Origin of the sequence: Streptomyces sp. NPDC004667 (assembly GCF_040609475.1) — a bacterium.
Taxonomy (GTDB): domain Bacteria; phylum Actinomycetota; class Actinomycetes; order Streptomycetales; family Streptomycetaceae; genus Streptomyces.
On record NZ_JBEXKC010000003.1, the window covers coordinates 1 to 57,076 of the forward strand.

Below are 57,076 nucleotides of genomic sequence, written 5' to 3' on the forward strand. Positions count from 1 at the left end.
GCTGGGTGTAGGCCGACTCGCCGGGCCCCGTTGCCTGGGCGAGCTTGTGGCGGCAGACCGCGACGAGGTCGCCGAGGACCGCGCAGGTACGCGGCCAGGATCACCAGGTGCACTCCGCCCTGGAGCAGGGTCGCCCGGCCGGGCGCGATGGTGAGGGCGCTGACCACGACGGTGAGGGCGAGCAGCACCATGTGGACCGGTCCGAGGCCGAGCAGCAGCGGTCCGGTCAGCCAGATCGAGGCGAGGGCGATGGCCGGGATGGTCAGGCCGATGCTCGCGATGGCCGAGCCGTAGCCCAGGTTGAGGCTGGTCTGGACGCGGTCGCGACGGGCGGCGCGGACCGCGGCGAGGGTCTCGGGGGCCAGCACCAGCAGGGCGATGATCACACCGACGACCGCGTTGGGCAGGCCGGCTTTGGCGACGCCCGCCTCGATAGCGGGCGAGACGGACTTGGCGTCGCCGACGACGGCGACGAGCGCGACGAGCAGCAGTCCGAGGCTGATCAGGGTGGCGCGGAGGGTGGGCGGTTCGGCGTGGCCCCCGTCGCCGTCCCCCTCCGCGCCCGTGCCACCGGCGGCGGCACCGGTGGCCACCGGCAGGAAGTAGTCCCGGTGGCGGACCGTCTGGACGGCGATGAACAGCCCGTACAGGGCGAGCGAGGCGACCGCGGCGAAGGTCAGCTGGGCGGCGGAGAACTCCGGACCCGGCTTGCTGGTGGTGAAGGTCGGCAGGACCAGGCTGAGGACGGCCAGGGTCGCCACGGTGGCCAGCGCGGCGCCGGAGCCCTCGGCGTTGAAGACGGCGACCCGGTTGCGCAGGGCGCCGACGAGCAGGGACAGGCCCACGATGCCGTTGCAGGTGATCATGACGGCGGCGAAGACGGTGTCCCGGGCGAGGGAGGCGGTCTTGTCGCCGCCGTCGGCCATCAGGGTGACGATGAGGGCCACTTCGATGACGGTGACGGCGACGGCCAGGACGAGCGAGCCGAAGGGTTCCCCCACCCGGTGGGCGACCACCTCGGCATGGTGCACGGCCGCCAGTACCGCTCCCGCGAGACACAGGGCGACCAGGCCCACGGCGAAGCCGGGCAGCTCCCGTCCCCAGCTGAAGACGAGCGCGATGAGCGCCACCACGGGGACGATGACGGTCCAGTCGGTCAGGGGTGACTTGTGCGTTGCCGTACTCATATCAGCCAACTTGCCAGATGTGTCCCCCGGGTGCGGCCCATACGGCGCCCCGGGGGCGCTGACGTGGCACTTCTCACGCCGCCCCCGGGCGTGGCGGCCCGTTCAGACGGCGCGTTCCCGGCCCTCCCAGTAGGGGTCGCGCAGCCGTCGCTTGTAGAGCTTGCCGTTCGGGTCGCGGGGCATCACCTCGATGAAGTCCACGGACTTCGGGCGCTTGTAGCCGGCCAGCCGGCGCTCGCAGTGGGCCAGGATCTCGGCGGCCAGCGCCTCGCCGGCCTCGAAGCCCTCGGCTGGCTCGATGACGGCCTTGACCTCCTCGCCCCAGGAGTCGTGCGGGATGCCGAAGGCCGCGGCGTCCGCGACCGCCGGGTGGGTGAGCAGGGCGGATTCGATCTCCGCCGGGTAGATGTTCACCCCGCCCGAAATGATCATGTCGATCTTGCGGTCGCGGAGGAAGAGGTAGCCCTCCTCGTCGAGCAGGCCGAGGTCGCCGACGGTGAAGAAGTCGCCGATGCGGTTCTTCCTGGTCTTGCCCTCGTCCTTGTGGTAGCTGAAGCCGCCGGTGTTCATCTTGATGTAGACGGTGCCGAGTTCGCCGGGGGGCAGCCGGTTGCCGTCGTCGTCGTGGATGGCGAGCTCGCTGATCGGCCAGGCCCTGCCGACGGTTCCCGGCTTCTTGAGCCAGTCCTCGGCGGTGGCGAAGGCGCCGCCGCCCTCACTCGCCGCGTAGTACTCCTCCACGCAGCGGCCCCACCAGTCGATCATCGCCCGCTTGACGTGGTCGGGGCAGGGGGCGGCGCCGTGGATGGCGTGCCGCATGGAGGAGACGTCGTAGGCGTCCTTGGTGGCCTGCGGGAGGGCCAGCAGGCGGTGGAACTGGGTGGGGACCATGTGGGTGTGCGTGCAGGCGTGGCGGTCGATCAGGCGCAGCATCTCCTCGGGGCTCCACTTGTCCATCAGCACCAGCGGGTGCCCGATGTGCAGGGAGGCGCCCGCGAACTGGAGCACGGCGGTGTGGTAGAGCGGCGAGCAGACGAGGTGGACGTTGTCGTCGAAGGGGCGGATGCCGAAGATCCCGAGGAACCCGCCCAGGTACGTCTCCTCCGGGAGCTTGCCGGGCAGCGGGCGGCGGATCCCGCGCGGGCGGCCGGTGGTGCCGGAGGTGTAGTTCATGACCCAGCCGAGGGTGCGGCCGTCCGGGGGCGTGGCGGGGTGCCCGTCGAGGAGTTCGGCGTACGGGCGGAATCCGGGGACGGCGCCGACGGCGTAGCGGTGGTCCGCGGGCAGGCCGGCCTCGTCCGCCGCGGCGGTGGCGGCGTCGGCGAAGCGCTCGTGGGCGACGAGGACCTTGGCGCCGGAGTCGGAGACGATCCAGGCGATCTCGGGGCCGACGAGGTGGTGGTTGACCGGGACCAGGTAGAAGCCGGCCTGTGAGGCGGCGAGGTAGGCGGTGAGGAACTCGACGCCGTTGGGCAGGACCACGGCGAGGACGTCGCCGCGCTCCAGCCCGGCGGCGCGCAGGCCGTGGACCAGCCGGTTGACGTCGGCGTGCAGCCGGCCGGCGGACCAGGCCTCGCCGTCGGGGGTGACGAGGACGGTCCGGTCCGGGTCGGCGCCCGCCTGGGCCCAGAAGCCGTTGGGACGCTGTGGGTCGGTCATGACGGTGGCGTTCCTCTCTCAGGTCCGGTCTCGGGTCCGGTCTCGGGTCCGGTCTCGGGTCCGGTCTCAGGTCCGGTCTCAGGTCCGGTCTCAGGTCCGGCCGGCGATCCGGTTGACCCGGTCGATGGCGCGTTCGAAGCCGGCGGTGAGTTCGTCGAAGACGGCCCGGACGCTGCGTTCGCTGTTCATCCGGCCGACGATCTGGCCCACGGGGGTGCCGAGCAGCGCCTGGACCTCGTACTTCTGGATCCGGGAGACGGCTTCGGCGACGAGCAGGCCCTGGAGCGGCATGGGCAGCGGACCGGGTCCGTCCGGGTCGTCCCAGGCGTCGGTCCACTCGGTGCGCAGCTGGCGCGCGGGCTTGCCGGTGAGGGCGCGGGAGCGGACGGTGTCTGCGGACCCGGCGGCGAGGAGCTTCTCGGTGAGGGCGCGGGAGTGCAGGTCGGCCTCGGTGGTGGTGAGCCAGAGGGAGCCGAGCCAGGCGCCCTGGGCGCCCAGGGCGAGGCCGGCGGCGATCTGCTCGCCGCTGCCGATGCCGCCGGCGGCCAGGACCGGCAGCGGAGCGACGGCCTCGACGATCTCCGGGACCAGGACCATGGTGGCGATGTCGCCGGTGTGGCCGCCCGCCTCGTAGCCCTGGGCGACGACGATGTCGATGCCGGCCTCGGCGTGGCGGCGGGCGTGCTTGGCGCTGCCGGCGAGGGCGGCGACGAGGACGCCGTGTTCGTGGGCGCGGGCGATGACGTCGGCGGGCGGGGAACCGAGGGCGTTCGCCAGGAGTCTGACGGGATAGTCGAAGGCGACGTCGAGCTGGCTGCGGGCGACCTGTTCCATCCAGCCGGTGATCCGCCAGCCGGAGGCCTCGCCCTCCGGCAGTTCGGGCACGTGGTGTTTGGCGAGGGTGTCGCGGACGAAGGCGCGGTGCGCGGCCGGGATCATCGCCTCGATGTCCGCCTCGCCGATGCCGTCGACGGCCTTCTTGGCGGGCATGACCACGTCGAGCCCGTAGGGCTTGCCGTCGGTGTGCTCCTGCATCCATTCGAGATCGCGCCTGAGGTCGTCCGGGGCGGTGTAGCGGACGGCGCCGAGGACGCCGAATCCACCCGCGCGGGTGATGGCCGCGGCGACCGCCGGGAAGGGCGTGAAGCCGAAGATGGCGTGTTCGACTCCCAGTGTCCTGCTCAGCTCCGTCTCCATGGCGGTGAGGATGCCGCAGGGCACCGTCCGAGGGAAGAGATTTTCTGATGCAGTGTCAGATTCTTTGACGGCCGGTCGGTGCGGAGGGTGCGCGGCGGGCGGGCAGATAGCCAGTAGCGTGCGCGGGCAGGAACAGGAGGGCCGGACATGGGCGGTTCGGGTACGGGATCACGGGCGGCCGGGAGCGGTGGCGCGATGAGCCGCAGACGGCTGGGGGCGCGGCTGCTGACGCTGGGCGGGGTGCTGGTCCTGCACGCCGCGCTGCCCGGGCAGGGCGCGGGCGCGGCGGGCGGCGGCGCAGAGCGGCGGGCCCTTCAGGGGCTGCGGCTGCGCTACGGCTCCGCCCGCCGGGCGGGGTTGCTGGAGCGGCACCTGGAGGGGGTCGCGGAGGAGGCCCGGCGCTTCCTCGGCCCCTCCCCCGAACACCCCTACTACGCCGGGGCCGTGGTCCTCGCGGGCCGCGGCCGCACGGTGGCCCTGCACCGCGCGATGGGCGACGCCGTCCGGTACGCCGACTACGACGGGCGCACCGACCGGCCGCGGGAGTTCCCCGCCGCCGAGCGGATCGCGATGACCGAGGACACCGTCTTCGACCTCGCCTCGCTGAGCAAGCTCTTCACCTCCATCCTGGCCGTGCAGCAGATGGAACGGGGTCTGCTGGAGCTGGAGGCCCCGGTCGAGCGGTACCTCCGGGAGTTCACCGGCGGGGGCAAGGAGGCCATCACGGTCCGGCAGCTGCTGACGCACACCTCGGGGCTGCGCTCGTGGGCGCCGTTCTACCAGGAGTCCACCCGGGCCGGACAGTTGAGGCTGCTGTGGTCGGTGCGCCCGCAGGACACCCCCGGGACCGTGTACCGCTACTCCGACCTGAACCTCATCACGCTGCAACTGCTCCTGGAGCGGCTCACCGGTCACACCCTGGACGTCCTGCTCCAGGAGGAGATCGCCATCCCCCTCGGGATGCACCGCACCCGCTACAACCCGCCGCTGTCCTGGCGCCGGGTCACCGCCGCGACCGAGGTGCAGCGCCCGCCCTGGTCGGGCCTGGACCGGGGACTGGTGTGGGGCGAGGTCCACGACGAGAACGCCCACGCGCTCGGCGGGGTCGCGGGCCACGCCGGGGTCTTCGGCACCGCCTGGGACCTGGCGGTCCTCTCCCGCACCCTGCTCGACGGCGGGGCCTACGCGGGCCGGCGCATCCTGCGCCCCGCCTCCGTCGAGCTGCTCTTCACCGACTTCAACACGGCCTTCCCCGGCGACGACCACGGCCTCGGCTTCGAGCTCTACCAGCACTGGTACATGGGCGCCATGGCCACCCCGCACTCGGCGGGGCACACCGGGTTCACCGGGACCTCCCTGGTGCTGGACCCCTCCACCGACTCCTTCCTCGTCCTGCTGGGCAACTCCGTCCACCCGGTGCGGACCTGGCGGGCCGGCAGCGCGCCCCGGGTGGCGACCGGCAACCGCTTCGCCCGCGCGGTGCCGGTCCGCACCCGGCACGGCGGACCGGCCTGGTACTCGGGGATGGAGACCGCGGGCTCCGGCACCCTGACCCTGCCTCCCCTCACCCCGGCGACCGCCTCGGCCCGGCTGCGCTGCGCCGTCTGGTGGGACACCGTGCCCGGCGCGGGCGCCTTCCACGTGGAGGCGTCCGCCGACGGGGCGGTGTGGGAGCCGCTGCCCTTCACCACCGTGCGCTCCACGGGCGGCACCCCCGAGTCCTGGCCGCAGGGCAGCGCGGGCGGCTGGTCGGGCCGCATCTGGCACCGCCTGGAGGCCCCGCTGCCCGGCTGGGCGGGCCGCGAGGTCAGACTCCGCTTCCGCCACGGCGCGAGCGGCCGCTATGTGGGGCGGGGCGTCTACGTGGACGTCGTCCGGGTGGCCGAACCGGCCCGGCTCCTGTTCTCGGAGGACCGGCCGGCGGACGCGGCCCGCGTGGAGGCCGTCGGCTGGACCCGCTCGGCGGACTGAGGGCGCCCCTCGGCGCGGCGAACCCGCCCCGGCCCGCCGGCCGGGGCCCATCGGCTCCGGCCCGCCGCTCCCGCCCGCCGGAACCGGCCCGTCAGCCCTGGACGAGGCAGAAGGGATGGCCCGCGGGGTCGGAGAAGACGCGCCAGTCGCGCTCGGGCGGCCCCTGCTCCAGGAGGCGCGCGCCGAGGGCGAGGACCTGCTCCTGGCCCCGGTCGAGGTCCGGGACGGCGAGGTCGAGGTGGAACTGCTGCGGCCGCTGCGGGTCGGGCCAGCTCGGCGCGCGGTGCCCGACGGCCCGCTGGAAGCACAGCACCTGCCCGTTCGGGGTGTGCAGCGTGGCCCAGTCCTCGTCCACGGACCAGCGCCGGTCCGGGCGGTTGACCTCCCCGCCCAGCAGGCCCGCGTAGAACTCGGCGAGCCCCAGGGGCTCCGGACAGTCCAGCACCACGCACTGCAGTTCGGCAATCATGGCCGAAGCCTACGGCGCGGCCAGCGCCGCATCGATCATGCGGCGGGCGGAGGAGGCCAGTTCGGCGGGATCCGGCGCGGGGCGCGTGCCCGCCAGGGCGCCCGCGAGGCGGTCGTAGAGCAGCCCGTCCGTCCAGGCGGCCAGCAGGGCGGCGCGCTCGTCCGGCCGGTCGGCGCCGAGCGCCCCGAGGAGCCCGGCGGCGCGGGCGCGGACGGCCAGGCCCGCGCGGAGCAGCTCGGGGGCCGCCTCCGGGGTACGGGCGGCCTCCAGGCTCAGTTCGAAGCGGGCCAGCTGGCGCTCCCGCCCCTCGGACAGCCACCGGTACAGGAGCGCCCCGAGCGCCCGCGCCGCCGTGTCCCGGTCCCAGGGGCCGGGCGTGCGGGCGTCCTCCTCGAAGTCGGCGAGGTCCAGCTCGGCCAGCCGCCGGTAGCAGGCGCCGACCAGCGCGGCCCTGGTGCGGAAGTAGTACGAGGTGCTGCCCGCGGGCAGTCCCGCGGCTCCGTCGACGGCCCGGTGGGTCAGGCTCCGCAGTCCGCCGGCCGCGACCAGGCCGATCGCGGCGTCGGAGATCAGGGCGCGGCGGTCCGGCGCGGGCGCCTGCGCGGCGGCCGGGACTGCGGGTTCGGGGGTGGACATGCCGTCACTCTACAACTGTAGAGTGACGACACATCGCCCTCTACGGATGTAGAGGGCGCGGAGCCGGCAGGAAGGCCGCACCATGGACAAGCGTCCGCGCCACGCAGTCGTCGCGGGTGCCGGGATCGGGGGGCTCACCGCGGCCCTCGCCCTGCACCGCCAGGGGTGGCGGGTCACCGTCTGCGAGCGGGCGGCCGGGCCGACCGCCGCGGGCGCGGGCATCGTGCTCGCGCCGAACGCCCTGCGGGCCCTGGAGACGATCGGGTTCGACGCGGGACGGGCGGCGGGCCGCGCCGTCCCGGCCGCCATGGGGGTGCGCCGCCCCGACGGGTCCTGGCTGGTCCGCGCCGACACCGCCGCGCTCACCGCACGCTACGGCCGGCCCTCGCTCGCCGTGCACCGGGCGGCCTTCACCGAAGCCCTGGCGGACGCGCTGCCCGGCGGGGCCCTGCGCTACGGCACCGCCGTCACCGGCGCGGACCCGGCCGACGGGCGCACTGTGGTCCGTACGGACGCCGGGGAGCTCCCGGCCGATCTGCTGGTCGCCGCCGACGGCATCCACAGCCCCCTGCGCCGCCGGTACTTCCCGGACCACCCGGGCCTGCGCTACAGCGGGGAGACCGCCTGGCGCACCGTCCTGCCCGCCGGCGGGCCCGCCCTGCCCGGAGCCTTCGAGACCTGGGGCCGCGGCCGGCGCTTCGGGGTGGTGCCGCTCGCCGACGGCCGCGTCTACGCCTACGCCACCGCCGTCGCCCCCGAGGGCCACCGACCCGCCGACGTGCCCGGCGAACTCCACGGCCGCTTCGGCGACTGGCACGACCCGGTCCCGGACCTGCTCGGCCGGTTCGACCCCGGGGCCGTCCTCCAGCACGACCTGCACGACCTGGCGGCCCCGCTCCCCCGCCTGCACGACGGCCGGACGGCCTGGATCGGCGACGCCGCGCACGCGATGACGCCCCACCTCGGCCAGGGCGGCTGCCAGGCGATCGAGGACGCCGTCGTCCTGGCCCATCTGGCGGCCGGAGCCGACGGGGTACCCGCCGCACTCGCCGCCTACAGCCGGGCCCGCCTCGCCCGCACCGACGCCGTCCGGCTCCGCGCCCGCCGGGCCGGCCGGGTCACGACGCTCTCCCACCCCCTGGCCGTGGCCGCCCGCGACCTGGCCGTGCGCCTCCTGCCGGCCCGCGCCGCGCAGCGCGCCCTGGACGACCTCTACAACGGGTTCACCCTCCCGGGGCGGCCGGAATGAAGACCGTGCCCCCCGGCGTTCGCACTCGTTGTCGGGACTGCTGACCGTTCGACACGAAGGCAGGCGGAACACACATGACGACCGAGATCGACTGGGAACACCCCACCGACCCGAGGCCCGGGAGCTGGCAACTGGACCACGTCAGGCTGTACGTGGGCTCGGGCGGGGCCGAGGGCCACCACTGGAACGGCACCCAGACCCTGCTGCTCACCACGGTGGGCCGGGTGTCCGGAAACCCGGTGCGCACCCCCCTCATCTACGGCGAGGCCGACGGCCGCTACCTCGTCGTCGCCTCCAAGGGCGGGGCGGACGAGGCCCCCCTGTGGTACCGGAACCTGACCGCCGACCCCCGGGTGCGCGTCCAGGTCGGCTCCGAGGTCCGCCAGGGGACCGCGCGCACCGCCACCCCCGAGGAGCGCACCGCGTACTGGCCGCTGATGGTCGGCCACTGGCCCGCGTACGACGAGTACCAGGCGAAGACCGACCGCGAGATCCCGATCGTGGTGATCGAGCCGGTCTGACGGGGAGCGCGGCCGGGCCCGACGGAGGCCCGGTCAGTGCCCCAGCACCGCCATCGCCGCGTTGTGTCCGGGGACGCCGCTGACGCCGCCGCCGCGCACCGCGCCCGCGCCGCACAGCAGGACGTTGGGGTGCGCGGTGGCCACGCCCCAGCGCCCGGCGGCGTCGGCCGCGGGGTCCGCGTAGGGCCAGGACAGGTCCCGGTGGAAGATGTGCCCGCCGGGCAGCCGCAGTTCGCGCTCCAGGTCCAGCGGGGTCTTGGACTCGATGCAGGGCCGGTCGTCGGCGTCGAAGGCCAGGCAGTCGGTGATCGGCTCGGCCAGGTGGGCGTCCAGCTGGGCCAGCGTGGCGGTCAGGAGCACCTCGCGGGCCTGCTGGTTGTCGTGGGCGAACAGCCGGGCCGGGGTGTGCAGTCCGAAGAGGGTGAGCGTCTGGCAGCCCCGCTCCACGAGCTCCGGCCCGAGGATCGAGGGGTCGGTCAGCGAGTGGCAGTAGATCTCCGAGGGCGGTACGGACGGCAGTTCCCCGGCGGCGGCCTCCGCGTGGGCGCGGCGCAGCTCCTCGTACCCCTCGGCGATGTGGAAGGTCCCGCCGAAGGCCTCGCGGGGATCCACGGATGCGTCGCGCAGCCGGGGCAGCCGGCTCAGCAGCATGTTGACCTTGAACTGGGCCCCTTCCGGGGCCGGGGCGGCCGGGTCCGGTTCCTCGCCGAGGAGTTCGGCCAGCGCCTGCGGCGAGGCGTTCACCAGGACCGTGCGGCCGACGACGCGGCCCTCCCCGGTCGCCGTGCGGAACACCACCTCGGCCGGCGAGACGCCGTCCGTGTCGATCCGCAGCACCTCGTGTCCGGTGGCGATCTCCGCCCCCGCCTTGGCCGCCGCTGCCGCGAGGGCGTCCGTGAGCGCGCCCATGCCGCCCACGGGCACGTCCCAGTCGCCGGTCCCGCCGCCGATGACGTGGTAGAGGAAGCAGCGGTTCTGCGCGAGGGAGGGGTCGTGGGCGTCCGCGAAGGTGCCGATCAGCCCGTCCGTGAGGACCACCCCGCGGACCAGGTCGTCGGCGAAGTTCCGCTCCACGGCCTGCCCGAGGGGCTCCTCGAAGAGCATCCGCCAGGCGTCCTCGTCGTCGATCCGGGCCCGCAGCTCCGCCCGCGTGGGCAGGGGCTCGGTCAGGGTCGGGAACACCTTCCCGGCGACCCGCCCCGTGGTCCCGTAGAAGGCGCGCCAGCTCTCGTACTCCCGCTCCGAGCCGGTCAGCCGGGCGAAGGACTCCCGGGTGCGCCGCTCCCCGCCGCCGACGAGCAGTCCGCCGGGCCGCCCGCCCCGCTCCGTGGGCGTGTACGAGGAGATCGTGCGGCGGCGTACCGCGAACCGCAGGTCCAGGTCGCGGACGATCTTCGACGGGAGCAGGGACACGAGGTACGAGTAGCGCGAGAGTCTGGCGTCGATGCCCACGAAGGGACGGCTGGAGATCGCCGCCCCGCCCGTGTTCCCCAGCCGCTCCAGGACCAGCACCGAGCGGCCCGCCCGGGCCAGGTAGGCGGCGGCCACCAGGCCGTTGTGCCCACCGCCCACGATCACGTCGTCGTACACGTCCCGCCCGAAGGTCGTCATGGCTCTTGGTAGCACACCTGGCCGAGCCGCTCCAGACAGTGCGCCTCGTCGGCGTGGGCCAGGGCGGTGTCGGGGTGCTCGTCGCCCAGGGACCGCTCGCGGATGCCGGACAGGTCCCGGTAGATGGGCAGGGCCTCGTCCCAGCGGCCCAGGCGGCCCAGCCCCACGGCGAGTTCGCGCCGGCTGACCAGGGTGTCCTGGTGTTCGGCTCCCAGAGCCTTGGCGCGGGCGGCGCCGACCGCGCGGGCCTCGGCCACGGCCTCCTCCCAGCGGTCCAGCCGCCCGAGGTTGACGCCGAGGACGTGGCGTGCGCGCAGGGTCTCCGGGTCGGCGGCGCCGTAGGCGCGGGTGCGGTCGCGGACCAGGGAGCGGAACAGGTCGAGGGCCTCGGCGGCGCGGCCGGTGCGGCCGAGCGCGATGCCGGTCTCGTATCGGGCGGCGAGGGAGTCGGGGTGGTCCCGGCCGAGCACCCGGTCCCGTACGGCGGCGACGTGCCGGAAGCCCGTCAGGGCCTCGGCCCAGCGGCCCAGCCGGCCGAGGGAGTAGGCGGCCTCGTAGCGGGTCCGCAGGGTGTCCGGGTGTTCGGCGCCGAGCACGGCGGCCCGGTCGGCCGCCACCTCGGCGGCGGCGCCGTGGGCTTCGGCGTGCCGGCCCAGGGCGCTCAGGGCGCAGGCCAGGCTGTGGTGGCAGCGCAGGGTGTCGGGGTGGCGCGGGCCCGCGGTGCGGACGAGAGCGGCGAGCACCGCGCGGTAGGTCTCGTACGCCTCGCCGTGCCGCCCGAGCCGCCCGAGCTCGTACGCCTCCTCCTGGCGCGCCGCCAGGGTGTCGGAGTGGTCGGGCCCCAGGAGCTTCGCGCGCCCCTGGGCGACGGCCGCGTACACGGAGAGGGCCTCCTCGGGGCGGCCGGCCCGGCTGAGGACGAACGCGCGGGTGTGTCCGGCGTCGAGCGCGTCGGGGCGGTCCGGGCCGGGTGCCGCGGCGGTGCCGGCGAGCCCGCGGACGGGGGTGAGGCGCGGGTCCTCGGCGGGCGCGGGCCGCAGGATCCGCTGCTCCCCCGAACCGGCGGCGGTGCCCGCGGCAGGGGTCGCGGGGCGGGCGGCGGTCCAGGAGCCGGTGAGCACGGCCCACTCCCCGGACGCGGGCCGGGCGTCGATGCCCGCCTTGCGTCCGGCGGTCATCCCCGCGGCCCACGCGGGCAGCGGCGGGTGCGCGGCGGTCGGCCCGCCGGGGCCGGAGCGGCCCTCGACGAGGCGCCGGTGCAGGTGGCGGGCGTCGCCGGGGCGGTCCTCGGGGCGCTTGGCGAGGAGTTCCAGGACGAGCTGTTCGAAGTGGGCGGGCAGCTCGGGGCGGTGGTCGCGCAGCGGTACGGGGACGTTGTCCCGGTGGCCGACGAGCACGGACCAGGAGTCGCCGAGGTCGAAGGGCGGGGCTCCGGTGGCGATCTCGTAGAGGACGCAGCCGAGGGAATAGAGGTCGCTGAGGTGGTCGACCTCTCCGCCCGCGATCTGCTCGGGCGACATGTAGTGGGGGGTGCCCATGGCCATGCCGCCGCCGGTGAGCTTGGCGGTGAAGCCGATGTCGTGGGCCAGGCGCGCGATGCCGAAGTCACAGATCTTCACCGTGCCGTCGGTCAGCCGCATGATGTTCGCGGGCTTGAGGTCGCGGTGGACGACGCCCTGGTCGTGGGTGTAGCCGAGGGCGGCGGCCATCTGCTCGGCGATGTCGAGGACCACGTCGACGGGGAGCGGGCGCGCCTCGTTGTCCTCCATCAGCTGGCTGAGGTTGCGGCCTTCGAGCAGTTCCATGACGAGGTAGAGGGGACCGCCCGCCGCGCTGTCGTCGCCGAAGTCGTGGACGACGGTGACGCCCCGGTGCTGGAGCGAGGCCGCGACCCGTGCCTCCCGGCGGAAGCGCTCGCGCAGGACCTGGGTGAAGTGGGCGTCCTGTTCGGGCCCGATGGGCTTGAGGCACTTCACCGCGACCTGACGGCCGAGCGACTCGTCGCGGGCGCGCCACACCTCGCCCATGCCGCCGCGCCCGATCAGATCGAGTGACCGGTACCGGCCCTGGATCAGTCTGGACTCCGCCATGTCTTAAAGCCGCCCCCGTCGTCGTGCCGCGCCCTCCTCGGCCGGTCCAGTATGGCCGCTGGTGTACGCAGTGTGTACGCGGAGGGGCGGCTCCCGGGGCCCAGCCGGCGCATCGCTTTCAAGATGTGACCTGGAGGCAGCCGCCAGCGTAGACCTGCGGGAATGCTGCGCAACACGCGACCCGTGAGGCGTAGGCGCCGGGTGACGACACGTGGGGGCGGGGCGGTGCGCCCGTAGAGCCGGTGCGCCCAGTCGGGCAGGGTCCCGTAGGCGGTTCCGGCGAGCGGTCTCCACAGCAGGTTTCGGCCAGGGACGAGGAGGGGGTGTACGGGCGGGGCGCGCAGGAAGTCGTCGACGGCGCGGGCGTCGGCCCCGGCCGCGAGGCGGGGGCGGACCTCCTGGAAGTACGCGGCGAGCGCGGCGGTGTCGGCGGGCACGTCGGCCGGGTCGAGGCCGACGAGGCGGGCGTTCACCCGGTTCTCGTCCACGTAGCGGTCGGCCTGGTCCGGGGTGAGGGGGACGCCGGAGCGGAGCAGGACGTGGAGGAAGCTGTCGATCTGCGCGCAGTGCACCCACAGCAGCAGCTCGGGGTCGTCGACGCGGAAGCGCTCCCCGGTGTCCGGGTCGGTGGCGGACAGCCGGGCGTGCAGGGCCCGGACCCGGGCTCCGGCCCGCTCGGCGCTCCCGGTGGTGCCGTAGGTGATCGTGCCGACGAAGTCGGCGGTGCGCAGCAGCCGGCCCCAGGCGTCCCGGTGGAAGGAGCTGTTCGCCATCACCCCGCGCACGGCGCGCGGGTGCAGGGCCTGGAGGTAGAGCGCGCGGACGCCGGCGATCCACATGACCGGGTCGCCGTGGCACTGCCAGGTGACGGACCCGGGCCCGTAGAGCCCCGGGTCCGCACCCCCGTACGGAGCTGCGTTCATGGCCCGCCTCCCGCCGGGGAGCCTACCCGGGCGGGGGTCGGCCCACCCGTCGTCGCGGCCGCGGCCTGGTGTCAGGCCCGCAGGGCGGCCATCCAGGACTCGACCTCGTCCGACCGGCGCGGCAGGGCCGCCGAGAGGTTCTCGTTGCCGTCCTCGGTCACGAGGATGTCGTCCTCGATCCGGATCCCGATGCCGCGGTATTCCTCGGGCACGGTCAGGTCGTCGGCCTGGAAGTACAGGCCGGGCTCGACGGTGAGCACGACGCCGGGTTCGAGGACGCCGTCGGCGTACGTCTCGGAGCGGGCGGCGGCGCAGTCGTGGACGTCGAGGCCGAGCATGTGGCCGGTGCCGTGCAGGGTCCAGCGGCGCTGCAGACCCAGCTCCAGGACCTGTTCCAGGGTGCGTGCGCCGAGCAGGCCCCAGGCGAGGAGCCGTTCGGCGAGGACCCGCTGGGCGGCCTCGTGGAAGTCGCGGTAGCGCGCGCCGGGCCTGACGGCGGCGATCCCGGCCTCCTGGGCGTCGTGCACCGCGTCGTAGACCGTGCGCTGGAGCGGGGAGAAGGTGCCGCTGACGGGCAGGGTGCGGGTGACGTCGGCGGTGTAGAGGGTGCGGGTCTCCACGCCGGCGTCGAGCAGCAGCAGGTCGCCGGAGCGGACGTCGCCGTCGTTGCGGATCCAGTGGAGGGTGGTGGCGTGGGGGCCGGCGGCCGCGATGGTGCTGTAGCCGACGTCGTTGCCCTCGACGCGGGCGCGCAGGAAGAAGGTGCCTTCGACGTAGCGCTCCGAGGTGGCCTCGGCCTTGTCGAGGACCTTCACGACGTCCTCGAAGCCGCGGACGGTGGAGTCGACGGCCTTGCGGAGCTCGCCGATCTCGAACTCGTCCTTGACGCGGCGCATCTCGGAGAGGAAGACCCGGAACTCCTCGTCGGTCCCGGCCGTCACCTTGTCCCGCAGGGCCTTCTCGATGCCGGCGTCGTAACCGCGCAGGACGCGGACCGGGCCGGTGGCCTCGGCGAGGGCGGCGGCCAGCTTCCGGACGTCCGCGCAGGGCAGGCCAAGGAGCCGCTCGTTCTCCGTGAGACCGGCCCGCCGCCCGTCCCACAGCTCGCCGCGGGCGGACAGCCAGAACTCGCCGTTCTCCCGGTCGGATCGGGGCAGCAGGTACGCGGTGGACCGGTGACCGCCGTCCTCCCCGGGCTCCAGCACCAGGACGGCGTCCTCGCTCTGGTCGCCGGTCAGATACACGTAGTCCGAGCAGGCGCGGAAGGGGTGGTGCGTGTCGTTGGCGCGGACCTGCAGGTTGCCGGCGGGTATCACCAGGCGCTCGCCCGGGAAGCGGGCGGAGAGCGCCGCGCGCCGGCGGGCGGTGTGGGCGGCCTGCGGGAGGGGCTCGATGTCGTGGCGCTCGGTGTCGGCCCAGCCCTGCCGCATGTTCTCGGCCAGCTCCTCGCTCACCCCCCGCCGGCGCCCGCGGCCCTCGTTCCGCTCCGCCTCCCCGGCCCGCCCGGCCCCCTCTCCCCCGGACGTCGGGTCCCCCGCACCGGACTGCCGGATCTCGGACGAACGCTCGGTCACAACCGCCTCCTGAATTCCATCCGTTCACCCTCTGAACCCACCGGACCCCTCCCTTGATCGCGAGGGGCCTCCGCCATCGTGGCACGACCCCGGCCCCGGTGGCCGGAAGTGACATGGGGTCCGCGCGCTAGGGTTCGTACGTGAGTTTCTATGTCGTCGTGGGATTCGGGCCCGCCGGCGCGGCCACGGCCCGGCTGCTGGCCGGGCGGGGACATGCGGTACGGGTCCTCACCCGGTCGGGCCGTGCTCCGGAACCGGGCATCGAGCACGTCGCACTGGACGCGGCCGACGCCGTCCGGCTGACCGGGGCCGTACGGGGCGCGAACGCCGTCTTCGGATGCGCCGCGCCTCCCTACCATCGCTGGGCGGGCGAATGGCCCGCGTTGACCTCGTCCCTCTGCACGGCGGCGGAGGAGACCGGGGCCGTGCTGGTCATGCTCGGCAACCTCTACGGCTACGGTCCCGTGGACCGCCCCCTGACCGAGGAGCTGCCCCTCGCGGCCACCGGCCCCAAGGGGCGGGTGCGGGCCGCCGCCTGGGAGACGGCCCGGACCCTGCACGAGCAGGGCCGCCTGAAGGCCGTGGAGTTGCGGGCCTCGGACTTCTTCGGCCCCGGCGTGACCGACGGCGGGCACCTGGCCGGCCGGGTCGTCCCGCAGGTGCTGCGCGGCCGGCCCGTCTCCGCCCTCGGCGACCCCGACGCCCCGCACAGCTGGACCTATCTCCCCGACGTGGCCGCCGCGCTGGTCGAGGCCGCGGGCGAGGAACGCGCCTGGGGGCGGGCCTGGCACGTCCCGACCGGACCGGCGCTGTCCGTACGGGAGATGGTCGGCCGGCTCGCCGACGAGTCGGGCACGGGGCCGGTCGCCGTACGCGGACTGCCGTCGGCCGTCGTGGGCGCGCTCTCGCTCTTCTCTCCGCTGATGCGTGAACTCAAGGAGATCCGCTACCAGTTCGACCGCCCATTCGTCGTCGACTCCGGCGCCTGGGAGTCCACCTTCGCGGTCCGTGCCACGCCCGTCGACGAGCAGGTCAAGACGACGCTCGCGTGGTGGCGCGAACGACTGACCGCCACCGGCTGACCGCCGCCGCCGGGGCCGTCGCGGCGGGCCGCACCGGGGAGCTCGGACCGGGGCGGGCCGTCGGCACGGTGGAACCCGGCGCTCTCCGGGGGACATCCGCCGGGCCGTGTCGGTCCTGGCTCGGGAGGCGGCGGCGGGGGGCTGACGTCCTCGGGGCACCCCCCTGGGGGCGTACGCCCACGGGCGGGTCCGGGCGCGCGATTGCCGCCTGCGGCACCATGCCCGCGGAGCGGCCTCCCGGCAGGGTTGCCCTTGTGATCGAAGTCAACGAACTCACCAAGCGCTACGGCGGCAAGACCGCCGTCGACCGGTTGTCCTTCACGGTCCGGCCGGGCCGCGTCACCGGATTCCTCGGCCCGAACGGAGCCGGCAAGACCACCACCCTGCGGATGGTCCTCGGCCTGGACCGGCCCACCGCCGGCTCCGCCACCGTCGCCGGCGTCCCCTTCCGCGACCACCCGCGCGGACTGCGGCACGCGGGCGCCCTCCTCGACGCGAACCAGGTGCACGGCGGACGCAGCGCCACCGCCCACCTGTCCGCGCTGGCCCGCAGCAACGGCATCCCGGCGCGCCGGGTCGACGAGGTACTCCAGGAGGTCGGCCTGGCCGGGGCGGCGGGCCGCCGCATCGGCGGGTTCTCGCTCGGCATGAAGCAGCGCCTCGGGATCGCCACCGCCCTCCTCGGCGATCCCCCGGTGCTGATGTTCGACGAGCCCGTCAACGGCATGGATCCGGAAGGCGTGCTCTGGATGCGCGGCCTCTTCCGGCGGCTGGCGGCCGAGGGACGTACGGTCTTCCTCTCCAGCCATCTGATGTCGGAGATGCAGAACACCGCCGACGATCTCGTCGTCATCGGCCGTGGCCGGCTCATCGCGGCCGAGTCGGCCGGGGAGTTCGCGGCCCGCGGCACCCGGACCGGCACCGTCGTCGGCACGTCGCGGGCCGCCGAACTGGCGGCGCTGCTGGCCGGCGAGGGAGCTTCGGTGGAGCCGGAGGGACCGCAGGGACGGGCGGACGCCCGCAGGCTCGTGGTGACCGGAATGACGGCCGACCGGATCGGGGCCCTCGCCTTCGCTCACGGGATCGTGCTGGACGAACTGACCCCGCGCACCGCCTCCCTGGAGGAGGCCTTCATGGAACTGACCGCCGACAGCGTCGAGTACCCGACAGGACGGACCCGATGATCCGAAGCGCCTCCGCCCCCGTCGCCGCCGTCGCCGCGCCTCCCGCCCGCTTCCGTGATCTGCTCGTCGCCGAGTGGATCAAGATGCGGTCCCTGCGCTCCACCTGGTGGACGATCGCGCTCACCGCGCTGTTCGTCGTCGGATGCGCGGCCGTCGCGGCGCTGGCGGACCACGACGACATCGCCGCGGCCGGCCCGGGTGCGCGGCAGTCCCGCGGGTTCCTGCCCTTCGACGCCTTCCCGCCCGGCGCCTACATGACGCTGATGCTCGTCGCCGGCAGCGTCGGGGCCGTCACGATCGTGAGCGAGTACGGCAGCGGGCTGATCCGTACCACCACCGTGGCCGTACCCGCACGCCACTCGGTGGTCCTGGCCAAGGCCGTCGTCGTCGCGGCGGTGTGGACCGCCGTCGGGACGGTGATCTCCCTGGCCGCCTTCCTGGTCTCCCAGGCCGTCCTCGACGGACGGCAGGGCGGGGTCTCCCTCACCCACCCCGGGGTGGCCCGGGCCATGGTGGCGTCCTCGCTGCTGGCCCCGGTCTGCGCCCTGGTCGGCCTGGGCCTCGGCGCGCTGATCAGGCACACCCCGGGCAGCGTGGCCGCCGCCCTCTTCACCTTGGTGATGCTGCCGCCGCTCTTCAGCACCTCCCGGCAGTGGTCCGCCGACGTCAACCACGTGATGGTGGTCAGCGCCTGGAAGCGCCTGGTGCAGAACTGGGGGGACCTTCCCGACATCCACCACGTCCACGACGCCACGGTGCCCGGATCCTGGGCCGTGTACGCGGTGTGGCCGCTGGTCGCGGTCGCCCTCGCGGTGGCCGTCGTACGCCGGCGCGACGTGTGAGCCGGCCGCCGGGGACCCTTACTCCGGGTCCTCCGAGGGGTCGGTGACGGGCGGGAGCCCCTGGAGCTGCCGGTACTGGTCCATGATGGCCGTGATGGCCTGGAGGTTCTCCTTCTTCATCCCGGCGGCCCGCATGGCCACGGAGCGGACTCCGGCCTGGCGCAGCGCCTCGATGGCGGCGACCTCACTGAGGACGGACTCGGCGACCTCGTCGTCGAAGAAGTACGCGACGGAAACGCCGAAGAACCGGGCGAGGGCGGCCAGCAGGTCCGGCGACGGATTGGAGCGCTTGCCCGTGCGCAGCTGCGACAGGTAGACACCGCCGACCTTGAGTTCGGGGTTGGCTCGCTTGAGTTCCTCCGCGACCTCGGCGTTGGTCCAGTGCTTGCCCTTGGGCCGGACCGTCTTGAAGAGGTTGTCCAGACGCACTGCCAGCTTGGGCCGTTCGTCGGTCTCCGACACTGCGAATCTCCCTTCCGTCACCTCCTCGACATTGCTCTCAGCTATCCGGCATTTTCGCAGATTAGCCTTCAGTTGACAATCTGACCAGAGTCCGCCACCGTGGACCTCGCCGATAGCTGGCAGCTAACTTTGCTTACGGGGGTAGCCGAGTTGATGTGCTGGCGGCTGTCGGTCCGGGCAGGGCCGGCCCTCGGGGGATGGGGGTCGGCGACGGGCGGATCACACCCGCTCGACCCGGAAGCACCACGGGGGGAAACGGGGGAAACAACGGGGGGACCCACGGGGGAAAACGGGGGGAACCACGGGGAGGGTGAAAAAGGGAAAACCCGCCCGGCCTGACGGGGGACAGACCGGGCGGGGGCTCTCAACCCGCTTTGCCGAGTTTACGATAGACGACTGCCACTTGGGTGAGCCGGGCGATCTCCGCCGAGAAGTTGTCCGGGTCCCGGCCGTCGAAGCCCCGGCGACCACACCCGCGTCGGCCCGCTCCGTCGCGGCGGCCGTCACGTGCCGGGGGCTTGGTGGCGCTGCCAGGCGTGGTAGGCCTCCACCGCCTTGGGGAGGGTGGGGTAGATGCGGTCCCGGCCGATCGTCGCCGTGAGGCCGTAGGCGTCGAGCGGGTCCCGCAGGTCCTGTTTGACGCGGGCCAGGGCGAACACGACGTGCCGCTCGACGAGTTCGGTGCGCAGGGCCTCGACGGCGTCGAGGGCGGTGATGTCGACCTCGACGTTCGCCTCGGTGTTCAGGACGAACCAGTGGACCGGGTCGGACTGCGCGTGCACGGCGGCTAGGGCCCGGCGGTGGAAGTCCTCGGCGTTGGCGAAGAACAGCGGCGAGTCGTAACGGTAGATGAGCAGTCCGGGGATGGTGCGCGCGGTCAGGTGGTCGTCGATGTCGTGCATGCCGACCAGGCCGGGCACGATGCCGAGGACGGCGTCGTGCGGACGGGCGACCCGGGCGAGCAGTTCGATGACGGAGAGGGCGACCGCGGCCAGGACCCCGTACAGGATGCCCAGGGCGAGGACACCGAGGGTGCAGCCGAGTGCGAGGAGGAGCTCGCGGCGGCGGAAGGCGGCGAGGCGCCGGAACTCGCCGACCTCCACGAGGCGTACGGCGGCGTACACGACGATCGCACCGAGGGCGGCCTCGGGGACGTGCGTCAGCAGCGGCCCCAGGAAGAGCAGCACCGCGACCACGCACGCGGCGCCCACGAGGGAGTACGCCTGGGTGCGGGCACCGGCGGACTCGGCGAGGGCCGTACGGCTCGCGCTGCTGCTGACGGGGAAGCCGTGCAGGAGCCCGGCGCCCAGGTTCGCCGCGCCGAGGGCCAGCAGTTCGCGGTTGGCGTCCAGCGCATGCGGGTCGTCGTGCCGGGCGAAGGCGCGGGCGGTCAGGACGACGTCCGTGTATCCGACCAGGAGCACACCGAAGGCGGGCAGGACCAGGTCCGCGCAGTCGGCCGGCCGCGGCAGGGCGAACCCGGGCAGGCCCGTCGGAACGGCGCCGATGACGGCGATGCCTGCGCTCTCGTCGAGGGAGAAGACCGCCACCGCCGCCGTGGCGAGGACGAGGACCACGAGGGGTCCGGGCAGCGGCCGCCAGAGCAGGGGCAGCGTGAACAGCAGGAGCAGGCACGCGGCGGACAGGGCCAGGGTCGCCGCATGCGCCCCGCCGATGTGGCGGAGGAAGGAGAGCAGCCGGGGGAAGAAGGCGGAGCCGCCGCCTCCGGGAACGCCGGTCAGGCGGGGCAACTGGTCCACGATCATGATGACGGCCACCCCGGCCAGGTAGCCGACGAGTACGGGCCGGGAGAGCAGGTCCGCGAGGAATCCGAGCCTGACCGCCCACGCGACCAGGCAGAGCAGGCCGACGACGAGGGCCAGGGCCGCGGCGAGGGCCGCGTAGCGGGCGGGATCGCCGGCTGCGAGCGGTCCCACGGCCACGGCGGTCATGAGGGCGGTGGTGGATTCCGGGCCGACGGACAGCAGGCGGGAGGACCCGCTGAGGGCGTAGAGGACCATGGCCGGGACGGCGGCCCAGAGACCGGCGACGGGCGGCAGCCCGGCCACCCCGGCATAGGCCATGACCTGGGGGACGAGATAGGCGGCCACCGTGACCCCGGCCAGGGCATCGGCGCCCAGCCAGTCCCTCCGGTAGGCACGGAAGGCGGGAGGGGTCGCGGTGATCCGTCCGTGCTTCGACAAGGCGCCTCCGGGGGCTCGCGCGTGGCCCACCATCGTGGCGGGCGAAGGGGCGCGGGAGTGTGAAGCGCGCGCGGGCCGGCCGCTACCGGCCGTCCGCGCGCAGGCGGAAGCCCTTGATGAGGTCGGGCCTGATGCGGACGGCGCCCGATGCGGTGCCCTCGACCCAGGGCCGCAGGAGCCGCGCCAGGCGTTCGGTCTCGGCGGGATCGGTGATGGCGGTGGCGTAGCCGGTGGCGACCACGCTCCACCCCAGGCGGGTGGCCGGGTCGATGTCGTCGGCCTCGTACGCGACGACCACGCCGGCGCCCTCCCGGTCCGCGAGCAGGGCCGCGAGTGCCGGTCCGTCCTGGAGGCGGACGACGATGTCGCCGGCGTCGAGCAGGTGGTTGACCGGGCGTACGGCGGGCAGCGCGTGCCGGGTGAACACGATGCGGCCCAGTCCGGCCGCTCCGAGCAGTGCCAGGGCCTCGTCGGCGGTGAGCTCCTCCAGCCGCCGTCCCGGTGGGACGGCGTCGGGCGGGTGGCTGTTCATGGCGGGCGTCCTCGGTCGAGCGGGTCGGCCGCCGGGCGCCTGCCCGCTGCCGGATCCGCGGGGTCCGCGGGGCGGTGAGGCGGCGGGCACGGGGCGGCCGTCTGCTGTCAGGTTCTCCGGACGCACCGCCCGGGGCATGGGCCGGTCGGGCCCGGATCCGGACCACTGGGCCCCTCCCCGGGACGGGACGGCACGGGACGGGACGGGTGGGTGGGGCGGGTGGTGCGGGGTGGTGCGGGGTGCCGGAGCCGTGCCGGATCGGGCGACCCGACGACCACGAGGTACCTCGTGCACCGTCCTGGGACAATGTGGGGTGAAGCGCACCGCGCGGGCCGAACCAGGGGCGATCATGTCCGACGATCCGAATGCCTCCGCCGAGTCGACCGTCACGGTCTTCCTCCTCGACGACCACGAGGTGGTCCGCCGCGGGCTGCGGGACCTCCTCGACGCCGAACCGGACATCGCGGTCGTGGGCGAGGCGGGCACGGCCGCGCAGGCCCTGGCCCGCGGGCCGGCGCTGCGCCCCGACGTGGCCGTGCTCGACGTACGCCTGCCCGACGGCGACGGCATCTCCGTCTGCCGGGAGCTCCGCTCGCGGATGCCGGGACTGGCGTGCCTGATGCTGACCTCCTTCGACGACGAGGACGCCCTGCTGGACGCGATCATGGCGGGGGCCGCCGGGTACGTGCTGAAGCAGATCAAGGGCTCCGACCTGGTCGCCGCCGTGCGGACGGTCGCCACCGGCCAGTCCATGCTGGACCCGGCCACCACCGCCCGCCTGATGCGCTCGCTGCGCGGTCCGGAAGCGGTGGAGGAGCCGGAGGACTCCCGGCTGGCGGCCCTGTCGGAGCGGGAGCGGGACGTACTGGAGCTGATCGGCGAGGGCCTCACCAACCGGCAGATCGCCGAGCGGCTGTACCTGTCCGAGAAGACGGTGAAGAACCACATCTCCCGTCTGCTCGGCAAGCTCGGAGTGGAGCGGCGGGTCCAGGCAGCCGTGATCGCCGCCCAGGTGCACGGACACGACACCGAAGTCCCGGACCACTAACGCACGGACGTCGTCGAGGTCAGAAAGGCCGGGCGGGCGGGGATGCGGGTGGGGGCGGGGCCAGCGGGACCCGCCACTCCAGAAGCGTGCCCGGCTCTCCCCCCGCCCTCGCCCCCACGGCCATCGCGCCGCCCAGCTTCCGCGCCCGCTCGGCCAGGTTGCGCAGACCGCTGCGCCGGCCGCCCTCGGGCGGTCCGATGCCGTCGTCCGTCACCGTGACGGTCAGGATCCCGTCGACCGTGGCGAGGGAGACCTCCGCGCGGGTGGCCCTCGCGTGACGGGCGACGTTGGTCAGGGCCTCCCCGACGACGGCGAGGGCCTCGTCGGCCACCGCGGGCGGCACCTCGGTGTCGACCAGTCCTTCCATGCGCAGCGCGGGCGTGAAGCCGAGGGCGGCGGCCGCCCCGTCCAGTGTCCGGACGGCGCGGGAGCGCAGCTTCGCACCGGTCGCCGGGGACCCGTGCGAGCGGAGCCCGAAGATGGTGGATCGGATGATCTTGATGGTGGCGTCGAGGTCGTCCACGGCCCGCGCGAGCCGTTCGGAGGCCTCTGGATGGTCGACGAAGCGCCGGGCGCTCTGCAGGGTCATACCGGTGGCGAAGAGGCGCTGGATGGCGAGGTCGTGCAGGTCGCGGGCGATGCGGTCGTGGTCCTCCAGCATGCTCGTGCGCTCGGCGTCGCGGCGCCGGTCGGCCAGCTCCAGCGCGAGGGCGGCCTGCCCGGCGAACGCGGGGAGCCCGGCGACCTCGGCGGCGGCGAACACCGGGCCGCCCCGGCGCCTGGCCAGCACCAGGACTCCGCTCGGTTTCTCCCGGGTGCCCACGGTGACGGCGACGGCCGGCCCGAACCCCGCCCAGCGTTCGGGCTGCACGGTGACGCCCGGGTCCGACTCCACGTCCGCGACCGTGACCAGGCCGTCCCCCGCCATGGCGGCCTCGGCGAGCGTGCCCCGGATGCCGGGCAGGACGATGCCGCGGTGCGCCTCGGCGCCCTGCCCCGCCGCGAGGGAGCCGCGCAGCTCGCCGCCGGGTCCGACGAGGTAGAAGACGCCCGTGTCGGCGCCGGTGATGTCCCTGGCCCGCTCCAGCATCCCTTCGAGGACCTCGTCCCGGGCCGACCCGGAGAGCAGGGCGCTGGTGATGTCGGAGCTGGCCGCGAGCCAGCGCTCCCGCAGGCGGACCTCCTCGAAGAGGCGGGCGTTCTCGATGGCGATGCCGGCGGCGACGGCGAGGGTGGACAGGACCGCCTCGTCCTCCGCGTCGAACTCCGCGCCACCGCGCTTCTGCGTGAGGTAGAGGTTGCCGAAGACGTCCTCGCGGACGCGGACGGGAACGCCGAGGAAGGAGTGCATCGGCGGGTGGTGGGCCGGGAACCCGTACGAGGCCGGGTGCTCGGACAGCTCGGACAGGCGCAGGGGCTCCGGGTGGCGGATCAGCTCGCCGAGGATGCCGTGGCCCGACGGCAGGTCCCCGATCCGGGCACGGATCCCGTCGCTGACGCCGACGGGCAGGAACTGGGCGAGCTTCCGGTCGTCGCCGATGACACCGAGGGCCCCGTACTCCGCGTCCACGAGGACCACCGCCGCCTCGACGATGCCCCGTAGCACCTGGGGCAGGTCCAGCCCCCGGCCGACCGACATCACGGCCTCCAGGAGGCCGTTCAGGCGGTCGCGGGTGCCCCTGACCTCGCCGATGCGCACCTGGAGCTCGTCGAGCAGCTCGTCCAGCCGCAGCCGTGGCACGCCGCCCACCCCGCCCCCGGCGGACGGACCGTCTGCGCTCATGTCCCACCTCCGGCCGACGGCAGCGGGAGGTCGTCGCCCCTTTCACGGTAGTGCGGGAGGGAGGGGGTTTCCCGTCCGGACCCGGCCCGGAGGTCCCCGTGCGTCGCGCCACGGACCCGTGCCCCACGGACCCGTCGGGACCTACGGCCCCGGGACGGCCCCGGTCGGCCCTACCCGGGCCCGGCCGCCCGGCCGATCCCTGGACGGCCTGCGGGAGGCGGCCCGTCTGGAGGGGTGCCACCTGGCCGTCCCCGGCACCTGGCACATCGAGACCCTGCTCGGGCTGGTGCGCGACGCGGAGCACCTGGAGGAGGCGGACCCGCTCGTCCGGGCCGAGACGGCCGCGTGGACGGGCGGGGACGGGGGTCCGGGCCCGACGCGCCGCGACGGCGTACCCGCCGGGGCGTTCGGCCCCCGGAGCTCCGGCGGACCGGCGCCCGTACGCGACTTCGGGCGGGCCCGCCCGGTGCCGGACCGCGGGTGGGCCTTGTTCGAGAAGCGGCCCCGGCTGGCCCTGCTGGGCACGCGGGGCGACACCCGGGCCGACTGGCTGCTGGCCGGTCAGGCGCTGGAGCGGGTCCTCCTCCGGGCCACCGCCGACGGCCTGGCCACCAGCCGGGAAGGATTGCGTGAGGCATTCTCCCGCCTCGCATCATGCGCTCCTGCCGCGAAGAAGGCCTTTCGCCTTCGACATCAATTCTGCTTCCCCCCGACGAGTCGCTGCGCGATGTCGCTTCTACCTTTGTCTGGTCTCGCCTGACGGGCAGTGAATGGTGCCTCGCCCCGACCATCAGCGCCCCGGAGTCCCCTGTGGAGCGCCGGCTCACTGAATTCGAGAACAGGCGACTTCAGGCCATCAAGCGCTCGTACTCTCGGCGAGGCCGACTCCTTCGGGAAGCGCTCACAGGATTCGCAGCCACGTTGAGTACCAGTCAGGTCGTTCTCCTTCTGGGGAGGGTGATGTCAGGAACTGGTGGCATCGGCTGGGTGCTTGAGCTGGCAGCGGACATCGACTATGCCGTCGACGGAGTGGGTCAGGCGTTCGGCCAGGGGGATCAGGTCGCCGTCGCGGACCTCGCCGGTCAGGGTGGCGATCCCTTGGGCCACGGTGACCTCGACCGCCTCGTGGGAGAGGGGGAAGAGGCGGTCGACGACGGTGCGGCGGATCTCTGCGGTGAGTTCTTCGTCGGTGCGGAGGAAGACCTTGAGGAGGTCGGCGCGGCTGACGATGCCCTTGAGGGTGCCGTCGGCGTCGACGACGGGGAGGCGCTTGATGTGCCGGGCGGCCATGAGACGGGCGGCCTGAGGCAGGGTGGCATCGGTGCGGATCGTGACGGCTGGCGTGGTCATCATGTTCTCGGCTCTGGTGGAGCCGGCCTTGGCGGTGTCGCCCAGGCGGCGCATCTGCTCGATCAAGCCGGGGCGGTGCTCGTGGAACTCCTCCTTGGGCAGGAGATCGGCCTCGGAGACGACTCCGACGACGTGGCCCTCGCCCGCGATGACGGGGAGGGCGGTCACCTTCCACCGCTCCATCGCGGTGGCGATGTCCTTGAAGCCGGTCGAGGGGGTGATGGCGATGACCTTGGTGGTCATGACGTCGGCGACGGTGTACGGGGTGGAGGTCATGGCGGGGTCCTCAGCGTGCATGGGCGAGCGGGGTGCCGCTGTTGTGAGGGGCGAACACGTCGAAGAGCCGGGTGCGGGCGGAGTCGAGCCGGTCGGCGATGACGGAGGCGACCGCGGTGGAGACGGACCGACCGACGGCCGAGCCCTCGTTGCACAGCTCCCGTACGGCCGCAGCCGCGCTGGATGATCCAGAACTTCTCGGCCCGCTGGTGCTCCTTGAAGATGCGGGTGCCGGCCGGGAGGGTCACCGGGTGGGAGTGGGCGAGCAAGGCTTCGCGGGCTTCCGGTGCCATTGCTTCGAGGATGCTGTGCATGGTGCTCATGGAGTGCCTCCAACCCTTCGCATCCACCCTGCTCGGCGGCCCCCGGTCTCCGGGAGGGCCACGCGGTGCACACTGCGGGGACCGAAAGGCCCGGGTCAGCGGACCAGGACGGCCTCCCCGGACTTGGGTACGACGGCCGTCCAGCCCAGCTCGTCGTCGATCCGGTCGCGCAGGGTCTCGGAGGCGGTCTCCTCGCCGTGTACGAGGTAGGTGGTGTGCGGGGCCGGAGCGGCGCGCAGCCAGTCGATGATCTGGCCGGCGTCGGCGTGGGCGGAGAAGTGCGGTACGTCGGCGACCTCGGCGCGTACGGGGACGTACTCGCCGAACATCTTGAGCGTGCGGGCGCCGTCGACGAGGTCTCGGGAGCGGGTGCCCGTGGCGGCGAAGCCGACGATGACCACGGCGTTGCGGGGGTCGGGCAGGATCCGGTGGAGGTGGTGCAGCACCCGGCCGCCCGTGGCCATGCCGGCGGAGGAGACGATGATCGCCGGCCCCGTGGAGTTGTTGATGTCGATCGACTCCTGGACGGTCCGGGCGGCCAGGAAGGGCTCCGGGCTGATCGCAGTCTCGCCCTGGGCGAGGATCTCGGGGCGCAGCTCGGGCGAGTGGGCCCGTACGGCGTCGCGGTAGACGTCCAATGCGGCCAAGGCCATGGGGCTGTCCACGTAGACGGGTACGTGGCGGGGCAGGGCGCCGTCGCTTCGCAGGGCGGCCAGCTCGTGCAGGACGACCTCGGTGCGGTCGATCGCGAAGGCCGGGATGACGACGGTCCCGCCCCGGGACAGTGCGCGGGTGATCACCGAGGCGAATTCGCGCCGCGCGCTCTCGTGGTCGTGGCGGCGGTTGCCGTACGTCGACTCCATCAGCAGGACGTCGGCGCCGGGGAACGGCTCGGGCGGCAGGAGGAGCGGGTGTCCCGGGCGGCCGAGGTCACCGCTGACGGCGAGGGTGTGGCCGTCTTCCAGGGTCAGGTGCGCCCAGACGGAGCCGAGGATGTGCCCGCCGTGGTGCAGCATCAGCTTCGTGCCGGCCATGATCTCGATCTCGCTGCCCACCGGTACCGGGTCGAAGTACCTGACCGTGTGGTCGACGTCGTCATCGTCGTAGAGCGGCTTGGCGGGCCGGTGCTTGGACCAGCCGTGCTGATTGGCGTGCTCGGCGGCCTCCATCTGCAGCTTCGCGCTGTCGCGGAGCACGATCTCGGCGAGACGGGCGGTGGTGGCGCTGGTCAGGATCGGCCCGCGGAATCCGTGCCGAACCAGCCGCGGCAGGTACCCGCAGTGGTCCAGGTGGGCGTGGGTCACGACGACGGCGTGGATGTCGGAGGCGTCGCAGGGCAGCTTGTCCCAGTTGCGGCGGCGCAGGTCCGCGACACCCTGGAAGAGTCCGCAGTCGACGAGGATCCGGGCGTGGTCGCTCTCGACCAGGAACTTGCTGCCGGTGACCGTCCTCACTCCGCCGAGGAACCTCAGCAAGGCCGGGCGGGCGGAAGCGGGGAACGGGGCTGACTGGGACATGGCAGCAGCCCTCCTTTCGGAACGGATGCCGATCTCCACCGTCGCACCGGAACGCCCTCTCCGCCGGGTACCGGCCGGTCCCGGGGAAGGACCGACCGGCCCAAGCGAGACAGAGGGATACGGGCACAGCCTGACGGTGGCCCCCTCCCGCACAGCACACAGAGAGAAGGCCGCGCCATGAAGGCACTCGTCTTCCACGGGCCCGGACAGACCTCCTGGCAGGACGTCCCGGACCCCTCCACCAAGGACGCCGCCGATGCGATCGTCCGGGTCGACGCCGTCACCATCTGCGGCACCGACCTGCACATCATCAAGGGCGACGTACCGGAAGTGACACCCGGGCGGATCCTCGGTCACGAGGCTGTCGGCACCGTCGTCGAGGTCGGCGGCGACGTCCGCAGCGTTCGTCCCGGTGACCGCGTTCTGATCTCGTGCATCTCCGCCTGCGGGCGCTGCCGCTTCTGCCGCGAGGGCCACTACGGCCAGTGCCGCGGAGGCGGCGGCTGGGTCCTGGGCCACACCATCGACGGCACCCAGGCCGAGTACGTACGCGTGCCCTTCGCCGACCTCTCCGTGCACCCTCTGCCCAGCGCCCTGGCCAGTCACGACGCCGTCCTGCTCGCCGACATCTTCCCGACCTCCTACGAGGTCGGGGTGCTCAACGGCAACGTGCGCCCCGGCGACACCGTCGTCGTGGTCGGCGCCGGACCCATCGGCCTGGCCGCCATCGCCACCGCGCAGCTCTACAGTCCCGGGCGGATCATCGCCGTCGACCTCGCCGCGTCCCGGCTCGCCGCCGCACGCGACCTCGGCGCCGATGCCAGCGCGAGCGCGGACGAAGAGCCCGAGCGGCTGGTGGAGGACCTCACCGACGGGCTCGGCGCGGACGCGGTCATCGAAGCCGTCGGCGTACCCGAGACCTTCGAGATGTGCACCCGCATGGTCCGCCCCGGCGGACGGGTCGCCAACATCGGCGTCCACGGCAAGCCGGCCGTCCTGCACCTCGAAGACCTCTGGATCAAGGACGTCACCATCACCACCGGCCTCGTCGACACCCACTCCACCCCCATGCTCCTGCGCATGATGGCCGCGGGACGCCTGCCCGGGGCCGCGATGGTCACCCACCGCTTCGAGCTGGACCAGATGGAAGAGGCGTACGACGTCTTCTCCAACGCAGGCGAAACCGGCGCCCTCAAGGTCGTACTCGGCGGACCTCAGCACGACACGGTCACCGTGCCGCCCCAGGAGCAGTGAGCACCGTGAAGAGCATGCCGAGCACCCACCCGCAGCAGTCCGGCGAGATGACCGCACGCACCGACCTGGGCCGCGATGAACTCGGCCGACGGTGCGGCGCCGACGGCACGTACATCACCTACCCGGAGGAGCACGCCGCCAGTCCTGCCATCGGCACCCTCGTACGGGTGGCCGACGCCCTCGGCCTCACCGTCGACGACCTGACCGGCGCCAGCACCCAACGCGTCGCCGGCCGATCCGCCGCCCGGCGCGACAGCATGCTCGTGCCGCTGGACCGGACTGAATGCCGGCGGCTGCTGAACACACACGGGGTGGGCCGCATCGCCGTCTTCACCCCCGAAGGCCCGGCCGTCCTCCCCGTCAACCACCTCGTTGCCGGATCCGACATCGCCTTCCGTACCTCTGCGGAAGCCGTCACTACCAGGGCGGCAGGGACAGAGGTCGCCTTCGAGATCGACGACATCGACGACGTGACCGCCAGCGGTTGGAGCGTGCTGGCCGTGGGCGAACCGGCCGCCGTCACGGACCCGCACGAAGTCCACCACCCCAACACCACGGCCCGGTCCCGTCCCCGGGCTGGTGGCCCGCGCGATCACCGGATGAAGCTCACCCCCGTCCGGATCACCGGCCGTCGTGTGGTGCACGACTGATGAACGATCTACGCGCGGTCGTCTTCGACACCGACGGAGTACTCCTGGCCACGGCGGACCGCCACGCGGCCGCCTGGAAGGAGACTTTCGACGGCTGCCTCCTCGAATGGCAGCCATCGCACTCCGGTGCACGACCGCGCCCGTTCGACGCCGTCCGTGAGTACCGGGACCTGGTGGACGGCCGTTCCCGCCTCGACGGCGTACGCGCCTTCCTCGCCGCCCGAGCCATCGACCTCCCGCCGGGAACGCCCGAGGACCCGCCCGGGTGCGCCAGCGTCCACGCGGTCGCCGCCCGCAAGGAGGAGGCCTTCTCCGCGATGCTGCGGACCGACGGCGTCCGTACCTTCGAGGACGTGCGGCCCGCGCTCGATGAACTGCGACGGAAGGCGATCCGGTGCGCAGCGGTCTCGGCCTCCCGGCACGCCTGCTCCCTCCTGGAATCCGCAGACCTCGTCGGCTACTTCGACGCCCTGGTGGACGGCCAGGACGCAGCCGCACTTGCTCTTCCGGGCAAACCCGACCCTGCCCTCTTTCTCGAAGCGGCCGGCCGTCTCGGTGTGCATCCTGCACACACCACCGTGGTGGAGGACGCGCTCGCCGGCGTCGAGGCGGGGCACAGGGGTGGTTTCCGCTTTGTGGTGGGGCTCAACCGCGAGGACGACCCACACATGAGGGACGCCCTGGCTGCGCATGGCGCCGATCTCGTCCTCCCCGACCTCAGCCGGCTGCCCGACGCACTCGAAGGCGAATGCCCGTGACCACCGACTGGCACTGGGAGTACCACCGCTACGACCCCAAAACCGAGCGGCTGGTCGAATCCCTGTGCACCCTTGGCAACGGCCGCTTCGCCACACGCGGTTCAGCCCCCGAAAGCGTCGCCGACGACATCCACTACCCGGGCACCTACCTCGCCGGCTGCTACAACCGGCTCGACTCCACCATCGGCGGACGAACGGTCTCCAACGAGGACATGGTCCGGCTGCCGGACTGGACCGCCCTGCGGTACCGCTGCCTGCCCGAGGACGCACCGCCCGGCGACTGGCTGACGCCCGACCACCCGGCCCTTCGCCACAGCCACGTGTCGCTGGACCTGCGCGCCGGAACGCTCACCCGCCGGATGCTCTTCCACGATGTCGAAGGCCGCCGCCTGGGTGTCACCCACACCCGCCTCGTCCACATGGGTGACCCGTACCTGGCCGCCCAGAAGACGGTGTTCACAGCGTACGGCTGGAGCGGCAGGGTCGAGATCGAGTCCGTACTCGACGGCGAGGTCACGAATGCGGGAGTCGAGCGTTACCGGGCCCTGGCCGGGCGGCACCTCGTCGAGCACCGGGCCGGTGTGGAGGCGGAGGGCACCGCGTGGGTCTCCTGCACCACGACCACCTCCCGGGTACGAATCGGGCTCGCGGTCCGGACATCGACACGTCCTCCGGCACCGGTGGGCCGGTCATGCACAGCCACCACCGCCACACAGACGATTGTCCTGTCGATCAGGCGGGCCGCCCCCGTCGTCATCGTGAAGACCGCTGCCCTGTGCACCTCGCTCGACCGTCCCGCGGCCGATCCGCTACGGCGGAGCATCGACAGCGCCACGCACGCCGTTGACTTCACCTCCCTGCTGGCCTCCCACCGCGCATCCTGGCAACGCCTCTGGAGCGACGGAGGGTTGAAGGTACCCGAAGAGACGGGCAAGGTGCTGCGGCTGCACGCCTTCCACGTCCTGCAGACCCTTTCACCGCACACCGCCGAGCTCGATGCCGGCGTCCCCGCCCGCGGCCTTCACGGTGAGGCGTACCGGGGTCACGTCTTCTGGGACGAGCTGTTCGTCCTGCCCTACCTCGCCCTCCACCTCCCCGAGACCGCACGCGCCCTGTTGATGTACCGGCACCGACGGCTCCCTGCGGCTCGGGAGGCCGCCCGCCGGGCCGGGGCGAAGGGTGCCATGTTTCCCTGGCAGAGCGGCAGTTCCGGAGCCGAGGAGACGCAGCGGCTACACCTCAATCCGCGCTCCGGCCGCTGGCTTCCCGACCACTCCCACCTCCAGCACCACGTGGCATCGGCCATCGCCTGGAACGTGTGGCGGTACGGGCAGGCCACCGGCGACGCCGGATTCATGCACGGCCCCGGCGCCGAACTCCTCCTGCACACAGCCCGCTTCTGGGCGGACGCGGCGACATGGGACACCGACCTCGGCCGCTACCGGATCCGCGGCGTCGTCGGCCCGGACGAGTACCACGATGCCTACCCGGACGCCGCCGCTCCCGGCATCGACGACAACGCCTACACCAACGTCACCGCCGCGTGGGTGCTGGCCCGCGCCCTGGACCTGTACGGGGAACTCCCGGCTGCCCGACGCGTCGAGCTCCTCACGCAACTCGGCATCGAGCCCGACGGCCTCACCGTCTGGGAGGACGTCTCCCGCCGCCTGTACGTGCCGTTCCACCGCGACGTGATCAGTCAGTTCCAGGGCTACGGGGACCTCGCCGAGCTCGACTGGGACGGCTACCGCGCCCGCTACCACGACATCCGCCGCCTTGACCGCATCCTGGAAGCCGAAGGGGACACGCCCAACCGGTACCAGGCGTCCAAGCAGGCCGACACCCTCATGCTCGGCTACCTCTTCCGCCCCACAGAGCTCGAACAAATTTTCCTCCAGCTCGAATGCCACCTCGACGACGATCTCTGGCGCAGGACGGTGGAGTACTACCTGCGGCGCACCTGCCACGGCTCCACGCTCAGCAGCCTCGTCCACGGCTGGGTCCTCGCCCGGGAGCAGGGACCGGTTGCATGGCGCTACTGCCAGGAAGCCCTGCTCGGCGACATCACGGACGTCCAGGGCGGTACCACCGGTGAAGGGATCCACCTCGGTGCCATGGGCGGCACCCTCGACCTCGTCGAGCGCGGCATCGTCGGACTCGAGCCCCATGGCGACGGCCTGCACGTCGACCCGGTGCCCCTCTCCGAAGTGCCCGGTTCCTCGTTCTCGGTCTCCTACCTGGGGCACCGGGACATCCGTATCCGGTTCCGGCCCGGCCGGCTCGGCATCAGCGTCCCCCGGTCGGTCCTCGGGCCGGTACCCCTGGTTTTGCCCGGAGACCGGCACGAGTACATTTCCGCAGGCCAGGAGCGGTGGTTCCGCCTCCCCAAGGGCTGACACAGCAGCCATCCCCTGCTCGCGTGGCGCGGCGATCGCGATGCGCACACTGTGGATGTATCAGCCGTCGGAAGGATGAACGGAATGGACAGGCAGCAGGAGGCTCCGCGGATCGTGGTGGGCGTCGACGGATCGCCCGCGTCCCAGGCCGCGCTGCGCTGGGCGGTCCGGTACGCAGGGCTGGTGAGCGGGCGCGTGGAGGCGGTCGCAGCGTGGGACCTGCCCGGTGCCGCGTCGTGGTCGGCCCCGGCGGTGGACACCACGTTCGACGAGGAGGAGGCCGAGCGCCGGCTGGTCGAGGAGGTCCGTACGGTCCTCGGTGAGGACGGTGCCTCTTCCGTGCACCAGCGCCTGGTACGCGGCAATCCGGTCGACGTCCTGGTGGATGCGGCGGACGGTGCGGACATGCTGGTCGTGGGCAGCCGCGGTCGAGGCGGCTTCAGCCGGGCTCTGCTCGGTTCGGTGAGCCATCAGACGGCGCTCCACGCGCCATGTCCGATCACCATCGTCCGGGCGGATGTGGACGTCGAAAGTTGATGGGCGCCTTGAATCAGGCATGGCCTCACGGATCTGAGGAACGCAGGAGCGCGCGCCCGTCTACCTCCTGGCGCGCGGTGGCAACGATTTCCGCTGATGGTCCTGATCAGGGCGAACGAGGTCCTGCGGCTGGCCAGGCGGCCACTCGGCACCGGAAGCCGGGCCGACCGGCCCCGTACCGCAACGGACCACTCGGCCCCTCGTGAATGGCCCCCCTCGGCACTGCGGTTCTCATGGCCCACAGCGTGATCGTGGAACCCGGACGCCATTCCGGCGCCGCCTTCCGAAGAGGGTGACCACGATGCAGCGCATTCGGATCCAGACCCGGCCCAAGCAGCCCGACAAGCCCGCCCCGCTGGATCTGCGCACGCCGTCCGGCCGCCCCCTGCCGTACTGATCCTTGCCGATGCGCAGCCCCGGAGGACGTCACGGGACACATGCGACGCGTCGTACCGTTCACCGAGCTCGGCCGAGGCGACATCGGGAGGGTCGGCGGCAAGAACGCCTCCCTGGCCGAACTGACCAGACGGCTGACCGCCGCCGGCCCGCGTGTGCCGCCAGGCTTCGCCACGACCGCCTACGCCTACGAGGAACCGGCTCCACGACGGTGTCGCGCTCGAAGACGACGGCGTGGGCCTGGCCCGCCTGGAACTCATCGTCGCGCACCAGGTCAAGGTCCACCCCATGGCCCTCCTGCACCCGGAACGCCTCCGACCGATGTGCCGTCGACCAGCTCGCCGAGGGCTACCTCGACCGGGGCCGGTACTTCACCGACCGGCTCGCGTACGGGATCGCCCGGATCGCCGCCTCCCGCTGGCCCGACCCCGTAGTCGTCCGCACCAGCGACTTCGAGACCAACGAGTACGCCAAGCTCCTCGGCGGCCACCCCTTCGAACCGGTGGAGGCCAACCCGATGATCGGATGGCGGGGTGCCAGCCGCTACTACAGCGACGGCTGCCGGGAAGGCTTCGCCCTCGAATGCCGGGCCCTGCGCCAGGTGCGCGAGGAGATGGGCCTGACCAACGTCATCGTCATGATCCCCTTCTGCCGCACCCTGCTGGAAGCCGACAAGGTCCTGGAGGTAATGGCGGCTGAAGGGCTGCGGCGCGGCGAGAACGGTCTCAAGGTCTATGTGATGGCCGGGATCCCCTCCAACATCCTCCTCGCCCAGGACTTCACCGAACGCTTCGGCGGCTACTCCATCGGCAGCAACGACCTCACCCAGCCGACCCTCGGCGTCGACCGCGACTCCGAAGCACTCGCCGACGTCTTCGACGAGAACGACCCCGCCGTCACCGACCTGATCCGGATCCTCCTCCCACGGGTCCAGACCCTGGGACGTCCGGTGGGCCTGTGCGGCCAGCGGCCCAGCGACGACCCGGCCTACGCCGCCTTCCTCGTCCGTACCGGAATCGACTCGACCTCCGTCGCCCCGGACAGCTTCGCCGCTGTCAAGCGGCACGTCGCCGCCGAGGAACCGCGCTACGGGGAGGACCGAATGGCCCCCACAGGGATCCGTCCGGCCCAAGCGGACCAGCCGTCGGCCGCGTGACAGTGGCATCAGCCCCGCACCATGGAACCAAGGAGTACCCGCCATGAGCACCAAGCGAGTCCTGGTCGCCTACGGCACCAAGCACGGCGCCACCGCAGGCATAGCCGAACAGATCGGCAAGACCCTCCGCGAGGACGGTCTCGACGCCGTCGTACTGCCCGCCGACGATGTCCAGGACGTCCGCGCCTTTGACGCCGTCGTTCTCGGCGGCTCCCTCTACGCCGGCCACTGGAGCAGCAAGGCCAAGCACTGCGCAGAACGCAACGCCGAATCCCTCCGGCACCGCCCGGTGTGGATGTTCAGCAGCGGCCCGCTCGACAGCTCCGCCGAGGAACACGACATCCCCCCGGTCTCCGCCGTCGCCCGTGAGATGCAGCTGATCGGAGCACGCGAGCACATGACCTTCGGCGGCAGCATCACGGCCCACACCCCGGGATTCCTCGCCAAGGCGCTGCTCCACGAAGGCAAGGGCGGAGACTTCCGTAACCCTGAACGGATCCAGAAATGGGCCCACCACATCAGCGCCGAGCTCGTCGCCGCCTGAAGGGACGGCCCCGCTCGGCACGCACAGCACGGAGGCGTGCCATGCACCACCGGACGAAAGGGACGGGCGTCAACCCGCTCAGGCGTGACGCCGACCGCACCCGGACCCACATGCATGCCGCCTTCTCGCTGACCTGCCTCCTGGCCGTCATTGCCGGTTTCGCCCTCGGGCGCGCCGCCTGGACGGACGGCCACCGCACCGCCGAGAACCTCGCACGCCACCGGCAGACCGTGACGGCCACCACGGTCGGCGAGACCACCTACAGAGCCGGAGACCACCCGACCAGCCGGCCGGTCACCGTGGCAGCCGCCACGTGGCACTACCCCTCGCAGCGCCCGCACACCGAATCCATCCCCGTTCCGGCAGGAACCCGGCACGGGGACACGGTCCGCCTGTGGGTCGACGGAAACGGCAATGCGGCCGCCGCGCCCCCCAGCCAGGCCGACGTCGCCTTGAACGCGATGGGCATCGGCATCGGAGCGCTGGCCGGGATCGTGCTGGCCGGCGGCGCCCTCGTCGCCGTGCGCCTGCGCATCGTGGACGCGCGCAGCGCACGGTCCTGGGAATCCGAGTGGGCGGGCGTCGAGCCCCTCTGGTCAGGCCGCCTGCGCCCCGGACAGGGAGCCGGCGATGACTGAGACCACCGCCGCCCCGGACCTCACGCCGGACACCGCACCGGATCCCCTGGAACCCCTTCCCCTGCTCCGCCGAGAGCTGCACACCGGCCCCCTGGGCCTCTCCAGCCGGGAAGCAGCACGCAGACTGGCCGTCTACGGCCCGAACGAGGTCCGCCGCACCGCCCGCACGAGCATCCTCAGGGAACTGCTGCGGCAACTGGTCCACCCGCTGGCCCTGCTGCTGTGGGCCGCGGCCGCACTCGCCTTCGCCGCCGCCATCGCGGTGCTCGGCTGGGCGATCGTCGCGGTCATCCTCGTCAACGCCGGATTCGCCCTCGTCCAGGAACGGCAGGCGGAGAAAGCGGTCGAAACCCTGGCCCGCTACCTCCCCGCGCAGGCCCAGGTGATCCGCGACGGGCAGGCACAGCACGTCCCGGCCCGGGACCTGGTCCCCGGAGACCTGATCGCCCTCGACGAAGGCGACCGGATACCCGCCGACGCCCGCCTGACCGAGGGAGGGATCGAGGCCGACCTCTCTATGCTCACGGGCGAGTCCACCCCGGTCGAGCGCCTCGCCGGCCCGGGTCTGGAGGGCCTCTCCCTGCTGCAGGAGCCCAACCTCGTCTTCAGCGGCACCACGGCCACCGAGGGCCAGGCGCAGGCGATCGTCTTCGCCACCGGCGACCACACCGAGCTCGGCCGGATCGCGGCCCTCAGCCAGCGCACCCACCGTGAGCCGAGCCCACTGGAGCAGCAGGTCAAGAAGGTCGCCTGGCTGATCTCAGCGGTCGCGGTCGGCATGGGGGCCGTCTTCCTCGTGACCGGGGTGGCGGTCGGCCTGCCACTGACCGACTCGCTGATGTTCGCCATCGGCCTGCTCGTCGCCAACGTGCCCGAAGGACTGCTGCCCACCATCACCCTCGCCCTCGCCGTGGGCGTACGGGTCCTCGCCCGGCAGGGCGCTGTGGTCAAGCGGCTGAGCGCCGTGGAGACCCTCGGCTCCACCAACGTCATCTGCACCGACAAGACCGGCACACTCACCCGCAACCGGATGCGCCTCCACTCCACCTGGACCCCGCCGCGCGAGGCGGCAAGCGGTACGGAGACCGCCGAACTGGTCCGTGCCGCCGCCCGGTGCACCACCGTCACCCGCGAAAGCGACGGCGCGCTGCACGGGGACCCGACCGAGATCGCGCTGGTCGAGGGCGCCTCACAACATGCCGCGCTCCTCGACCCGGCCGACCGGGACGCCCACCGACGGGCCTGCTTCCGCTTCGACCCGCGCCTGCGTCGCATGTCGGTGATCCACGACGGAGAACACGGCACCCTCCGCGTGATCGTCAAGGGCGCCCCCGAAGCCGTCCTGGCGCTGCTGGCCGAAGGCGAGCCGGCCAGCGAGGCCCAGCAGGCCGCCGACGCTCTGGCGGCGGGCGGCATGCGCGTGCTGGCCGTCGCGGTACGCGAACTGCCGCCCGGCACCGACGTAGCGCTCTCGCGGCGGCAGGACGTGGAGCGGGACCTGCGCCTGCTCGGCCTCGTCGGCCTGTACGACCCGCCGCGACCCGAGGTCGCCGCCGCGGTCCGGCGCTGCCACGAGGCTGGTCTCACCGTCCACATCGTCACCGGAGACAACGGGGCCACCGCCGCGGCCGTGGCCCGTGCCGTCGGCATCGGTACGCCGAACCTCCAGGTGGTCGCCCAGTCCGAGGCGATCGACGACCACGAGCTCGACCACCTCCTCCGCCAGGACGGTACGGAGATCGTCTTCGCCCGCTCCTCGCCCGAGACCAAGCTGAAGGTGGCCGACGCCCTGCGGGCGCACGGCCGGATCGTGGCCATGACGGGTGACGGAGTGAACGACGCTCCGGCCCTGCACCGTGCTCACATCGGCGTGGCCATGGGGCTCTCCGGCACCGACGTCGCCCGCGAGGCGTCGACCATGGTCCTGACCGACGACGACTTCGCGACCATCGTCACCGCGATCGAGTCCGGCCGCCGTGTCTACGACAACGTCCGGAAGTTCATCGTCTACATCTTCGCCCACCTCACCCCCGAGGTCGTTCCCTTCCTCGTGTTCGCGCTCTCCGCAGGGGCCGTACCGCTGCCGCTGACCGTCCTGCAGATCCTCGCCATCGACCTGGGGACCGAGACCCTGCCGGCCCTTGCCCTCGGCCGTGAGCGCGCCGAGCCGGGGATCATGTCCCGACCGCCCCGGCCCAGATCCCAGAGCGTGATCAACAAGGACATGCTCGTGCGCAGCTGGGGCTGGCTCGGCACCGTCTCCGCTGCCCTGGTCATGACCGGCTTCTTCTACGTCCTGTGGCGTGCGGGCTGGCACCCCGGCGATCCCACCGGGCCCGGAAGTCCCCTGCACCACGCCTACCTCACCGCGACCACCGCCACCTTCGCCGGCATCGTGACCTGCCAGGTCGGCACGGCCATCGCCGCCCGAACCGACCACGCGGCCCTGCGCGACATCGGGTTCTTCACCAACCCGCTGCTGCTCGCCGGTATTGCCTTCGAACTCGTCTTTACCGCGGCGCTCGTCTACGCGCCGCCGCTCCAGACCCTGTTCGGCACCGCCGCACTCCCGTTGGACGTCGTCCTCCTCATCTCGGCCTTCCCGCCGCTGGTCTGGGGAAGCGACGAGCTCCGGCGGTGGGCTCGACGCCGGCACCGCGCGCTGCAACCCGACGGACAAGGACGTGCCCGAGATCGGCGACGAACTCGCGGCCGCCCGGGCACTGGAGAACCTGGCGGAACAGCTCAAACGCACCGCCTACGGAGATATGGCAGCATCCGGGGCCGCACCGCAGCACGCCCCCCTCACGGCATACGACATTGGATGAGCGGGCACGGTCCGTTGGCATCGACCGCCTGAGCCTTACGGTGAGGCCTGGTGAGGTGTTCGGCTTCCTCGGGCCGAACGGCGCGGGGAAGCCGACCACGCTGCGGTGCCTGACCGGGCTGCTCCGCCCCACCGAGGGACTCGACCCGTTGGTCCAGGACACGTTCTTCGCACTGCTGGGCGAGGCGGCTGCCATCGGACGGACCGTCCTGCTCTCCAGCCACATCCTGCCGGAGGTGCAGCGCACGTGCGAGCGGGTGGCGATCATCCGGGACGGACGACCGGTGACGGTCCAGAGCGTCGCCGGCCTGCGCGAGGCCCAGGCCAGACGGATCAAGCTGTCCTTCCGCCCACTGGCGACGCGGTTCGGGAAGCGGTGCGGCGAAGGGCCCGTACTGGGCCCGGTCCTCCGCGTGGACGAGTTCCAGAGCGGCGCCGCGCAGTTCGGGCCTCGATGGCGGCCCAGTCGGCTGCGGCGCTGCCGGCGCCCGATCCGTCCGGACCAACCGTGATCCGGTTCGACACGATGTTCCTCCTGGGTCGAAAGCCGCTGCTTTCAGGCTTTTCCGCTTGCCGGGTTTTCGGGAGGGACCGAGCGGCCCAACCGGGTACCGACCGGCCATGCTCGCGGCTCAGCTCCTTCGGCAGCGGCACAGGTGAGTCTGTTGTCGACATCAGGTCCGCGACGCTGCGGTGCCTCATGGCGGTCGTGCCCTCATGCCGAGACGGGCGCGGTGAAATCCGCTTTGACGTCGACGACGCCCGGTACGGTACTGGCGGCGCGTACGACGATGTCCTCCATCGAGGGGTCCGGTAGCGAACCGGTGAGATAGGCGATGCCGTTGGCGACGTGGACGTGTGCCTCGACGGGACCGTGCGTGTGGACGTGCGCTTCGGCGGGAACCTGCGGGAGCAGCTGGTACATGATCAGTTCCCGGACCTCGGCGCCGATGTCCTCGTCCGGGCGCAGGAAGACCTTGAGCAGGTCGCCGCGGCTGACCACGCCGACGAGGCGGCCGTCGCCGTCGACCACGGGAAGGCGCTTGAGGTGCCTGCGTGCCATCAGACGCGCTGCGGTCGGGATCGTGGCGTCCTTCGTGACGGTCACGGCCGGGCGGGTCATCAGCTGCTCGGCGGTGGTGTCGTGTGCCGAGTCGTTGCCTTGGGGCTTGAGCAGCAGGTCGGCTTCGGAGACGACGCCGATCACTTGTCCGTCCTGGGCAAGGACGGGGAGCGCGCTGACGTTCCACATCCGCAGCTCTTCCACGATGTCCTTGAAAGCGGTTCCCCGGTCGACGGAGATCACGGCGTGTGTCATGACGTCCTCAATATTGCGCAGGTGCTTCATGGTCTTCCTCCTCGATGGAACGTCCGGTACTCGCGATGGTGTGAAGGGCGACCCTTCTGCAGGTAGGGCCGACCGGGGCGGGAAACGGTCCGGCCGACCCTGGTGTGCTCCGCCTGCGGGTGGTTCCATGGAAGTGCGGAAAGGGTCCTTGCGAGGATGCGGAGAAGCGGCCGAGCGCCGTGCACCGCACAATCGGGATCCGCGAGAAGCGGGCGGACTCTTTCCGCCCTTGCTGCGTGCCCCCACGGCCGGTCACCTGTTTTCCTTCCTTCAGTTGTGGGCGATGACGGCTACGGGGGCTGCTGCGTGGTGCAGGACCGCGTGGCCGACCGAGCCGAGGTGCGCGCCGAGGGGGGAGCGGCGCGCACGACGTCCCACGACGACGAGTCCCGCGCCCTGCGAGGCCCGGACGAGATGCTCACCCGCCGATCCCATGAACACGTTGTGGCTGACGTCCACGTCGGGGAACTTGTGCTGCCAGGGCAGCAGCATGTCGCCCACCATGTGCGTGACGCTCCTGCCGATGTCCCGTTCGTTGTCCGGGTCGAAGAACGGGACGTAGCTGTAGGCGGCCGGCATCTTCCAGCCGTGCACGGCCCTCAATGGGCAGTCACGCCGGGCAGCCTCTTCGAAGGCGAAGGCGAGTACCCGGTCGCACGCTTGATGGATGTCGACACCTACGACGATCTCGGAGCCGGAGCCCGGGTCGTCCGGGTCGTCCGGGTCGTCGGCGGGGCGGACGAGGACGACCGGGGTGTCGGTGGCGACCACGGTGGACATCGCCACCGAGCCCACGACGAAACCGACCAGGCCGCCCAGGCCGCGCGATCCGAGAACGAGCAGCCCTGCGTCGGAGGCCTCGGCCGCGAGGGCGGCGGCCGGCCGGGCCGTCAGGCAGCGGGTCGTGATCTCCAGGCGTGGGTGGCGCCCGCGGAGCTCCTGCGCCGCCTCGGTCAGGGCCTGGTCCGCCCAGCGGTCGACGTCCTGGCGGCCCAGACCGGGGAACACCGGGTCCAGGGGCCAGTCAACCGCGTGCACGAGGCGCAGCGGCACCTGGCGTAGGACAGCCTCCCGCGCGGCCCAGCGGGCTGCTGCGCGGCTCTCCGGGGAACCGTCGACTCCGACGGCGACGTGGTGCTTCATGACTGCGGTTCCTTCGTGAGCTCCGGTGTTCGTCACCACGGCATTGCGTGCCGGGCCTGCTCCGCGTGCGTGGCTGCCGTGTCGTCGGTTCGGGCGGTGACGCGCGATGCCACAGCGACGACCCCGTCGATCTGTTCGACGAGGCTGAGGAGCGTGGGGAGCTGGCTTCGGCGCTCGACCTGGCCGTCCAGGGTGACGATGCCGTCCACCACGTGGACGTCGATCTCACCGGTCGGCACGCCGAGAACCTCCGTGAGGACCTCGTCGGTGACCCGCCGGCGTATCTCGGAGTCCGGGCGCAGGAACATGCGGAGCAGGTCCCGGCGGGTGACGATGCCGACGAGCCGGTCTTCCACGTCCACGACGGGGAGGCGTTCGATACCGCGGCGGGTCATCAACCGGGCGGCGTCAGCCACTGTCTCTTCGGCGTGGACGGCGACTGCGGGCGCGGACATGACGTCATTTGCGGTAGGCGGACCAGTCGCTGTGGTGTCCTGCTCGGGGGGATGGGACCCGGGCACCGTGCGGGCCAACAGGTCCGTCTGCGATACGACGCCCACCACGCGGTCCTCGTCGTCCAGGACAGGGACACCTGATATGTCGTACTGGGCGAGAAGCTTGGCGACGTCCTTGAAGGCGGTTCCCGGGGCCACGGAGACGACCTCGTCGGTCATCAGGTCCGCCACCTTGAGATGCTTCATGAGGCCCTCCTGCTCCGCCGCGTCACGCGAGGCCGGTGTCCGGTGTGGGTGTGTTTCCCCCACCATCCGGCCGGTCTTTGCCCGCGGGCGAGGGCCGACCGGTCCCATCAAGGGGCCCGTAAGGGTCAATGCGGCAGTTTCGAGCTGCGGAGGGGCGGTGCCGACCACCGCAGTGAGGGCCCGGCAGCCGACGGCGCCGAACGGCGGGCACGGCTGACCGACTGCCCCCGCCGGCTCACGGCTGACGCAGGGCGTGCAGCAGCTCCGGGCCGGACCAGGAACGGCGGCCGCCCGGGCGTTCGGCCTCGTGAACCAGCGACATGAGCCGTGCGTTCACCGGTGCAGTCAGGCCGTGTCGTTCCGCCATGGCGACGACCTCGCCCTGGAGGCTGCTGATCTCCGTCGCCCGCCCGTGCTCCAGGTCGTCCCACATCGAGGACCGTGCGTGCGCGTCCACTTGGAGGCTGGCTGCTGCGATGCGGCGGAACAGGGCATCGGGCAGGCGCAGGATCCGTGGTGTGAGCCGGGCCGGGACGGGGCCGAGCCGTGCCGGGCGGACTCCTTGCGCGGCGAACGCCGCCAGTGCCTCCTCCTGGCACAGTGCGAGGCAGGTCCGGTACGGGCGTGCGCCCAGCTGTTCCCGCAGCGGCAGGCCGGACAGGGCATTCACCGCGTTGTTGAGGTTCATCAGCAGCTTGGCGTGCTGTACCTGTCGCATGTCGTGGCGCGGCTCGACCGGCAGTCCGGCGGCCGTCAGTGCCGCGACGAGCGGGGCGGCAGCGGGGCCGCCGTCGAGCATCAGCGCCCCACCCGTGCCCTGGTGGAAGGTGCCGGGTGCGGTCCGCGCGACGTTATACGGCACCATTCCTGCGAGCAGGGTGGTGCCCGGGAGTTCGTCCCGCAGCAGGCGGGCATTGTGCAGCCCGTTCTGGAAGCTGACGACGACGGCGTCCGGGCGGAGCCGTCCGGCCAGTTCCCGTCCGGCCGACACCGTGGCGGCGGATTTGACGGTGACCAGGACGCAGTCGGCGTCGGCAACCGGGTCCGGATCCGTGGTGAGCGTCAGCCGGTTCCGGGGGACGTGGACCGCGGGGCGGCCGCCGCCGGAGAGCGTGATCCCTTCGTGCAGCCCGTCCAGTACCGAGGGTCGCCCGATCAGTGTGACGTTCGCGTGCTGCGCGAGGTGGCCGCCGAGGTAGCAGCCGATGCTGCCCGCGCCGAAGACGGCGATCCGGGGTCGCTGGTCTCCAGTGGGGTGAGGCATCTCGGCATCGCTCCTGGTCCGCAGTGGTTACCCGAAGGTAGACAGAAGCCGTCCGGGGATCAAGGGGCACGGCTCGCCCCAGGGCTGAGCAAGCGGACAGGCCAGAAACAGCCCTGGACAGGATCGGAGTGGATGGGGACCTTTGGTCCCGTCCGCGGTCCCGGGCGGCCCTCTTCCCGAAGCGGTGGCGGTGCCAGCGTGAGTGGTGTCCCTCATCGGCTTCTCGGTTGGGAGGAACCGTGGAAAGCACATTCCGCACCCCGGACACCAGCTCGGTCACCGTCGGCGTGGACGGCTCTCAGCCGGCGCGTGTCGCTGCCCTGTGGGCGGCCGAGGAGGCCGTACGCCGGGACCGCCCGCTGCACATCGTGTATGGCGCCGACACCGACGGCAGGGCCCTGTACCTGTCGAAGGAGACCATCGAACGGGTCCGCGTCAACGGCCGGGCGCTCCTGGACGACACCGCGAAGGCCGTGTCGGCCGAGTACCCCGGGCTGAACGTGACCACCGAATTCAGCCGCGCGAACGCCGTCGACAGCCTGCACCGGGCCGGCGGACTCCATGGCACGGTCGTGGTCGGCAACCGCGGCCTGGGAGGGTTCAACTCCCTCATGCTCGGCTCGGTCGGCCTGGATGTCGCGGCCGCCGCCATGACGCCCGTCGTCGTCGTCCGAGGCATCGACGGGACCGAGGAGACCGGAACGGTTCTCGCGGCGATCCGCGACGAACACGACCTACTGATCGCCCGGTACGCCGCCAAGGAAGCCGAGCTGCACAAGGCTTCCCTGCGGCTGCTGCACGTGTGGAATGTGTTCCAGTCCGTCGGCGAGGTGGTCACCATGCTCGACGGCGTCGACGAGATCGCCAGCGGGCACGAAGAGACCCTGCGGGCCGTCACAGACGTGGTCCGCGGCGAGTTCCCCGACCTGGAGGTCCAAGCCGACGCGGAGAAGAGCATCTCCGTGGCCGGTGTCCTGGTCGAGGCGTCCCGCCACGCCGACCTGCTCGTCATGGGCGGCCGCCGGGTCCCGGGGCCCCTGGGACTCGCCCCCAACCTGGGCAAGGCCACGCACAGCCTGCTGCACCACGCCCACTGCCCAGTCCTCCTCATCCCCAGGACAGGCAGCGACTTCGGGGGCCAGTCATGACCATCCACCCGGCAGGAAGCCAAGACGTCGTCGTGGGCATCGACCCCGCCAGGGACTGGCACCTCGCCCTGGCCTGGGCCGCCGACGAGGCACAACGGCGACGGGTCCCGCTGCGCCTGGTGCTCGCGGTACCGCCCCAGCGCGACACGCATCACGTCGATGACACCCGCGGCCGGACCGCCCTGCGGCAAGCCGGCTCCGACAGGCTCGAACAAGCATCCAACTGGGTGCGTGACCACCACCCCGAGGTGGCCGTCACCGGTGAGCTGCTCGGTGGCTTCCCCGCCCCCGTCCTGGGCGGCGCGGCGCGAGAGGCCCGCATGATCGTCCTCGGCTCCCGGCACCTGAGCCGGACCGCCGAGTTCTTCAGCGCCGGCTCGCTCGTGGTCCCCGTCACCGCCCAGGCCCGTTGCCCGGTCGTCGTCGTGGGCGACGCCGAGCACATCAGCCAGCAGCCGCCCTACGTCGTCGCGGGGATCGACGGCAGTGCGTCCGCCACGGCCGCGCTGGACTTCGCCTTCGACGAGGCCGACCTTCGGGGTGCGGCGCTGCGGGTCGTCTGCGTGTGGCAGCGGCCGACGATCATGCTGGACGACGAGGAGGTGGCGCTGCGGGCGCAACGCACCCTGCTCTCCGAGGCCACCGCCGGCCTGTCCGAGAAGTACCCGGACGTGCACGTGACCCACGAGGTCCTCACTGGCCACCCGGTCGAGGAACTGGCTCGGGCCGGCGAGCACGCCTTGGCTGTGATCGTGGGCCGCCGCGGCCGCGGCGGATACACCGGCATGCGGATCGGATCCGTCGTCCACGGACTCCTGCACCGTGCGCACTGCCCGGTGATCACCGTCCCCACCGGATGAGCCCGCCGTGACCAGCCGCGCGATCGAAGTGCAGTCCGTCGGCTCCTCCGCTGGCGGGCTGACGCAGGCAGAGGCCGAACGCCGGCTGGCCCAGTACGGGCGCAACGAGGTGGCGCCTCCGCGGCCCACGCCCCTTCACCGTCGGGTGCTGGCTCAGCTGCGTGATCCGCTGATCATGGTGTTGCTCGGTGCCGCACTCCTGACCATCGCGATCGGTGACCACCCCGACGCCGTTGTCATCGGGCTGGTGGTTGTCTTCAACACGACCGTGGGAGTGGCCCAGGAGGTCCGGGCAGATCGTGCGGTCGCCGTGCTCTCCGCTCTGTCGGCCCCACACGCCCGGGTGCGGCGTGACGGTGCCGCCTACGAGATGTCGGCAGCGCTCGTGGTGCCGGGTGACAGCCTGCTCCTGGGCGAGGGAGACATCGTCGCCGCGGACGCCGATCTCACCGAGGCGTCCGTTCTTCTGATCGACGAGTCCATGCTCACCGGAGAATCGGAACCCGCCGCCAAGACCGCGGGTGACACGGTCAGCGCCGGCACCGTCGTGGTGCGCGGCCGGGGTGTCGCCACTGCCACGGCCACGGGATCCGCCAGCGCCCTCGGCCGCATCGCAGCACTTCTCGACGGGGAACACGAGCCGACCCCGCTTCAGCGCCGCCTCGCCTCCCTCGGACGCATTCTGGCGCTTGTCACCCTCACCCTGTGCGTGCTGTTCTTCGCCTCGGGCCTCGTACGCGGTCTTGGCGTGAGCACGATGGCGGTCACCGCCATCAGCCTGGCCGTCGCCGCGGTGCCCGAGTCCCTGCCCGCCGTCGTCACCCTCGCCCTCGCCCTCGGGGCCCGCCGCATGGCGGCCCGGGGCGCCCTGGTCCGACGCCTGCCGGCGGTCGAGACGCTCGGTTCGGTGAGCGTGCTGGCCACGGACAAGACCGGGACTCTTACCGAGGGACGCATGGTCGTCCAGCACGTGTGGACGCCGGCCGGAGCGGCGGACGTTACCGGCAGCGGATACGAGCCCCACGGAGACCTGACCCGTGCCGGACACTCCCTCACTCCCGAGCAGCTCCGCCCGCTGCAGGAACTGCTCACCACGGCGGCCCTGTGCAACGACGCGAGCCTCATGCCGCCCCGGAGCGGCTCCGATGTCTGGACGGCCGTGGGTGACCCCATGGAGGCCGCACTGCTGGCAGCCGCTGTCAAGGCAGGCTGCCCGGCCCCAGCTGAGCTGCAACAAGCCTGTCCCCGCATCGGAGAAGCCCCGTTCGACAGCCTGCGCAAACGGATGACCACCCTGCACCACCTGCCCGACGGCAACGTCCTGGTCTGCCTCAAGGGGGCGCCCGAGACCGTCCTGGCCCCGACGGTCCTCGCCGACCCGCCCGACGTCCTGGACCGGGCCCATCGTTGGGCTGCGGAGCTGGCCGCCCACGGCTTCAGAGTCCTGGCGGTGGCAGGCGCCGAACGGCTCCAATGGAGTCGGCCCGCCGCCGAGGCGGAACGCGGGCTGAGCCTGCTCGGGCTGGTCGCCATCAGCGATCCGCCGAAAGCGACCGCCGCCGCCACATTGGCGGCCTGCCGCGCCGCCGGCATCTCACCCGTCCTGATCACCGGAGACCACCCGGCCACCGCCCGCGCCATCGCCATGCGCATCGGCCTCGTCGAGGAAGGTCCGGCCGACACCGTCGTCACCGGACCTGAGCTGGCCGCGGCGCCCGACATCGACCTGACCGAGGTTCGCGTCTTCGCACGGACCGATCCCCAGCAGAAGCTGGACATCGTCCACGCCTGGCGCGCCCGCGGCGCAGTGACCGCCATGACCGGGGACGGCGTCAACGACGGCCCCGCCCTGCGCCAGGCCGACATCGGTGTGGCCATGGGCGCCCGCGGCACCGAGGTGGCCCGCCAGGCGGCCGACCTCGTCCTCACGGACGACGAGCTGTCCACCGTGGTCACCGCGGTCAAGGAAGGCCGCCGCGTCTACGACAACATCCGGCGCTTCCTCGTCTACGCCATGGCCGGAGGGGCCGCCGAGATCCTCGTGATGCTGGCAGGCCCCCTGCTCGGCCTGGCCCTCCCGCTTCGGGCGGGCCAGATCCTGTGGATCAACCTGCTCACCCACGGCCTCACCGGCGTAGCGATGGGCGCGGAACCGGCCGCGCCGCAGGCCATGCGGCGCCCGCCCCGGCCGCCGGAGCAGCACATCCTGGCTGCGGGGGTGTGGCAACGCCTCCTCGCCCTCGCCGCGGCCATGACATCGTTCAGCCTGATCGCCGGCATGGGCGCGCGCGGAATGGGCCTGCCCTGGCAGAGCGTGCTCTTCCTGTCCCTGCTCGGCGCCCAGCTCGGAGTGGCACTGGGACTGCGAGCCCGGTTGCTCACCACCCAGAACCTCTTCCTTCCCGCCTCAGTGGCGGCCTCCGCCCTGCTCGCGACGGCAGCCCTGTACGTTCCCGCTCTGCAGTCGCTGCTGGACACCCAGCCGGTGGGCTGGGGCGGCACAGGACTCGCCGCCGCAGCAGCACTCGCGGCATTCATCGCCGCCCGGCTCCTGCGGGGCGCCTTCCACAGAAAGGCCTGATCATGAACGAGTATTCGCCTGCCTACGGGCACGGAATCCACGCCGAGCTGGGGGACCAGATCGTCGTGGGTGGTCCCACCGTCGGTACGCCGGGCCGCGACGGAGAAGTCATCGCCCTGCACCATGAGGACGGCACCCCGCCGTACGACGTGCGCTGGTCCGACACCGGTCGTACCACCGTGTTCTTCCCCGGCCCGGACGCCCACGTCCGGCACCTTCACCACGAAACCGGTACGCCGCGGCACGACGAGAGGCCATACGGAGTCAAGGCCCGTTGAGTGGGAAGGCCGGGCCCTCCGGCCGGGGATACCGTGGAATCGATGGCCACCTGCCATCGCTTCCGGCCGGAGGTGGGGATGGGCGCAGCCGATCGGCCCACCTGCACGAGCGCAGGCGAGCAGCCCACCCGGAGCGGCGTTCCCCGGCTGCGGCTCGACGAACTTCTGGATGAGCTGCAGGTACGGATCGCCGAGGTCAGGGGAACCCGGGACCGGCTGAACGGTCTGCTCGAAGCCGTCATGTCCGTGGGCCGTGAACTCGACCTTCCGCAAGTGCTGCGCGGCATCGTCGAAGCCGCCGTGCTGCTCGTGGACGCCGAGTACGGGGCCCTCGGAGTCATCGGGACCGACAAGAAGCTGGCCGAGTTCCTTCCCGTCGGCATCAGTGACGAACTGCGCGGGCAGATCGGGGACCTGCCCTCCGGCCACGGCATCCTCGGCGAGCTGATCCGACATCCCGAGACGTTGCGGCTGGCGGAGCTGTCCGAGCACCCCGCCTCGTACGGGTTCCCGGCCCACCACCCGCCGATGCACTCCTTCCTCGGTGTCCCGATCCGGATCCGCGAGGAGGTCTTCGGAAACCTCTACATGACCGAAAAACGGGGCGGAGCCGAGTTCGACGCCGAGGACGAGGCGGTCCTGTCCACCCTCGCGGTGGCGGCCGGCATCGCCATCGAGAACGCCAGGCTCTTCGAAGCGGTCAGGCTGCGCGAGCGCTGGCTGGAGGCCGGCTCGGACATCACCAGCGCCCTGCTCTCCGGAGTGCCCGAGGACGAGGTCCTTGAGGGCATGCTGGAGCGAGCCCAGGACATCACCGGCGCGGACATGGGTGTCTTCTACCTTCTCGGCTCCGCCGGTGAACTGCGGGGCTCCCTCGCCCTCGGAGAGGGAGCCCAGGCACACCGCGGGATCGTCCTGCCCAGTACCAAGGGCACTCTCGCCGAGGCCGCACTGGCGCGCGACGGCCTCATCACGGTCCCCGACGTGGCGAGCGACGAGCGCGTCACCGTCCAGCCCGAGAGGTGGACCGGATTCGGCCCGGCCGTGGCCGTCACCGTGGGCACGAAGGAAAAGCTCAGCGGCGTCCTGATGCTCGCCCGGCGGCACGGCCGCCCCGGCTTCGCCAGCGTGGAGATCGCCGCGCTGCCGGGGTTCGCCGGCCAGGCCGCCCTCGCGCTGGAGCTGGCCGACCGGCGCCGTGACGCCGAGCAGATGAGCCTGCTGGAGGACCACGACCGCATCGCCCGTGACCTGCACGACCTGGCCATCCAGCGGCTCTTCGCCACCGGCATGACCCTCCAGAGCGCCCAGCGTTTTGTCGACCATCCCCAGGCGTCCGAACGCCTCGCGCGGGCGGTGGACGACCTGGACGCCACCATCAAGATCATCCGTTCCACCATCTTCGGACTCCGCGAGCATGAGGCCCCTGCTGAGATGTCCAAGATGCGTTCCCGCCTGGTCCGGGCCATGGACGAGGCTGCGGCAGCCCTCGGTTTCGCCCCGGCCCTGCGGATGGAGGGGCTGATCGACACCGACGTACCGTCGGCCGTCGCGGACGAGGCCCTCGCCGTTGTGGGGGAAGCACTCACCAACGTCGCCCGCCATGCCGAAGCCACGCACGCGGAGGTCTCGGTCGTAGCGGCCGCCGGAAACCTGACCGTCACCGTGACCGACAACGGCGTCGGCCTGCCCGCGGGCGGTCGGCGCAGCGGTCTGCGGAACCTGGCGGAGCGAGCGGAAAGGCTCAGCGGCCGGATGGAGGCCGCGGCGCGGGGGGACGGGGAGCGGGGCACTCGCCTGGAGTGGCAGGTACCGCTCGTTCCGCCGCAGTGACCGGCGCTGGCGTTCCTACTGCTTGGCCGTCCCGACTTGGTGCTCGTGGACCTGGGCGGCGATCACGGCTGCCTGGACCCGCCGCTCCACTCCGAGCTTGCCGAGCAGCCGGGAGATGTGGTTCTTGACCGTCTTTTCGGACAGGTAGAGGCGCTTGGCGATCTGCCGGTTGGTGAGGCCGTCGCCGATGAGTTCCAGGACGGCCCGCTCGCGTTCGGACAGCGCTGCCAGGCGGGCGTCCTCCGGTGCCTTCGCCGCCTCGGGGTCCCGCAGGGAGTGCATCAGACGGGCGGTGGTGGCCGGGTCCAGCATGGACTGTCCGGTGGCCACCGTCCGTACGGCGGCGACCAGGTCGGAGCCCTTGATCTGTTTCAACACGTAGCCGACGGCGCCCGCCATGATGGCGTCCAGCAGGGCGTCCTCGTCATCGAAGGACGTCAGCATCAGGCAGGCCAGGCCGGGCATGCGGGAGCGCAGCTCTCGGCAGACGGTGATGCCGTCGCCGTCGGGGAGCCTCACGTCGAGCACGGCCACGTCCGGGCGGAGCGCCGGCCCGCGGGTCAGTGCCTGCTCGGCCGTGCCCGCCTCGCCGACGACGGTGATGTCCGGCTCGCCGTCCAGGAGGTCATGCAGCCCGCGCCGGACCACTTCGTGGTCGTCGAGGAGAAACACCTTGATCGGCGCTTTGGCGGAGGCATTCGGATCGTCGGACATGATCGCCCCTGGTTCGGTGCCAATGACCCATTTCCTTCCGAAATTGTCTCAGGAAGGCGTACAGAACACCCGTGGCCGTGATGCATTAGGCCGCGACGGCGCCGTCCAGCTCCATCCGGACGTCCACGACGCCCTCGACGGCGCGGATCGCCCGTGCGAGCAGGGGGACCAGGGCCCGGTCCCGCAGCGGGCCGCGCAGGGTGACGACCCCGTCCTGTACGGCGAAGTCCACGTTCACGCCGGGTGTCAGCTCGGTGAGCACGCTCTGGCGGATCTCCTCTTCGAGCTCCTCGTCGGGCCGCAGGAACACTTTCAGGAGGTCGCTGCGGCTGACCACGCCTTCCAGCATGCCGAGCGCGTTCACCACGGGCAGGCGCTTGACGTGCTTGCGCGCCATGATCCGGGCGGCTTCGGCGACGGGCGCGTCGGGGTGCACGGTGATCGCCGGGCTCGACATGAGCTCCTCGGCCAGCACACCGCCGGCCTTGGACGCCTCCTCCAGCTGATCGGGCAGCGCGGGGTCCGTGCGCCGGAACTCCTCCTTCGGCAGCAGGTCCGCCTCGGATACCACTCCGGCGACGCGGCCCTCGCCTTCCAGGACGGGGACCGCGCTGACCTTCCACTCGTGCATCAGCTCGACGATCTCCTTGTAGGACGCCTCGCGGCCGATGGCGACGGCCGTGTGCGTCATGACGTCACTGACGGTGTAGCGGGATGCGGGCATGACCGGCTCCTTCGGCGTTCGGACGATCAGAGGAAGCTGCCGCTGCCGTAGGGCGCGTACAGGTCGAGGAGGCGCACGCGGGCGGCCTGCAACCGGTTGGCGAGGACCTGCCCGACCCAGTGGCCCAGGGCGGAGCCGAAGGCGGCGTCGGCGTCCATCAGCGCCCGCACGCGTTCCGCGTCGAACTCGTACGCGCGGACGGGCGACATCGCCTCTGCGCCCAGGCGCCAGGAGTAGGGCTTGAAGAGCCACGAGCAGCCGACCAGCTGGCCGGTGCCGAGGCTCCCGATGACGGCGGCGCGCCGTCCGGGCACGTGGACGTCCAAGGTCACGGTGCCGGACCGGACGATCCAGAACCGGTCGGCGTGGCCGCCCTCGCGGAAGAGACGCGCGCCTTCCTCGAAGTTGACCTCTCGGGCCAGTTCCATCAGACGGGAGCGGCAGTCGGCGGGCAGCGCCTCGGAGATGCGGGTGGGTGAAGGGGTGCTCATGGACGGCCTCCTGTTCGAGTCCGTCTTCAGTCTTGGCCTTCCCGCCGGTTCCGAGCATGGGCCCTGTGGACCCGTCCAGGGGCCGATCGGCCCATGTCCGAGATCGGTGCGTGCGGAGATTCTGGCAGCAGACGACCCGTTCACGGCCTTGCCCCCTGTCCGACTGGCAGGCGCAGAACGTACGCGAATGTGCACGGCATGGAGACGGCGGTATCCGCCTCCTCACCACGCGGCCCATCCGAATCGCGGCCTGCCCGCTCGACGAAGGACGTCCATGATGAAAAGCCACCCGGCCGGTGCGACCGCCGCTTCGCCTGCCGTCAGTGTGCCGGGACGGCGGATGGAAGAGCTCGGCGCCGACGAGGCGCTGCAGCTGCTCGGTACCGCCGAACTGGGTCGGATCGTCTTCACCCGTCACGCACTGCCCGCCGTACGCCCCGTCAACCACCTTCTCGATGCCGGCGACATCATCGTCCGCGTCCAGGACGGATCGACGCTGGCCGCGCTGCTCGCGACCCAGCAAGGTGCGGGTGTGGTCGTCGCCTACGAGGCCGACGCCATCGATCCGGGTGCGCGTCTGGGCTGGAGCGTGGTCGCCACCGGCTACGCCACCGCTGTCACCGACCCGGACGAGATCGAGCGGTACGTGCGCCTCCTGGAGCCCTGGGCCGTAGGCGGCGCATCGGGGGCGATCCGGATCCGCCCTGACCTCGTCACCGGCTTCCGCTTGTGTGAGGGCGGCCCATAGCGATGCCCGTTCGCGTGCTTCACCTCCACGAGGCCTTCCGCGTCACGATGGTCGGCACACGCCGGCAGGAGTCCCCGGAGGTGCCATGCCGAAGCGCGGTTGGACGGCGGCGGTCCCGTGTTCATTCCACGGCTACCGCGCTGCCTGGCTCCGGGGGACGTGCTGGCCGGCATCACGGTCGCGGCGTATCCCGTACCGCAGCCCATGGCGTACGCCGGCGTTGCAGGCCTGCCGCCGGTCGTCGGTCTCTGGGCCGCCCTGCCGGCCATGGTCCTCTACGCCCTCAGCGGGTCCTCCCGGCTGCTGTCGGTGGGACCGGAATCGACCACCGCTCTCATGACCGCCGTGGCTGTGGGACCGCTGGCGGCCGGTGACCTCGCCCGGTACGCGGTGCTCTCGGCGGCTCTGGCAGTCGTGGTCGGCCTGCTCTGCCTCGTCGCGTGGGCCGTCAGGTTGGGCTTCCTCGCGGATCTCCTGTCCCGGCCGGTCCTCGTCGGCTACCCGGCTGGCGTCGCCCTGATCATGATCGTGGACCAGCTTCCCCGCCTGACCGGGACCAGCGCCAGCGGATCGGGCTTCTCCCCCAACTGCTCTCCTTCCTCCATCACCTCGGTGACGTGCACCGGCCCACGGCCGTTCTCGCCGCCGGATGCCTCGCCCTTCTGTTCGTCTTCCCCCTGGCCTGGCGACCACTGCCCGGGCCCCTCATCGTCCTGGCGCTCTCCACCGCCGCGGTGGCGAGCTTCGCCCTCGACGCCAACCACGGCATCGACGTCATCGGAACGGTCCCGACCGGCCTTCCCCGGTTCGCCCTGCCCGATCCGTCGGACTACGCCGGCCTGGTCCTGCCGGCCGTCGGAGTACTCCGCCCTCGCCGACTCCGCCGGCGCCCGCACCCGGGGCGCATCGACCGTGCCCGCGCGGCTGACCGGGCCTTGCGTACGACGGCGGGTGTCGGGCGGTTGGGAGCATCCCCCTTGGAAGAGCTCCTCCTTCTCGTACTGACAGCGGCTCATGTACCGCCCGAACGTCCCCAGTGTCATGGCGCGGACCTCCGACGCCGACAGTCGGGTCGCCGCACCGAAGGCTTCTGCGATCGGTTCCGGCAGCTCGATCAGGAACTCGGCGGGCAGTCGGTACTGCCAGTGGCTCAAGCCCACGAGCTGGGCCAGCCGGCCCGGTGCCGAATCGAGACCGCAACGAGTCGCTCGTCACGCCGAATGGATGAAGAGGGGGTGCATCCGAGTGCCGACACGGCTGGTGAGAACGCGCAGAGCACCATGGCCATCTGGCCGAAACGCCGTCACGGGTCTGCCCTCACCGCGGCACCGCCACCCTCCCAACGAGCACAGTGAGCGGTGCCAACCAGCCTGCTTTTGTGCCAACTAAAATGCTTGGTCACAACGGGGTCAGCGGCGGACGCGGGGCATGCCCAGGCCGATCCACGCGATGATCTCGCGCTGGATCTCGTTGTTCCCGCCGCCGAAGGTGAAGATCACCGCGCTGCGGTAGCCGCGCTCCAGCTCGCCGTGCAGGACCGCGCCGGCGGAGCCGTCCTTGAGGGAGCCGGCCGCGCCGACCACCTCCATGAGCCAGGCGTACGCGTCCCGCCGCGCCTCGGAGCCGTAGACCTTGACGGCGGAGGCGTCCTGCGGGGTGAGGGTGCCGGACTGGACCGCGTTCACCATCTGCCAGTTGAGCAGTTTCATCGCGTCGAGGCGGGCGTGGGTGCGGGCGAGCCGGCCGCGGACCCAGGTCAGGTCGATGACGCGCCGGCCGTCGGCCAGCTTGGTCGCGGCGGCCCAGCGCTGGACGTCGTGCAGGGCGCGGATGGCCATGGTGCCGTGGGCGGCGAGGGTGACGCGTTCGTGGTTGAGCTGGTTGGTGATCAGCCGCCAGCCCTTGTTCTCCTGGCCCACGCGGCGGTTGGCGGGGACGCGGATGTCCTCGTAGTGGCTGGCGGTGGTGTCGTGCGAGGCCAGGGTGTTGATGAGGGTGCAGGAGTAGCCGGGGTCGGAGGTCGGCACGAGGAGCATGGTGATGCCCTTGTGCGCGGGGGCGTCCGGGTCGGTGCGGACCGCGAGCCAGACCCAGTCGGCGGTGTCACCGTTGGTGGTCCAGATCTTCTGGCCGTTCACCACGTAGGTGCCGGTCTCCTCGTCGCCCTCCCGGACGGCCCTGCACCTGAGCGCGGCGAGGTCGGTGCCCGCGTCGGGCTCGCTGTAGCCGATGGCGAAGTCGATCTCCCCGGCGAGGATCCTGGGGAGGAAGTACGCCTTCTGCTCGTCGGTGCCGAACTGCATGAGGGTGGGACCCACGGTGTTCAGCGCCATCAGCGGCAGCGGGACGACGGCCTGCGCGGCCTCGTCGAAGAAGATGAACTGGTCCATGGGCGACATGCCGCGCCCGCCGTACTCCTTCGGCCAGCCGACGCCGAGCCAGCCGTCGGCGCCGAGACGGCGGATGGTCTCCCGGTAGAAGCGCTTCTGCGCGGCCGGGTCCTCGTAGCGGGCGTAGACGTCCTGCGGCACGAGCTCGGCGAAGTAGGCACGCAGCTCGGTGCGCAACCGCTGCTGCTCAGGCGTGTATTCGAGGTGCACGGCCCCTCCGGGAATCTCGCGGTCCAGCCGGTCGGTGTGGTGGCGGCGGCCAGGGTAGAACCCGTTGCAGAAATCCGGAAGGGGTGGTGATGGACCGTCAGGAGCACTGGCGGGCGGGGGAGTCCGGTACGCGGCCCTTCCCGCCCGCGGCGGCTAACAGGCGGGGGACGAACCCTTCTGGCCCTTGAGGTCGCGGTTGTACAGCCACCCCGTGGCGTTCGTGCCGTCCACGCGCACGAACGTCCACTGGTTGCCGTACGAGTTGACGATGTAGCACTGGTACCAGAGCTTCGTGCCGTCCTTGACCAGGCTGCCCTGCGAGCACTGCTGGTACGGCGCGGCCAGCAGGTGGTGGTCGCCGGAGATGTAGCCGTAGGTGCCCGGCGACGGGTCCCTGTGGGTCCAGCCCGCACAGCCCGTCGGTACGGGGCTCGGCTTGGCCGGTGCGGGCGAGGAGCCCTTCGCGGAGGGCGACGCGGTGCCCGCCTTCTTCGAGGCGCTCACGGACGGCTTCGCCGTGGGTCCGGAGCCGGACGGCGACGGGGCCGGGGTCGGCGCGCCCGACTGCCCGCCGGTGACCGGGGAGCCGCCGGGCGCCGGGGTCGGGGCCACCGCCTGCGCCCGGTCGTCACCGTCGCCGCCGGAGGTCACGGCGTAGGTGACGCCACCGGCGGCGAGTACGGCGACGACCGCCACGGCCATCGCGGCACGGCTGCGGCGCCGCGCCCGGTCCAGGGCCGCCGAGCCGGAACGGCCGACCGTGAGCGCCTGACCGGGCGGGGGTCCCTGAGGCGGGCCCTGCGGCAGTCCCTGTGCCGGGAAGTCGGGCTGGGGGGCGGGGGCGTAGGGGTGCGGAAACGATACGCCGCCGACGTCGAAACCGGCCGGGGGCGGGGGCCCGAAGCCGGGAACGGGGGCGGGGGCCGGAACGGGGGCGGGCCCGAACGCCGGCTGTGCGCCGGGGACCGGCGGGACCGCAGCGGGCGCCGTCGTGGGAGCCGCCGTGGGAGCCGCGTCGCCGCCCGCCGCCACCCGCTCCAGCATCGCGCGCGCCTGGTCGGCGGTGGGACGGTGTCCCGGCTCCTTCGCCATCAGCGCCCGCAGCACCGGGGTGAGCGGTCCCGCGCGCCGCGGCTCGGGCAGCGGGTCGCCGACGATCGCGGCCAGCGTGGACCACACCGAGGTGCGGCGGAACGGCGAAACGCCCTCCACCGCCGCGTACAGGGTCATCCCGAGCGACCATATGTCGGAGGCCGGGCCCGGTTCCCTGCCCTGCGCGCGCTCCGGCGGCAGGTAGTCGAGCGAGCCGACCAGCTCACCGCTGCGGGTCAGCTTCGCCACGGCCTCGTCGCCGGAGGACTCGATGGTGGCGATGCCGAAGTCCGTGAGGACGACCCGGCCGCCGCGCTCCAGCAGGACGTTGCCCGGCTTCACGTCCCGGTGGAGGACGCCCGCGCGGTGCGCGGCGTCGAGCGCGTCCATCAGCTTGGCGCCGATCGCGGCGGCCTCGTGCGGGTCGAGCGCGCCGCGCCGCGTCACCACCTCGTCGAGCGAGGGTCCGTCGACGAGTTCCATGACGATGACGGGCAGACCCTGCTCGTGCGTCACGTCGTGCACGGTGACGACGCCGCCGTGCCGGATGCGGGCGGCGGCCTGCGCCTCGCGCTCCATCCGGGTGCGCAGGTCGGCCAGTTCGGCGTCACTGGAGTCGGTGTAGGCCCGCAGGACCTTGACGGCGACCTCGCGGGCGAGCAGTTCGTCGACGGCCCGCGCGACCACGCCCATGCCGCCGCGGCC

The 57,076-nt window shown here is 72.5% G+C and carries 45 protein-coding genes and 5 pseudogenes (1 of these 50 cut by a window edge); 26 read left to right on the forward strand and 24 right to left on the reverse strand.

Translation table 11 applies throughout. From position 1 onward, the window contains the following. From ABZW32_RS02165 to ABZW32_RS02175, 3 genes are all read right to left on the reverse strand, one after another. Positions 1–1,187, reverse strand: a 1,187-nt coding sequence (locus ABZW32_RS02165; RefSeq protein WP_356209998.1) for a hypothetical protein, incomplete at its 3' end; no start/stop codon positions are given. Positions 1,188–1,289: 102 nt separating this feature from the next. Further along, positions 1,290–2,846: an acyl-CoA synthetase gene (locus tag ABZW32_RS02170; RefSeq protein WP_356210000.1), complete on the reverse strand. Its 1,557-nt coding sequence runs from the start codon at positions 2,844–2,846 to the stop codon at positions 1,290–1,292. Between the two features lie 90 nt (positions 2,847–2,936). After that, positions 2,937–4,043: a nitronate monooxygenase family protein gene (locus ABZW32_RS02175; RefSeq protein WP_356210002.1), complete on the reverse strand. Its 1,107-nt coding sequence runs from the start codon at positions 4,041–4,043 to the stop codon at positions 2,937–2,939. 195 nt (positions 4,044–4,238) lie between these two features. On the opposite strand from ABZW32_RS02175, the gene ABZW32_RS02180 reads away from it, so the two are divergent. Continuing rightward, complete coding sequence (locus tag ABZW32_RS02180) at positions 4,239–6,014, forward strand: serine hydrolase (protein WP_356210004.1); 1,776 nt, start codon at positions 4,239–4,241, stop codon at positions 6,012–6,014. Between the two features lie 91 nt (positions 6,015–6,105). On the opposite strand, the gene ABZW32_RS02185 is transcribed toward ABZW32_RS02180, so the two are convergent. Beyond that, positions 6,106–6,483 carry a VOC family protein gene (locus ABZW32_RS02185; RefSeq protein ID WP_356210007.1) on the reverse strand — a complete coding sequence of 126 codons (378 nt, stop codon included), beginning with the start codon at positions 6,481–6,483 and terminating at the stop codon, positions 6,106–6,108. A 9-nt stretch (positions 6,484–6,492) separates the two neighbouring features. Continuing rightward, positions 6,493–7,119, reverse strand: a complete 627-nt coding sequence (locus ABZW32_RS02190; protein ID WP_356210009.1) for a TetR family transcriptional regulator — start codon at positions 7,117–7,119, stop codon at positions 6,493–6,495. An 82-nt stretch (positions 7,120–7,201) separates the two neighbouring features. Between ABZW32_RS02190 and ABZW32_RS02195 the strand changes: the two genes are divergently transcribed. After that, positions 7,202–8,368: an FAD-dependent monooxygenase gene (locus ABZW32_RS02195; protein WP_356210011.1), complete on the forward strand. Its 1,167-nt coding sequence runs from the start codon at positions 7,202–7,204 to the stop codon at positions 8,366–8,368. A 74-nt stretch (positions 8,369–8,442) separates the two neighbouring features. Then, entirely contained in the window at positions 8,443–8,889 is a 447-nt protein-coding gene (locus ABZW32_RS02200) for a nitroreductase family deazaflavin-dependent oxidoreductase (protein WP_356210013.1), read from the forward strand. Between the two features lie 33 nt (positions 8,890–8,922). Here ABZW32_RS02200 and ABZW32_RS02205 read toward each other — a convergent pair whose 3' ends face one another. The 4 genes from ABZW32_RS02205 to ABZW32_RS02220 form a co-directional block, all read right to left on the reverse strand. After that, the gene (locus ABZW32_RS02205; protein WP_356210016.1) at positions 8,923–10,500 is read right to left on the reverse strand and encodes an NAD(P)/FAD-dependent oxidoreductase; all 1,578 of its coding nucleotides are present in this window, start codon (positions 10,498–10,500) and stop codon (positions 8,923–8,925) included. Next, entirely contained in the window at positions 10,497–12,590 is a 2,094-nt protein-coding gene (locus tag ABZW32_RS02210) for a serine/threonine-protein kinase (protein WP_356210018.1), read from the reverse strand. Before ABZW32_RS02210 ends, ABZW32_RS02205 begins: the two co-directional genes overlap by 4 nt. After that, entirely contained in the window at positions 12,572–13,513 is a 942-nt protein-coding gene (locus ABZW32_RS02215) for an oxygenase MpaB family protein (protein ID WP_356210020.1), read from the reverse strand. The genes ABZW32_RS02210 and ABZW32_RS02215 overlap by 19 nt, the downstream gene beginning before the upstream one ends. 71 nt (positions 13,514–13,584) lie before the next feature. After that, positions 13,585–15,087 (reverse strand): aminopeptidase P family protein, encoded by a 1,503-nt coding sequence (locus tag ABZW32_RS02220; RefSeq protein ID WP_356210023.1) that lies wholly within the window; start codon positions 15,085–15,087, stop codon positions 13,585–13,587. A 140-nt stretch (positions 15,088–15,227) separates the two neighbouring features. On the opposite strand from ABZW32_RS02220, the gene ABZW32_RS02225 reads away from it, so the two are divergent. From ABZW32_RS02225 to ABZW32_RS02235, 3 genes are all read left to right on the forward strand, one after another. Then, positions 15,228–16,169: an NAD-dependent epimerase/dehydratase family protein gene (locus tag ABZW32_RS02225; RefSeq protein ID WP_356210025.1), complete on the forward strand. Its 942-nt coding sequence runs from the start codon at positions 15,228–15,230 to the stop codon at positions 16,167–16,169. A 254-nt stretch (positions 16,170–16,423) separates the two neighbouring features. Continuing rightward, entirely contained in the window at positions 16,424–17,353 is a 930-nt protein-coding gene (locus tag ABZW32_RS02230; RefSeq protein WP_356210027.1) for an ATP-binding cassette domain-containing protein, read from the forward strand. Further along, positions 17,350–18,195, forward strand: coding sequence for an ABC transporter permease (locus ABZW32_RS02235; protein WP_356210030.1), 846 nt, complete (start codon positions 17,350–17,352; stop codon positions 18,193–18,195). The genes ABZW32_RS02230 and ABZW32_RS02235 overlap by 4 nt, the downstream gene beginning before the upstream one ends. A gap of 18 nt (positions 18,196–18,213) precedes the next feature. On the opposite strand, the gene ABZW32_RS02240 is transcribed toward ABZW32_RS02235, so the two are convergent. The 3 genes from ABZW32_RS02240 to ABZW32_RS02250 all read right to left on the reverse strand — a co-directional run bounded on the left by ABZW32_RS02240 (position 18,214) and on the right by ABZW32_RS02250 (position 21,393). Beyond that, a complete protein-coding gene (locus ABZW32_RS02240) occupies positions 18,214–18,657 on the reverse strand; it encodes a helix-turn-helix domain-containing protein (protein WP_356210032.1) in 444 nt (147 codons plus the stop codon). Between the two features lie 503 nt (positions 18,658–19,160). Further along, the gene (sulP, locus tag ABZW32_RS02245; RefSeq protein WP_356210035.1) at positions 19,161–20,861 is read right to left on the reverse strand and encodes a sulfate permease; all 1,701 of its coding nucleotides are present in this window, start codon (positions 20,859–20,861) and stop codon (positions 19,161–19,163) included. 82 nt (positions 20,862–20,943) lie between these two features. Next, positions 20,944–21,393 carry a pyridoxamine 5'-phosphate oxidase family protein gene (locus tag ABZW32_RS02250; protein ID WP_356210037.1) on the reverse strand — a complete coding sequence of 150 codons (450 nt, stop codon included), beginning with the start codon at positions 21,391–21,393 and terminating at the stop codon, positions 20,944–20,946. Between the two features lie 349 nt (positions 21,394–21,742). Between ABZW32_RS02250 and ABZW32_RS02255 the strand changes: the two genes are divergently transcribed. After that, positions 21,743–22,441, forward strand: a complete 699-nt coding sequence (locus ABZW32_RS02255; RefSeq protein ID WP_356210040.1) for a response regulator transcription factor — start codon at positions 21,743–21,745, stop codon at positions 22,439–22,441. A 19-nt stretch (positions 22,442–22,460) separates the two neighbouring features. On the opposite strand, the gene ABZW32_RS02260 is transcribed toward ABZW32_RS02255, so the two are convergent. After that, positions 22,461–24,224: a GAF domain-containing protein gene (locus ABZW32_RS02260; RefSeq protein WP_356210043.1), complete on the reverse strand. Its 1,764-nt coding sequence runs from the start codon at positions 24,222–24,224 to the stop codon at positions 22,461–22,463. Between the two features lie 385 nt (positions 24,225–24,609). On the opposite strand from ABZW32_RS02260, the pseudogene ABZW32_RS02265 reads away from it, so the two are divergent. Further along, a pseudogene (locus ABZW32_RS02265) lies at positions 24,610–24,831 on the forward strand (nitroreductase); the annotation flags it as partial. 356 nt (positions 24,832–25,187) lie between these two features. On the opposite strand, the gene ABZW32_RS02270 reads toward ABZW32_RS02265, so the two are convergent. Together ABZW32_RS02270 and ABZW32_RS02275 are read right to left on the reverse strand one after the other, a co-directional pair. Then, positions 25,188–25,850 (reverse strand): CBS domain-containing protein, encoded by a 663-nt coding sequence (locus ABZW32_RS02270; protein WP_356210045.1) that lies wholly within the window; start codon positions 25,848–25,850, stop codon positions 25,188–25,190. A 418-nt stretch (positions 25,851–26,268) separates the two neighbouring features. Then, on the reverse strand, positions 26,269–27,690 hold the full coding sequence (locus tag ABZW32_RS02275) for an MBL fold metallo-hydrolase (RefSeq protein ID WP_356210047.1): 1,422 nt from the start codon (positions 27,688–27,690) through the stop codon (positions 26,269–26,271). Between the two features lie 177 nt (positions 27,691–27,867). Between ABZW32_RS02275 and ABZW32_RS02280 the strand changes: the two genes are divergently transcribed. From ABZW32_RS02280 to ABZW32_RS02330, 11 genes and pseudogenes are all read left to right on the forward strand, one after another. Then, complete coding sequence (locus ABZW32_RS02280) at positions 27,868–28,944, forward strand: zinc-dependent alcohol dehydrogenase family protein (RefSeq protein WP_356210050.1); 1,077 nt, start codon at positions 27,868–27,870, stop codon at positions 28,942–28,944. Positions 28,945–28,958: 14 nt separating this feature from the next. After that, entirely contained in the window at positions 28,959–29,594 is a 636-nt protein-coding gene (locus ABZW32_RS02285; RefSeq protein WP_356210053.1) for a pyridoxamine 5'-phosphate oxidase family protein, read from the forward strand. Continuing rightward, the gene (locus ABZW32_RS02290; protein ID WP_356210055.1) at positions 29,594–30,352 is read left to right on the forward strand and encodes an HAD-IA family hydrolase; all 759 of its coding nucleotides are present in this window, start codon (positions 29,594–29,596) and stop codon (positions 30,350–30,352) included. The genes ABZW32_RS02285 and ABZW32_RS02290 overlap by 1 nt, the downstream gene beginning before the upstream one ends. After that, positions 30,349–32,748 (forward strand): glycoside hydrolase family 65 protein, encoded by a 2,400-nt coding sequence (locus ABZW32_RS02295; RefSeq protein WP_356210057.1) that lies wholly within the window; start codon positions 30,349–30,351, stop codon positions 32,746–32,748. Before ABZW32_RS02290 ends, ABZW32_RS02295 begins: the two co-directional genes overlap by 4 nt. Positions 32,749–32,832: 84 nt before the next feature. Continuing rightward, on the forward strand, positions 32,833–33,285 hold the full coding sequence (locus ABZW32_RS02300) for a universal stress protein (protein WP_356210060.1): 453 nt from the start codon (positions 32,833–32,835) through the stop codon (positions 33,283–33,285). 607 nt (positions 33,286–33,892) lie between these two features. After that, positions 33,893–34,837, forward strand: a complete 945-nt coding sequence (locus ABZW32_RS02305; RefSeq protein ID WP_356210062.1) for a putative PEP-binding protein — start codon at positions 33,893–33,895, stop codon at positions 34,835–34,837. Between the two features lie 43 nt (positions 34,838–34,880). Next, a complete protein-coding gene (locus ABZW32_RS02310) occupies positions 34,881–35,381 on the forward strand; it encodes a flavodoxin domain-containing protein (protein WP_356210064.1) in 501 nt (166 codons plus the stop codon). A gap of 41 nt (positions 35,382–35,422) precedes the next feature. Continuing rightward, positions 35,423–36,019 carry a hypothetical protein gene (locus tag ABZW32_RS02315; RefSeq protein ID WP_356210067.1) on the forward strand — a complete coding sequence of 199 codons (597 nt, stop codon included), beginning with the start codon at positions 35,423–35,425 and terminating at the stop codon, positions 36,017–36,019. Further along, positions 36,012–38,648 (forward strand): annotated as a pseudogene (locus tag ABZW32_RS02320) (cation-transporting P-type ATPase); the annotation flags it as partial. The gene ABZW32_RS02315 and the pseudogene ABZW32_RS02320, both read left to right, overlap by 8 nt. Positions 38,649–38,670: 22 nt before the next feature. After that, a pseudogene (locus tag ABZW32_RS02325) lies at positions 38,671–38,847 on the forward strand (dsRBD fold-containing protein); the annotation flags it as partial. A 55-nt stretch (positions 38,848–38,902) separates the two neighbouring features. After that, complete coding sequence (locus tag ABZW32_RS02330; RefSeq protein WP_356210069.1) at positions 38,903–39,358, forward strand: hypothetical protein; 456 nt, start codon at positions 38,903–38,905, stop codon at positions 39,356–39,358. A 203-nt stretch (positions 39,359–39,561) separates the two neighbouring features. Here ABZW32_RS02330 and ABZW32_RS02335 read toward each other — a convergent pair whose 3' ends face one another. The 4 genes from ABZW32_RS02335 to ABZW32_RS02350 all read right to left on the reverse strand — a co-directional run bounded on the left by ABZW32_RS02335 (position 39,562) and on the right by ABZW32_RS02350 (position 43,302). Then, complete coding sequence (locus ABZW32_RS02335) at positions 39,562–40,194, reverse strand: CBS domain-containing protein (protein ID WP_356210071.1); 633 nt, start codon at positions 40,192–40,194, stop codon at positions 39,562–39,564. 270 nt (positions 40,195–40,464) lie between these two features. Next, on the reverse strand, positions 40,465–41,337 hold the full coding sequence (locus tag ABZW32_RS02340) for a universal stress protein (RefSeq protein WP_356210074.1): 873 nt from the start codon (positions 41,335–41,337) through the stop codon (positions 40,465–40,467). Between the two features lie 32 nt (positions 41,338–41,369). Continuing rightward, positions 41,370–42,011 (reverse strand): CBS domain-containing protein, encoded by a 642-nt coding sequence (locus ABZW32_RS02345; protein WP_356210076.1) that lies wholly within the window; start codon positions 42,009–42,011, stop codon positions 41,370–41,372. A gap of 262 nt (positions 42,012–42,273) precedes the next feature. After that, entirely contained in the window at positions 42,274–43,302 is a 1,029-nt protein-coding gene (locus ABZW32_RS02350) for a 2-dehydropantoate 2-reductase (protein ID WP_356210078.1), read from the reverse strand. 239 nt (positions 43,303–43,541) lie between these two features. On the opposite strand from ABZW32_RS02350, the gene ABZW32_RS02355 reads away from it, so the two are divergent. From ABZW32_RS02355 to ABZW32_RS02375, 5 genes and pseudogenes are all read left to right on the forward strand, one after another. Then, positions 43,542–44,450 carry a universal stress protein gene (locus ABZW32_RS02355; RefSeq protein ID WP_356210081.1) on the forward strand — a complete coding sequence of 303 codons (909 nt, stop codon included), beginning with the start codon at positions 43,542–43,544 and terminating at the stop codon, positions 44,448–44,450. Continuing rightward, the gene (locus ABZW32_RS02360) at positions 44,447–45,310 is read left to right on the forward strand and encodes a universal stress protein (protein ID WP_356210083.1); all 864 of its coding nucleotides are present in this window, start codon (positions 44,447–44,449) and stop codon (positions 45,308–45,310) included. The genes ABZW32_RS02355 and ABZW32_RS02360 overlap by 4 nt, the downstream gene beginning before the upstream one ends. Before the next feature lie 7 nt (positions 45,311–45,317). Next, positions 45,318–47,891, forward strand: coding sequence for a cation-translocating P-type ATPase (locus tag ABZW32_RS02365; protein ID WP_356210086.1), 2,574 nt, complete (start codon positions 45,318–45,320; stop codon positions 47,889–47,891). A gap of 35 nt (positions 47,892–47,926) precedes the next feature. Next, positions 47,927–48,109, forward strand: a pseudogene (locus ABZW32_RS02370) (DUF1918 domain-containing protein); the annotation flags it as partial. Positions 48,110–48,247: 138 nt separating this feature from the next. Next, entirely contained in the window at positions 48,248–50,002 is a 1,755-nt protein-coding gene (locus ABZW32_RS02375; protein WP_356210089.1) for a GAF domain-containing protein, read from the forward strand. 15 nt (positions 50,003–50,017) lie between these two features. Here the strand turns inward: ABZW32_RS02375 and ABZW32_RS02380 are convergent, their stop codons facing one another. The 3 genes from ABZW32_RS02380 to ABZW32_RS02390 form a co-directional block, all read right to left on the reverse strand. Next, the gene (locus ABZW32_RS02380; RefSeq protein WP_356210091.1) at positions 50,018–50,716 is read right to left on the reverse strand and encodes a response regulator transcription factor; all 699 of its coding nucleotides are present in this window, start codon (positions 50,714–50,716) and stop codon (positions 50,018–50,020) included. Between the two features lie 85 nt (positions 50,717–50,801). Further along, on the reverse strand, positions 50,802–51,440 hold the full coding sequence (locus ABZW32_RS02385; RefSeq protein WP_356210094.1) for a CBS domain-containing protein: 639 nt from the start codon (positions 51,438–51,440) through the stop codon (positions 50,802–50,804). Positions 51,441–51,466: 26 nt separating this feature from the next. Continuing rightward, a complete protein-coding gene (locus ABZW32_RS02390) occupies positions 51,467–51,931 on the reverse strand; it encodes a cyclic nucleotide-binding domain-containing protein (RefSeq protein WP_356210097.1) in 465 nt (154 codons plus the stop codon). Between the two features lie 340 nt (positions 51,932–52,271). On the opposite strand from ABZW32_RS02390, the gene ABZW32_RS02395 reads away from it, so the two are divergent. Both ABZW32_RS02395 and ABZW32_RS02400 read left to right on the forward strand, forming a co-directional pair. After that, entirely contained in the window at positions 52,272–52,679 is a 408-nt protein-coding gene (locus ABZW32_RS02395; protein WP_356210100.1) for a pyridoxamine 5'-phosphate oxidase family protein, read from the forward strand. Between the two features lie 85 nt (positions 52,680–52,764). Next, positions 52,765–53,545 (forward strand): annotated as a pseudogene (locus tag ABZW32_RS02400) (SulP family inorganic anion transporter); the annotation flags it as partial. Between the two features lie 543 nt (positions 53,546–54,088). On the opposite strand, the gene ABZW32_RS02405 reads toward ABZW32_RS02400, so the two are convergent. Both ABZW32_RS02405 and ABZW32_RS02410 read right to left on the reverse strand, forming a co-directional pair. Further along, a complete protein-coding gene (locus tag ABZW32_RS02405; protein ID WP_356210102.1) occupies positions 54,089–55,279 on the reverse strand; it encodes an acyl-CoA dehydrogenase family protein in 1,191 nt (396 codons plus the stop codon). A gap of 153 nt (positions 55,280–55,432) precedes the next feature. Continuing rightward, a protein-coding gene (locus tag ABZW32_RS02410) for a protein kinase (RefSeq protein ID WP_356210104.1) crosses the window boundary here: on the reverse strand, positions 55,433–57,076 show its 3' portion. Its footprint extends 87 nt past the window's final position; the window shows 1,644 of its 1,731 coding nt (coding positions 88–1,731); the start codon falls outside the window, past its right edge; the stop codon is at positions 55,433–55,435.

Excerpts from the sequence above, each read along its gene's own strand:
- ABZW32_RS02170 (WP_356210000.1), bottom strand. The coding sequence starts at position 2,846 with ATGACCGACCCACAGCGTCCCAACGGCTTCTGGGCCCAGGCGGGCGCC.
- ABZW32_RS02175 (WP_356210002.1), bottom strand. The coding sequence starts at position 4,043 with ATGGAGACGGAGCTGAGCAGGACACTGGGAGTCGAACACGCCATCTTC.
- ABZW32_RS02180 (WP_356210004.1), top strand. The coding sequence starts at position 4,239 with ATGAGCCGCAGACGGCTGGGGGCGCGGCTGCTGACGCTGGGCGGGGTG.
- ABZW32_RS02185 (WP_356210007.1), bottom strand. The coding sequence starts at position 6,483 with ATGATTGCCGAACTGCAGTGCGTGGTGCTGGACTGTCCGGAGCCCCTG.
- ABZW32_RS02190 (WP_356210009.1), bottom strand. The coding sequence starts at position 7,119 with ATGTCCACCCCCGAACCCGCAGTCCCGGCCGCCGCGCAGGCGCCCGCG.
- ABZW32_RS02195 (WP_356210011.1), top strand. The coding sequence starts at position 7,202 with ATGGACAAGCGTCCGCGCCACGCAGTCGTCGCGGGTGCCGGGATCGGG.
- ABZW32_RS02200 (WP_356210013.1), top strand. The coding sequence starts at position 8,443 with ATGACGACCGAGATCGACTGGGAACACCCCACCGACCCGAGGCCCGGG.
- ABZW32_RS02205 (WP_356210016.1), bottom strand. The coding sequence starts at position 10,500 with ATGACGACCTTCGGGCGGGACGTGTACGACGACGTGATCGTGGGCGGT.
- ABZW32_RS02210 (WP_356210018.1), bottom strand. The coding sequence starts at position 12,590 with ATGGCGGAGTCCAGACTGATCCAGGGCCGGTACCGGTCACTCGATCTG.
- ABZW32_RS02215 (WP_356210020.1), bottom strand. The coding sequence starts at position 13,513 with ATGAACGCAGCTCCGTACGGGGGTGCGGACCCGGGGCTCTACGGGCCC.
- ABZW32_RS02235 (WP_356210030.1), top strand. The coding sequence starts at position 17,350 with ATGATCCGAAGCGCCTCCGCCCCCGTCGCCGCCGTCGCCGCGCCTCCC.
- ABZW32_RS02250 (WP_356210037.1), bottom strand. The coding sequence starts at position 21,393 with ATGAACAGCCACCCGCCCGACGCCGTCCCACCGGGACGGCGGCTGGAG.
- ABZW32_RS02255 (WP_356210040.1), top strand. The coding sequence starts at position 21,743 with ATGTCCGACGATCCGAATGCCTCCGCCGAGTCGACCGTCACGGTCTTC.
- ABZW32_RS02260 (WP_356210043.1), bottom strand. The coding sequence starts at position 24,224 with ATGAGCGCAGACGGTCCGTCCGCCGGGGGCGGGGTGGGCGGCGTGCCA.
- ABZW32_RS02270 (WP_356210045.1), bottom strand. The coding sequence starts at position 25,850 with ATGACCTCCACCCCGTACACCGTCGCCGACGTCATGACCACCAAGGTC.
- ABZW32_RS02275 (WP_356210047.1), bottom strand. The coding sequence starts at position 27,690 with ATGTCCCAGTCAGCCCCGTTCCCCGCTTCCGCCCGCCCGGCCTTGCTG.
- ABZW32_RS02280 (WP_356210050.1), top strand. The coding sequence starts at position 27,868 with ATGAAGGCACTCGTCTTCCACGGGCCCGGACAGACCTCCTGGCAGGAC.
- ABZW32_RS02285 (WP_356210053.1), top strand. The coding sequence starts at position 28,959 with ATGCCGAGCACCCACCCGCAGCAGTCCGGCGAGATGACCGCACGCACC.
- ABZW32_RS02290 (WP_356210055.1), top strand. The coding sequence starts at position 29,594 with ATGAACGATCTACGCGCGGTCGTCTTCGACACCGACGGAGTACTCCTG.
- ABZW32_RS02300 (WP_356210060.1), top strand. The coding sequence starts at position 32,833 with ATGGACAGGCAGCAGGAGGCTCCGCGGATCGTGGTGGGCGTCGACGGA.
- ABZW32_RS02310 (WP_356210064.1), top strand. The coding sequence starts at position 34,881 with ATGAGCACCAAGCGAGTCCTGGTCGCCTACGGCACCAAGCACGGCGCC.
- ABZW32_RS02315 (WP_356210067.1), top strand. The coding sequence starts at position 35,423 with ATGCACCACCGGACGAAAGGGACGGGCGTCAACCCGCTCAGGCGTGAC.
- ABZW32_RS02335 (WP_356210071.1), bottom strand. The coding sequence starts at position 40,194 with ATGAAGCACCTGCGCAATATTGAGGACGTCATGACACACGCCGTGATC.
- ABZW32_RS02340 (WP_356210074.1), bottom strand. The coding sequence starts at position 41,337 with ATGAAGCACCACGTCGCCGTCGGAGTCGACGGTTCCCCGGAGAGCCGC.
- ABZW32_RS02345 (WP_356210076.1), bottom strand. The coding sequence starts at position 42,011 with ATGACCGACGAGGTCGTCTCCGTGGCCCCGGGAACCGCCTTCAAGGAC.
- ABZW32_RS02350 (WP_356210078.1), bottom strand. The coding sequence starts at position 43,302 with ATGCCTCACCCCACTGGAGACCAGCGACCCCGGATCGCCGTCTTCGGC.
- ABZW32_RS02360 (WP_356210083.1), top strand. The coding sequence starts at position 44,447 with ATGACCATCCACCCGGCAGGAAGCCAAGACGTCGTCGTGGGCATCGAC.
- ABZW32_RS02375 (WP_356210089.1), top strand. The coding sequence starts at position 48,248 with ATGGGCGCAGCCGATCGGCCCACCTGCACGAGCGCAGGCGAGCAGCCC.
- ABZW32_RS02380 (WP_356210091.1), bottom strand. The coding sequence starts at position 50,716 with ATGTCCGACGATCCGAATGCCTCCGCCAAAGCGCCGATCAAGGTGTTT.
- ABZW32_RS02385 (WP_356210094.1), bottom strand. The coding sequence starts at position 51,440 with ATGCCCGCATCCCGCTACACCGTCAGTGACGTCATGACGCACACGGCC.
- ABZW32_RS02390 (WP_356210097.1), bottom strand. The coding sequence starts at position 51,931 with ATGAGCACCCCTTCACCCACCCGCATCTCCGAGGCGCTGCCCGCCGAC.
- ABZW32_RS02395 (WP_356210100.1), top strand. The coding sequence starts at position 52,272 with ATGGAAGAGCTCGGCGCCGACGAGGCGCTGCAGCTGCTCGGTACCGCC.